The organism is Vibrio sp. RE88 (assembly GCF_013113835.1).
Classification (GTDB): Bacteria; Pseudomonadota; Gammaproteobacteria; order Enterobacterales; family Vibrionaceae; genus Vibrio.
Window position 1 is genome coordinate 746,671 of record NZ_VTYQ01000003.1, and the last position, 57,671, is coordinate 804,341.

The window sequence follows — 57,671 nt, forward strand, 5'->3', positions numbered from 1 at the left end:
ATCAGTACCCCGACCAAACTCAGCGTTGTCACTATGAAGATGTAACTGCCGTTATGGCGCACTTCGTTTGGCGTAACGGCATTGAGAGTCAACGGCAGTAACATCCCAATCAACACAACGCCAAACCAGAACCAGTTTGACCAGAAGCCTCCCCCGATGGCATTCCAAGCCGCCACTTCATTCTGACCGCCACTGAATATCAGGCCAGTAAAGAAGGTCACCAAAACAAACAGTTCGAACAACACAACCGGGCGTTCAAACCCATGCACCCAACGAACACTCGGGCTGTGCGCCGATTCTTTGAATACGAGAATACCAAACAGCAAACATGCCGCTGCACCCGAAGAAAGGCTGGAAAACAGGAACAGGATCGGCAACACAGGGTTGTTCAACATCGGGTAAGTTTTCAGTGCAGAAAGCAGAAACCCTGTGTAGGCCGCAAGCAATATCGCCAACACACCCAGAAACAACTCGACAGGGTTATTCATCTTACCGACTTTTATCAACACACCATCAACCCAGTCCAATAGCCCACCCGGAAGTTTGCCTTCGCAGAACTGTATGATCTGGTGGCGGAAAATCACACCAATCCAAACGAATAAGACCGCCATATAAACTTGGAAGAGAATTACCCCCATCGACATGACTGAAGACGGATTGTAGTAGATCATAATCTTCCAGAACGCCAAAGGTTTGGTGAGGTGGAAAATCAATATCGTCAAACCGGCAATAATGCCAAAGGGAGCCAACCAAGCGACGGCTTTAAGGATGCCGTTATTGGCAGGGTCACCTTCAATTACGCGGCGTTTGAGATACAAGCCAATCATCACAGCCCCAGCGGACATTCCCGCAAGAAACAAGTAAATAGCGATGATCCAGTCCCAGACCAATGAATCAAAATGGAAAGCCGTTTCAATACCGTTCATCATGAAACCTCCCCTTTGTTGTGTGGTATTTTGTACAACTTAGGTTTGGTACCTAAGTGTGCTTTATCGCGATAGACCACATGGTTACTTAACACTTGATTGATTTGACTTTGCGGGTCGTTGAGGTCGCCAAACACCAAGGCTTTGGTCGGACAAGATTCAACACAGGCAGGTAACTTGCCCTCGGCAAGATTGGTATCACGACAAAAATTGCACTTGTCTGCGGAATGGTCTTCGGGATTGAAGAAGCGCACTTGATAAGGGCACGCGGCAAGGCAGTAGCCACAGCCGACACACTTGTCCTTATCCACATCGACAATGCCTGTCTTCTCATCTTTATATGCTGCGCCCGTCGGGCAAACATACACACAAGGTGGGTTTTCACAGTGCTGGCAAGATTTGCGAGTAAAGCGATATTCCACATCAGGAAATTCTCCTTGTGGCTCGCTACGAATGATTTCCAGCCTCGACACCCCTTCCGGTACCTTGTTGACCTCGCGACAAGCTTCAGTACAAGCGGTACAACCGATACAGGCGGTCTCATCGTGAATCATGCCATAGAGCTTATCATCGACCTGTTCGACATTTGCTAACGTCTTACGACTGCTGATCATCGCAGTCCCGGCTACGCCTGTGGTCATAATCAAGGCGCCAGCACCAGTTAAAAAGTTTCGTCTAGAACAACTCATATCATTGCTCCTCTTTCAACTGATTGAAGTCTGAATGACAGTCGACACACAGCTTGATTTTCTGCTTGTGCTCCAAACCAAGGACTTTTGCTTTACTGGCATGAACATCATGACAGTTAGAGCAGGTGAGGTTTTTGGCATGCACATCATGTGTCCAGCTATCTTCACGCAGATACTTCGGCTTATGGCAATCAGTACACTGGCTATTGGCCTTCAAAATGGCGTCAGGGTCGAGGTAGGTTTTCTCTGTTCCCTGCTGAGATTGTGCAGATGAGTACTTGATGACTTGCGGAGCACCTTCACGGTGGTCAGGTCCGATGTTGCTATGACAGTTAGTACAATTCACTTCACGACCTAGAATCTCATGAGCATTTTCACCATGAGATTGCTGAAGTGATTCTTTGGAATCCTTATGACATTGAATACATTTGTAATCTTTGTCCCGGATAAGCGTAACTTCATGACGAGTTGCGGTTTCTTCGGCAATGGGGGCAGAAGAATCAGCAGCAACGGCATGAAGAGAATAGCCATAGAGGCAGAATGCAAGAATGGTTTTCAGCATTATGACTATGGCCAACTTTATATTGCCCATTTTATCCTTTCCTTATTCCAGAACGGATTTCGAGCTAAGCTCAAAATAAACAGTCTGGTCAAAACTAATGCCCTTCAGCGGTATTTTAATTACCACTAAATGAGATCAATTCTTATTTTGGAAAAGCCACAACGCTATCGATTACATTTTACTCAGCCTACTCTTTAGTAGTAGTTATTTTGCACTAAACCTCGATCTTTATCACCTTATTTTATATATGGTTAATAACCATAAGTCATTGATGATAATGAATTTCATTATCCATACCTCACAACACACCTACCCCTTTAGGGTTATTAAAAATCAACTTTGAGCCAGATCACTGACCTAAATTGATCTAAAGCAATGAAGCGTTATTCGTGAGTTTTTACAAATATTTCCTTTTATTACAATTTATTTCAGTTCTCCAATTCTTAATTTGGAATTAGCCAGTTCACAACGCTGCTAATAAAACAGAATTATGGAGATAGCACTGTGAATAAATTGCACTGGATACCAAAGTCCGTTGCAGCAATAGTAATATTGGCGGGTACTGTTATCAGTACCACCAGCGTTGCTGCATCTGATGAAAAAGGCCTTATCGATCCGCGAAATCAGGCCTATGAACAACATCACCCTGATCAGTACCAATCTTGGAAACAAACATCAGAAAGCGAACATATTGAAGATGCTCTCGCCGATGACCCTAATATGGTCATCATGTGGGCAGGCTATGGTTTTGCCAAAGACTACAATAAAGCCCGCGGCCACTTTTATGCGATTGACGACGTGCGTCAAACACTGAGAACTGGTGCTCCGAGTGACGAAAAATCTGGCCCAATGCCAATGGCTTGCTGGAGTTGTAAGAGCCCAGATGTGGGCCGAGTGATAGAAGAGCGTGGCGAAGACGGCTATTTCGATGGCAAATGGGCACGACTTGGCGATCAGATCGTTAACCCGATTGGCTGTGCTGACTGCCATGATACTCGCAGTGAAGCATTCAAAAATGGCGAGCCCGCTTTAGCGATAACTAAGCCCTATGTAGAACGTGCTTTCCAAGCCATCGACAAACCATTTGAAAAGCAGTCACGCCTCGACCAACAGGCAACGGTCTGTGCCCAATGCCACGTCGAGTACTACTTCGCTGGTCCCAAGAAATCGGTCAAATTCCCTTGGGATAAAGGTACCAACGTCACGGCAATGGAAGAGTACTATGACTCGATTGGCTTCAAAGACTGGACGCATAAAGTCTCGAAAGCACCGATGTTGAAAGCACAGCACCCTGGCTATGAGACCTGGCGTGACGGCATTCATGGTAAGAACAAAGTCGCCTGTGTTGACTGCCATATGCCAAAAGTCACCAAGGAAGATGGTACCGTCTATACCGATCATAAAGTGGGTAACCCCTTTGACCGCTTTGAAGACACCTGTGCCAACTGTCATACGCAAAGCAAAGATCAATTGAAGAACATCGTTTCATCGCGCAAAGCTCAGGTACTCAACATGAAGCTGACAGCAGAGAAGCAAATCGTCGCCGCACACTTTGAAGCTGGAGCAGCATGGAAAGCTGGCGCGACTGAAGATGAAATGAAAGACATTCTTCAGGATATTCGTCATGCTCAGTGGCGCTGGGACTACGCGATAGCCTCTCATGGTATTCATATGCACGCGCCAGAGGTAGCACTTGAAGTGTTAGGCACAGCGGTCGACCGTGCGGCAGATGCCCGTACAAAATTGGTTCGCTTACTCGCAACCAAAGGCGTGACAGAGCCTGTTGAACTGCCGGACATTTCGACTAAGGCCAAAGCCCAGCAGGCTCTTGGCATGGATATGGAAAAAATGAACAGCGACAAACAACACTTCCTTAAAACGGTTGTGCCTGAGTGGGAAAAATCCGCCCAGAAACGCGAAGAGGCGACGTACTAAACATTTATTACTAATAAAAAACCTCCCTAGCACGGGAGGTTTTTTTGTTTTCAAGACGCGCCGTCAATCTATTCTCGCCCTAGCATGGCTTTTGCTTGATTAAGCGAGTGAATCACAGCAACTCGGTCGATATCCTGACGCTGAGAGTCCAACAGTTGAGTCCAAGTATCGATAGCCTCTTGATAGTGAAAGCTGATGAAATGGTCATTGGCAATTAAGGTCAGAGCCGTCACATTACTGGCATCCAACTCTAGAGCCTTTGCCAGTAGATGATTTACCTCTTCAGTCATACGCTGAGATCGTTCGAAATAAAGTGCAGTCGCCTTGGCAGCAAACTGATTGGCGCTAGCTTTAGGACTTAAGCGAATCGCATAATCAAAGCAAGTGAGCGCCGAGGAAAAGTCCTGTTCATTCAGATAACCGTGTCCCAGTTGAAACCATAACTCAGCCTGATTGGGATCCTGCTTAAGTTGATGCTGGATATCTTGCATCCACCCATCATGCGTTTGAACCGAAAGTACAGGCTGTTGAGGCTGTGGCGCTTCGCCCCGTAGCCACAAAAACACGGGGAGTGAAATGACTAAACTGGTCACCAAGATACGCTTCATTTATCCGTTCCATCGACAAAGGAATAACTTCAATGATAGGCAGAATTATATCGTGTTAAGATAACGCTATCTTTGATCTCGCGGTAACAACCCTCATGAAAAATAAAGTCGTTCCTTCTCAGGAAACACAACAAGAAGCGATGAAAGTCGCCAAAGCGACACAGAAACCGGGCCAAACTAAAGAACAGACTAAGTTGATTGCTCAGGGAATAGAAAAAGGCATCGCTCAGTACAAAAAGCAACACAAAGATAAGGCTCGTCAAGCGGATAAAGCCAAGAAAAAAGCGCAAAAAGCCAAACAAGCTCAACACTCTGCAGTCGTCCAGCCAGAAGCCGAAACAGTGACAACGGTAGAAGCGCAAGCAAAAACCAATATGCTACCATGGGCATTATTAGCCCTCAGTTGGATTGGTTTTATTATTTATGTCACTCAAATTTAGTCAGCTATGCTTCATCGCTTTGCCGATTACTTTACTCGCAGGCTGCACAACCCCAATCTCTCAACTCAAGCATGATGCTAGCAACGTCCAGATTAGAATGGACAGCAGTTTCGACCCCGCGAACTGTCAGTGGCAGGGCGATCTGACTGGCAGTGAAGGACATTGGTACACCTACCTGTTCTACCCTAACGATGTCATGGTTCAGGGAGCGGTTAATCAGATAAAAAATCGCGCCAGTCAACTTGGCGCGAATACTGTTTATATGACGTCGCCGCAAGACTTCACCACATCTTTTACCATACTGGGCAGTGCCTATGACTGCCCAACGGGTCGTTAGGCACAAAACCCTAGAGACGCGGCAATGTCCGCTTCTCTTTCCAATACCCACTGGCTGTCAAAAGGCCCCCAGTCAGACAACTGATAATACCCATCGTTGTGTCTGCGGCCATCCTGAATGAACATCAGTTCGATGCCAATACCAGGCAGAGCTTTGATTACGTCTTGAATCGTCCGGCGTGGCCAGCCCGTTTTCTCAATCAGTTTTGGCACATTCGGCCTATCGAGATTCTGAACCAGTAATGCTAAATATAAGCGCCTTGCAAAAACAGGACTCAATTCCATTGATACCTCCTATAAATTTCTAGAGTCATTATTTCTGTTTTGCTATGCGGTGTGTTGCGTTTGATCAATAACTCATCGATCCTCAACTTTTGAGACACATTTTTTTTGTCAGATGAAATATATCTGAGACACTTTTGTCTCTGATTACAGTTCCTGCTAGGATGCCAAAAAGCTTCTAATAACTTTATATAAGTCACTCTCAAAGGTTTAACTATGACAATCACCATGTACGGAATTCCGAACTGCGACACCATCAAAAAAGCCAAAAAATGGTTGGAAGCAGAAGGCGTGGAGTTCCAATTCCATGACTACCGTAAACAGGGCGTTGATAAACAGATGGTTGAAACATTTTGCCAGCAGCTAGGTTGGGAAAATGTGCTTAACAAACGCGGCACGACTTTTCGTCAACTGACTCAGGAACAGAAAGATAGCCTGAATGAAGCCAACGCCATCGAGCTACTGGTAGAGCAGCCAGCAATGATCAAACGCCCAATTTTAGTCTCTGGTGATGACTACCATCTTGGCTTTAAAGCCGATCAATATTCAGCCATTTTCTCTTAAGCAAAAGGAATTCAAGGATGACAGACAGCCCTACTTTGGCGCTTGCAAAAGACTTAATTAGCCGCCAATCGGTAACACCTGTGGATGCAGGTTGTCAGGATGTGATGATTGAACGCCTGAAAGCTTTAGGATTTGAAATTGAAGTGATGGTGTTTGAAGACACCACAAACTTCTGGGCACGCCGCGGCACAGAAGCGCCGCTGTTTGCGTTTGCTGGCCACACTGATGTGGTACCAGCCGGTAATGTCGAGCTATGGGATACGCCTCCATTCGAACCAACAATGATTGACGGCTACTTGCACGGCCGCGGAGCAGCCGATATGAAAGGCTCTCTAGCAAGTATGATTGTTGCTGTTGAGCAGTTCATTGCCGAACACCCTGATCATAAAGGGTCAATTGGCTTTCTGATTACTTCAGATGAAGAAGGCCCGTTTATCAATGGTACGGTTCGTGTTGTCGAAGCCCTAATGGCGCGAGGCGAAAACATCGACATGTGTATTGTTGGCGAGCCATCAAGTACTGAGCTCGTCGGCGATGTGGTAAAAAATGGTCGTCGAGGTTCTATCACTGGTGACTTAACCGTTAAAGGTATTCAAGGCCATGTCGCTTACCCGCATTTAGCCAAGAACCCCGTTCACCAATCACTGATGGCAATTCATGAATTGGCGTCAACCGAGTGGGATAAAGGCAACGACTACTTCCCGCCCACCAGCTTCCAGATCCCGAATGTGCATGCGGGCACTGGTGCATCTAACGTGATTCCGGGTGAGTTCAATGTTCAGTTTAACCTGCGTTTCAGCACCGAGCTTAACAACGACATGATCGTACAACGTGTCACTGACACTCTCGATAAGCACGACTTAGACTACGAGCTAAAGTGGACTTTCAATGGTGACCCGTTCCTGACCGATACTGGCGCACTTCTCGACGCTGTGGTTGACGCCGTTGATACCGTCAATCAAACCAAACCAGCTCTACTCACTACTGGAGGCACATCCGATGGTCGCTTCATTGCACGTATGGGTGGTCAGGTAGTGGAGTTAGGCCCAGTTAACGCGACCATCCACAAGGTGAACGAGTGCGTGAAAGTGGACGACCTTGAGAAGCTGACCAAGATGTATCAGAAAACTCTGGAGAATCTTCTGGCGTGAACATGACCCCTGAGCAGCTGACTGGCAAAGTTTCGACTCACCTGACTGACACAATGTTTGGTCAGAAGGTTTTCGCCGTTCACCCTAATGTCGAAAACGATTTACAGGCTTTGCGACAGGCAGCGGTTCAGGCAGGCTTCGACCTCAATATTGCCAGCGGTTTCCGCGATTTTGAGCGCCAAAAAGCCATCTGGAACAGAAAGATGGCTGGCCAAACAGCCATTCTTGATCAAAACAGCCAACCTCTAGATAACCATAATCTTTCTGACTCAGAAAAGGTTATGGCTATCTTACGTTGGTCTGCACTGCCGGGCGCCAGCCGACATCATTGGGGATGTGACTTCGATGTATTTGATCGTAGCAGTCTACCTCAAGATACTCAGTTGCAGCTTGAGCCTTGGGAATACCTAACAGGTCATCAGGCAGAATTTTACCGTTGGCTCAAAGAGTCTCTGACTGAATTTGGTTTCTTCTTTCCATATGCAAAAGATCAAGGCGGTGTCGCAGCAGAGCCATGGCACATTAGTCATGGCGTAACAGCATCGTCTTGTTTATCCCAGCTTAGTCTGGAGACACTTCAAAAAGAGCTGATAAACAGTGGAATACTGGGTGAGGAAGTGGTGTTGTCGAATCTCGAAACGATCTACAATCAATTTATCACCAATATCTCCAGTGAGGTGGATTAATGGAATTACTCACCAACCCTTGGGTGATCATCTTTATCGTCTTGAGTGTCATCATAGGTAATATTGCCGCATTGAAGTACACAGCCAAAATGAAGTTTGGACAAACGGACAAAAAAGATCGCTCGCAGGACGAAGAGTCCACTGAGCAGAAGGAAAAAAAAGACCCGCAATAATACGGGTCTATTTTATTTAAGATGTGCTATTTGATGTGATCCCAAGAAATATTGGAGACAATTCGGCATTCATCGCACTTAAAGTGGAAAATGTCATGCAGTGGTTGATCCAATAACCACTCCCCGCCGCACTTAGGGCATTTACGCTGTTTTTCATCTGCCAGACTTTTGCCGCCAACTCGGTACTGATAGTAATAGGTCGGAATTTCTGTCACATATTCGATCCGACCACGTAAATCCCAGCCACGCTTGAAAAGGACACTGTCGGCATCGCAAATTTCATGCAGTGCCGCATGCTCTGCCCGGCAAGCACCAGCCATCTGAATTTCATCGCATGCCTGCCACTCAGTCTGCCATTTGATGACCGCTTTATGGTCGCCATTGAGTGTCGGGCCATTACGATAAAGAGGGATTGGCAACAAGCTTTCACCACTGCGCAAAGGCGAACAAGTATGCACATATGTGGTGTAGAGCACCTGCCACTCAGGTGTGGTTTCTTCAGCAGCTTGCTCTGAATTCAAATCTCGCCCAAGCAAACGAGCCTTAGGTGCCAATAAGCACGCTTCTGCCAAGCGTTCGATGCAGACGTTAACAAAATCCGAATGGTGTTTAGGGTGTAAGCTTTCCTGTTCAGGGCACACTACCCGAACAAAAAATTCCCCCTCCCCCATCACGATAGGGAACTCACGCCCAAGTACCTGACCGTTGTAACGCAATGCATCCATCAGGCCGTTAATCGCTTTATCGACGGCAGAAATGGTGGTGTTATCAAAACACTCAAACTGTAATTCAACAACGTACATGGTTATACCGCAGGCTCTAGGTTAGCCAAAAACTCCGCTACATTCTCAGCGAGAACATCACGCTTATCGGTACCCAAACGCTCGAGAATAACGTTGCCTGTCAGATTACAAATGGAAATCACGTCCAATTCCGCATCAGTTGCTGCGATGAAAACCGTTGGCTTCAGTTTCAGACGACGCTGAGTGACAAGGTGGCCAAGAATGTTTTCCTGCAAACGAACAAAATCTTCATCACTCCATACCTGAAGTAGCGTCAGCTCATTCCCGTTCCAAGTCGCCTCCATATCCGCACTGTACTGCGAACCGTAGAAGGTTTTAATGTCTTGATGGAGTGTCAGTTCGATACCGTTTTCAACATTAGTGAAATCCGCTGGATGCTCACGCTCATCTGCCTGCCATTCAACATAGTCAGCCTGCTTTGCTTCAACGCAAGGTGACACGAGATCCACCAGCTCTTCGCTTCTTGGCAAATGTCCATGGGTGTCAAGACAGCTCTGACGGTACTTTTCACTGAACGAGCGCAGCGCTTGCAAGGCAGTTTCAGCCATTAGATTCTCCAATTGAGTCTTCGAATGTTCGCTTTTAACGACAGGATTGCGTAAAATTCTCGCCATTCTAATCCAAATCTATGCAAAGTATGAGCAAATATTCTGACGCAAAGGAACTGGCGGGATTAACGCTCGGTCAAAACACCGAATACGCCAACCAATACGACGCTTCTTTACTTCAACCTGTGCCACGCAGCTTAAACCGCGATGACCTGAATCTGGGTGATGAATTGCCATTTCAGGGCTGTGATATCTGGACTCTGTACGAGCTGTCTTGGTTGAACGAGAAAGGCCTGCCACAGGTAGCCATTGGCGACGTTTCCATTCCTGCGACCAGTGCTAACCTGATTGAATCCAAGTCCTTTAAGTTGTATCTCAACAGCTTTAACCAAACCCGCTTTAGCTCATGGGATCAGGTTGAACAAACATTAGCGAAGGATCTCTCCCACTGTGCAGGTGAAGAGGTGTCAGTCACCATTCGTTCTGTCGTCGACTATACCGACAGTGTGATCGTAACAATGGACGGTGACTGCATTGATAATCAGGATATTGAGATTGAGAGCTACGAGTTTGATACCAGCTTGCTAGAAGGTGCGGCTGAACAAGAGTACGTCTCGGAAAGTCTGCATAGCCATCTTCTCAAATCCAACTGTCTAATCACTAACCAGCCAGATTGGGGCAGTGTCGAGATTCAGTATCAGGGTCAAAAAATCAATCGTGAAGCTCTGTTACGCTACCTAGTGTCATTCCGTGAACACAATGAGTTCCATGAGCAGTGCGTTGAACGTATTTTCACTGACATTATGAAATACTGTCAGCCAGAAAAGCTAACCGTGTACGCTCGATACACGCGCCGCGGTGGTCTGGATATCAACCCTTACCGTTCAACCGAGCAGGCTCAGCCTACTCATAACCAACGTATGGCACGTCAATAAGGATTGGACTACAGAATGCAGATTTTGCGCTGGGAACGTTTGTTTGGACTATTGGTTTTGTTGCTGTCATCTCAGGTGATGGCGTCCACCGTGTATTCATCGGCCATGCTCAATGAAGCCAGTACTTTGGTGGATATTGTACCAAAACAGTCCAAACAGCTTGCGACCAGTTATCTCGCTCAGCGCAAACTGACCGACCAAACCGAAAAAAGCCCGTCGGCGATTTCCCGTGATGACTCCGATAGCCGAGTGCGAACGCCCGGCGGTACTATCGACGCACTGAAAATTCTCGCCCGTGCTGAATTCAACTTAGGTAATCCCGACGCAGCGCTGAAATATCTGCATGAAGCCAAAACGCTGACAACCACTTATCGCCTCCCTTACTTGCGCCTTGATTTACGGTTACTCGAAATTCGCTTACGCTGGAAAATCGATGGTGATGCCGAAACCGCGAGAAAGGATATTGCGGAAGTTGAACAGGCGTTTAATGCCATCCAGAACCCAGAACAACTGGCTAAGGGGCTCAATTATCAGCTGACAATGCTCAAAGCAGATATCGCATCTGCTGAAGGCCAGATCGAGCTCGCCAATCAGTTATACGAAGACGTGATCCCTTATATCGAGCAATCGAATAATAAGCATACTGTCATTGCCTACCATATCGCCTTGGGTAAACACTTTCTTGCTCATAAGATCTACAACAAAGCCCTATCAGAGTTGCTGACCAGCTACTGGAGTGCGATAGAAGATACCTCAGGGCTGCAACTGGCTGAAGTGAACCGCCTGTTGGGGCAGCTTTTCTACGAACGACGCGTGCTCGACAAAGCAACGGATCACTTTTCGCAGGCTGCCGATTTTTACGACAACTATGAAAATTCGCCGATTCTGCCACCAATCCTCAAACGCATGGGCGATATTTATTATCATCAGGGCAGATACAATCTGGCTTTAGTGCACTACTTCAATGCCATCGATCACGAGCGTATCCAGAATAATATTGAAAACGTCATCGCTATTCGTCTCGCACTGGCTGCCACCTACTTGCAACTGGTCAACTTCCCTCTTGCCGAGCAATACCTGGAACGTGCCGAAGAGCTTCTGAGCTATGTTGATATTCCCAAACTCAAAGCGCAGGCGCTGCTGTTGGAGGCAGGTTTAGCCTCACATCAGAGACATCCCCAAGAGGTCGTTGCCAAAGCCACCAAAGCATTAGACATCGCAGTCGAACTCGAAGATCTGTCGATACAGAAAAATGCCTATCAGATGCTTAACGTAGGTAACGAGCTACTGGGCAACTACAAAGCTGCATTGCAATATCTCCAGCAATACAACGCGCTGGCGAATATTGAACAGCAAGAGTTGGATCTGATCAACGAAGATGACTTCCGACAACAGAAAGATGTCGTGGAGCAAACACTGCACCTTGTAGGGCAAAAACAGCAACTGGAGCAAACTGAAAACGAGTATCGCAAATTCCAGAAGATCTCGTTTACATTGTTTGTCACCTGCGCACTGCTGTTTATTTTCTTACTCCGCCGTGGCCATATCATGAGTGTGCAAAAAGATGAAATCGATGAACTGAATGATGATCTCTATACTCACTCCCGTTCTGGCCTGAAAAACCTGCGTATGCTCAATGCCAAGCTGCCTGCCTCATTGGAAGCGAGCAGTCACAAATTTGAAAAGTGGCATGTGGGTGAGCTTATCCATGAGCCTCTCAATGATCGACTGCGCTTTGTGATGATCGATGTGCCCTTCCTACGCAACATGTACTTGCAACATGGCTACTCAGATGGGCTCAAGATTGAGAAAGCCTTCGGTCAGTACCTCAGAGAGAAGGTACAACGCCCAGCAAGGGTGTATCATTTCTCCGATGCGAATCTACTCTACATCGAACCGAACAGTGATAGCATGGCCGACCCAGAGCAAGTGTTTGAAAAAATACAGAGCTGGGTGGATGAATTTGCTCAGAGGTACACGCTGAATAACATCATTCGTATGGGCATGGCTGATTACCCGTTTTTACCTCGTGCCTATACTGCGATCAATGATAAAGAGCTGCTGGATATTTTGCTCATGTCGACCAGCGCTGCTCGTACTTTGAGTATGAAAGAACATTCAAGTCAGTGGGTGTATCTGAAAGCGATCGAGAATGCTCCTGCGGCCAGTCTGGCAACCGGTAATATTCGCAAAGCGTGCAAACATTCCATCAGTCAGGGGCTGATAAAAGTTCACTCTTCTTACAAGAATGAGGAGAGCATCAAAAAATTATTAAAAGATGAGTAAAAGCTGCTCAAACAGACCGTGTTGAACGTGACGCGGTAATTTTATTTGTTATTATCGTTTGATTAATTAATAAGATCGTCTTCGATCTTATCTTCATAAGCATAGATTTTCATGGGCGTCCTCGAGCAAGATATTCAGTCACAGCTGCACAATCTGAAATCTCAATTAGAGCAAGTTCGATTGACACAAAGAGATACCTCGTTCAAATTTAAAAGAGAACAAAAGGTATTGAAGCGCATCATTGCATCACTGAGTGGTGCATGCGGCGGTGAAGATCCAAGACTTAAGTCAGGGCTAACCGAACTTAGACAAGCCATAGAGCAACAAAAAGATGTCAGTTCTCTTATCCCGAAGTTGGCAGTACTTGAGCGCTTGCTTAAGCAACAGAGTGTGGCTATGGAAAAACAGACGGAGCATCTGGACTCCCAGATAAAACACAGCGGTGAAACCCTGTTACGTGTGACGGGTCTGCCTGCAAAAGTAAAGCGCGACCTGCGTGATCTGCTCAGCTATTCCAACGGCGTCGAACGCCCGAAAGCCGACTCGGCAATGAAGCTGCTTGCCATTTACGAACGCTCCCTAAAAATCATCACCTCCAACCCTGATACTGCCATCAATCAAATTACCAATAGCGCTGATAAAGAGCTGCTATTGCGACTTTCTGATGAACTTCAACATGTCATCACTGAGCTGGACTTTGAAGGCGAATCCGGTGACTTATTGACAGATATCCGCGCTAAGTTGCTCCTCGGTGTCAATACGCACGTGTTGATTGAACTGACGCTGCAAGTACTTAAGCTGGTTATCGAAGGTACAAAATACGAGCGCAAAACCTCAGAGCAATTTCTTGAGCAAGTCAATGCATCCCTCTCTTCAACACTGAAAAGCTCTTCTCAGAATGTCGACCAGAGTCAAACCTACTTTGAGCATCGTCAGGAAATGAACGGTGAACTGGATGAGCTGGTTGCAGAAACCAAAGCCAAGGTCGATGGAGCAAGCTCTCTCGACTCGCTGCAAACTCAACTCAACCCGCTATTGGCGAAGTTGAGTTCTCTTTCTGAGCGCCTTCACCATGCAGAGCAACGTGAACAAGCTCTGATCGAACGCATGGGTTATGGCAAGAGCCAGTTAGAAGCTTTATTCGAGGTGACACAAGATTACCGCCGACGTCTGGAAGATCAGGCTCAACGCGTCCTCTTGGATCCATTAACCAAGGTTTACAACCGCACGGCGTTTAATGACCGTTTGGAGCTGGAATACCGACGCTGGATACGTTCACAGAACAACTTGCGAATCATTTTGCTCGATATTGATGGCTTTAAAGCAATTAACGACAGCTTCGGCTATACCGCTGGGGATAAGGCGTTAAAAATCATCGCACGCACCATCAAGAAAGAACTGTCTGACACCGATACTGTCGCCCGTTTTTCAGGTGAAGAGTTTATTGTTCTGATGCCAGATAGCTCAGACAGTGACTGCTTTAATACGATCCAGAGTATTCAGAGTAAAGTAGCCAAACTGCCGTTCAAATTCCGCGAACAAAATCTGGTCATCACCATGTCAGCGTCGAGCACAGGTTTTAAAGAATCCGATACACCAGAAGAAGTACTGGAGCGTTTAAATCGCGTTCTCAACGAAGCCAAAACCATTGGCCCTAACCAGCTTGTCTGGAAATAAGCCTCAATCCTCCCCCTTCAAAAAGCCATTCATGCCGTGATTGATGTAGATATATCAATCAGTTAGCCTTTTATATCCGTCAAAGCGTGCTAAGCTTGATAGTACCTCTCGCGATTCCATCGCTTGATTAGCAGCCATTATCGCGCTGAGGCACAACAACAATAAGAAGGGTTTTGTAGAGAAGTTTTCTCTCATCAAGGAGGTCACTATGATCACTCACATCAGTCCGGCTGGTAGTATGGATCTGCTTTCTCAACTCGAAGTTGAGCGTCTTAAGAAAACTGCCGCCAGTGATCTGTATCAGCTCTACCGAAATTGTACGCTTGCGGTACTAAATTCAGGTAGCCACACAGATAACTCCAAAGAACTGCTCGATAAATACAAGTCGTTTGACGTCAACGTGGTTCGCCGTGAACGCGGCATCAAACTCGAACTCAGCCATGCCCCTGAACATGCTTTTGTTGATGGGCACATCATCAAAGGAATTCAGGAACATTTATTCTCTGTATTGCGTGACATTGTCTACGTCAATATGCACCTTGCAGACAACCAACGTCTTAACTTAACCAATGCCAGCCACATAACCAACTTAGTGTTTGGCATCTTGCGTAACGCGGGCGCGCTAACCCCGGGTATCGAGCCCAACCTCGTAGTTTGTTGGGGCGGTCACTCCATCAACGGTACGGAATATCAGTACACGCGAGAAGTTGGCCACGAACTAGGCCTACGCGAACTTAACATCTGTACAGGCTGTGGCCCTGGAGCGATGGAAGGCCCAATGAAAGGCGCCGCTATTGGCCACGCAAAACAGCGTTACTACGATCAACGTTACTTGGGCCTGACCGAGCCATCCATCATTGCGGCTGAGCCACCAAACCCAATCGTCAACGAACTGGTGATCATGCCAGATATTGAGAAGCGTCTTGAAGCGTTTGTACGTATGGCGCATGGCATTGTTATCTTCCCCGGTGGCGCAGGGACAGCAGAAGAGCTGCTTTACATTCTTGGCATCATGATGCACCCAGATAATGCCCACCAGCCTCTGCCTATCGTTCTCACGGGTCCAAAGGAAAGTGAAGAGTACTTCCGCTCCATTGACCGCTTCATCGGTGAAACGTTAGGCGAAGAAGCTCAGCGCCACTACGAGATCGTGGTCGATGACCCTGAAAAAGTCGCGCAAATCATGAAACGTGGCATGGCCGATGTTCGACAACATCGCAAAGACACGGGCGATGCTTACAGCTTCAACTGGTCATTGAAGATTGAGCCAGAGTTTCAACTGCCATTCGAACCGACACATGACAATATGGCCAGCCTGGATCTACACCTCAATCAGCGTCCGGAAAATCTGGCAGCGGCTCTAAGACAGGCCTTCTCCGGTATTGTTGCGGGTAACGTCAAAGCCGAAGGGATTCGTGAAATTGAGCGTCATGGTCCGTTTGCCCTTGATGGTGATGCCACACTAATGAAGAAAATGGACAAGCTGTTGCGTGACTTTGTCGAGCAAGATCGTATGAAATTACCCGGTGGAACCGCTTACGAGCCTTGTTACCAAATTAAGACCTAGTTTAGCGACTAGCAATCTCTCCCCCATGCTTTACAATAAGGGCTTCTCAGCCCTTATTTTTGATTTTTATGTCTATTCATCTTGTTATCATCGATGCTCTGAATCTCATTCGACGTGTCCATTCGGCGCAACCCGATCCCAACGATATAGCAAGAACCATCACCACAACGACACGAACACTGAATCGAATCATCAACGAGTCGCAGCCAACACACATCATCGCGGTATTCGATCATCACCTCCAAGAAAGGGGCTGGCGTGCTGACGTCCTCCCTGAGTACAAGCAAAACCGAAAACCCATGCCAGAACCGCTGCTTAACGGTTTGGATGCAATTCAGCAAGCATGGTGGGAATTGGGGATTGATTCTTTGCTGTCTGAAGGCGATGAAGCGGATGATTTGGTGGCGACGTTGGCAATGAAAGTGGCGAGTCACAAAGAGAAGGTGACGATCATTTCAACGGACAAGGGCTACTGCCAGTTGCTGTCACCAACTTTGCAGATCCGCGATTACTTTCAACATCGCTGGCTTGATGCACCTTTTATTGATAAAGAATTCGGCGTCAAACCTTCTCAGCTGGCTGACTACTGGGGGCTGGCTGGCGTGAGTTCCAGTCAGGTACCGGGAGTCCCCGGTGTTGGCCCGAAGGCGGCCAAAGAAATCCTTACACAGTTTGAAGATATTGAACAGGCCTATGCATCCGATGAGCTGGTCGCTAAATATCGCAAGAAGCTGGATGAACACATCGATTCAGCCCGCCGATGTAAGAAAGTTTCTGCGCTGAAAACAGACATTGAGTTGGGTTTCAATCTACAAGATATTCGCTTTACCGGTGCCAATACTCCAACAACCTAACGCCAGATCAACATCAAGCCTTTGATTATAAAACAATGTTTATAAAATCTGTTGTGAAATCCTTTGCTTTCACACAGTTAACATTCATTTATTCAATACCAGATTCAGTATTGATTAAATTTCAATCAACATCACAGCACTACTGACTAATTTCTCTATTTTTCATAGCTCCAATAACAAGGAGCATAATAATGAAAAATACTATTTTACTAAGTCTTGCTGTTGTCTTTTCACTGCCAGCCGTAGCGCAAACCTGCGGTCAGCACCTCGACGTTGGCTTACCTTCCTCTCAATCTGACCAAGTCCTTTGCCGCGACGGCTACGCGGTAGGCTACAACTACCAGCTGAAAAACGCAGATTGGGTTGCTTACCACATTACGGCAGAGAGTGTGAACGCCAGCTATAAACGCAGCAACAACTTCAAAGAAGATACTGAACTGCCTGATTACGCACGCTCAACCCTCGCCGATTACAGTGGCTCTGGTTACGATCGTGGACACCTTGCCCCTTCCGCAACAATGGACTTTAGTCAGGAGTCAATGACACAAAGCTTTTTGATGAGCAATATGTCACCTCAGCTTCCGGGCTTTAATCGAGTCGGCTGGCGTATTCTGGAGGAGCATGTTCGCGATCTCGCCAATGAATACAACGAACTGTACGTCGTGACTGGGCCAATTTATCAAGGCGGTGAGAGCAGCATTGGCGACAATGTCGTGATTCCAAGTGCATTCTATAAAGTCATTCTTGACCCCTACTTCAACGATGCGATTGCGTTTGTAGTCCCACATCGTGATGTTTCCAGTAGCGAGCTAGCAAGCTTTGTCACCACTATTGACGATGTCGAACAACAAACCGGGCTAGACTTCTTCTCACTACTTAGTGATAGCGTTGAGAACTCAATGGAGTCTCAGCTTTGGGAGATGTGGCCGACATCAGAGTAAATGTAAAAAACGCTCCCGAGGGAGCGTTTTTTTATCTTGGTGAGATGTTCGATAAGCACTGAACATGTACCGTGATCTCTTCACGATCGTGGTAAAGGTGTTTCGCCTGAAGCTTAAATTTCACTTTGTTCTCAATCAGGAAGATCTTGAGGTTTTCAATATCTTCCAGAACTTCATCGTAACGGCCTTTCATTGGCAGTTTCAGGTTAAACAGCGCTTCTTTGGCCCAACCGCTGATGATCCACTCGCCCATCAATTGAGCAACGCGAGATGGCTTCTCAACCATGTCACAAATCAGCCAAGTCACGTTTTTACGTGCAGGCTCAAATTTGAAGCCATCTTCCTGATGATGCTTAACCTGACCAGTTTCCATCAGGCTGTCAGCCATCATGCCATTGTCCACCGCGTGAACAAACATCGAGCGCTTAACCAACTGATAAGTCCAGCCTCCCGGGCACGCACCCAAATCGACACCCCACATACCCGCAACAAGACGTTCATCCCATTCTTCTCGTGGAATAAAGACATGAAACGCTTCTTCTAACTTAAGCGTTGAGCGGCTTGGTGCATCTGCTGGGAATTTAAGACGTGGAATCCCCATAAAGAACTGTGAGTTATTGCTCGGCAGAGAGTAACCAACAAAGCAGTGGCCAGGAGCAACAAAACAAATATGCAGTACAGGCTTTTTAGGGCTGTCTTTCGGGAACAAAATGCCTTTGCCACGCATGGCTTGGCGCATAGGAACCGTGAACTTACGACAAAACTTAAGCAACTCTTTCGCTTCATTGGTATCCGGTGTTTCAATGCGGATATCGCCACAACGCGGGAAAGATTCAACCTCGCTGAGCTCCTCTAAAATAGGAGAAATACGATCTTCACGTGGAAGGTCTTTAATCTCCACCGCAACCGCAAACATCTGACGTGCGAAAATCAGCGACTTAAAGTCGAGTTCTTTCGCCAGACGTTCTGCATCACCCGGCTGATAACATTCAAACAGTACGTAACCAGTGTTGTTTTTTACACGAGGGAAGCCAAACACTTCAAGTTGGGTAGCGCGATCCTGAATCTCTCCAGCACACTCTTTTTCAAAACCAGCTCGGCAGTAGAGCATTAAGTGTTTCACTGATTCACCTCTTTAATCTGTAACGCTGCGAAAACAAACAGTCCCCAGCCAAGCATAAAGGTTAAACCGCCAAATGGAGTGATAGGTCCAAACCATTTGATTCCGGTTAATGCAAGGGCGTAGAGGCTGCCACTAAAACAAAAGATGCCGATGATAAAGCAATTTGCAGCAAGGGCGAAATATTTTTGCGCTTTCTCAGCCATCCCCATCGAGAGTAAGACTCCACAGAGCAAAATCGCTAGGGCATGAATAAATTGATACTGGACGCCTGTATTAAAGACCTCCAGTAAATAAGGTGACAATGATTGCTTTAACCCGTGTGCGGCGAAAGCGCCAAGTGCGACGCCAACTCCGGCAAATATTCCACCAACGGTAAGTAACTGCTTACTTTTCACCATAGCTCTCCAATATAAAATCAGCTAAATGCTCAACCGCCAAAGTGGTATTGCCCGCTTCGGTGTGACCAGAGCTCTTTCTGGGTTTGAAACTATGATCGCCATCAGGGATAAATTTCACCTTGATGCCATCTGAGAGAGCGAAATCTTTAAACTCTTCTTGCTTACCAAAAGTATCCCTCTCCCCTTGAAGGATTAAACACGGCTTGTCGAGCGTCGCCAGATGCTCACCTTTGTACTTTTCGGGTTTACCCGGCGGATGAAAAGGAAAACCTAAACAGGCAATCGCTGCTACATTACCATCTTCAGCAAGCAAGCTGGCCATGCGCCCACCCATGGATTTCCCGCCAATCACAACCGGTACATCAGAAAATTTAGCAATCACAGCCTGATACGCTTCCAGAAGCTTAGGCGCTCGATCTGGCGGACGACGTTTACCATCTTCGGCACGTTTCACCATATATGGAAAGTTAAAACGGACAACTTGAATCCCTTTCTTCGCTAACCCTTTCGCCACCGCCGTCATGAAATCATGATCCATGCCGGCTCCCGCACCGTGGGCAAAAATAAAAACAGGGTTGCCTTGCTCACCATCAATCAGAAAATCAGTCATCAAGTAGCTCCTCTTGCTCACTTTGTGCCTTGGCAAGCATCCAGTCACGGAATGTGGCAATACGCCCCATATCGGCCTGCTTATCATGGCACACCACGTAGAACGCATTCTTAGACACTAACACCTCATCAAATGGCGCAATCAATCGCCCCGCTTCCATTTCTGGCTGAGCTAACACGTTGTTGCCTAACGCTACCCCTTGCCCGTGAGCAGCGGCTTGTAACACCATCGTAGAATGACTAAAGATAGGCCCGTGGTTGACATTGATCCCCTCAATACCATGTTCTTTCGCAAACTGTTTCCAGTCTTTACGTGAAGTATCATGCAGTAAAGTGTGTTTCTTCAAGTCAGTTAGAGTTTCTAATGGTTTATTGCTCAATAACAGGGATGGAGAGCAAAGTGGAATGAGGAACTCTTGATAGAGTTTATCCGCGCGCAAACCCGGCCAGTTTCCTCGACCATAGTAAATTGCCACGTCAACATCATCGGTAAGCGAGCCTTCATCCATATCCACCGCTTTAATACGAACATCAATATCCGGCTCCTGCTGATTAAAGTCGGCTAAACGCGGAACCAACCATTGAATCGCGAAGCTAGGCGGCAAGCTGATAGTCAATGCGCCCTTCTCACTGCGCTCTAGCACTTTATCTGTCGCTTCTGAAAGAGAAGTAAAAATATCTTTGATATCCAGAAAGTAACTTTGACCTTCTTCAGTCAGCAGCAATGAACGATTGCGTCTCCTAAAGAGTTTCAGGCCAAGAAACTCTTCTAACGCTTTGATTTGGTGGCTAACTGCAGCCTGAGTCACAAATAACTCCTCCGCAGCTCTAGTAAAGCTCAAATGACGTGCAGCAGCTTCGAACACTTTCAGAGAGTTCAAAGGTGGCAATCTTCTAGACATGGTGCCCTTCCATAAATTGGATTAGTTTTTTTAATCTGAAACATTATAAAATGTCCATTGCCTGACGACCAGAGAAATTCTATATTTCCCCCCGCAGCAAGAGCCAGAACGGCTTGATTCCTTAGTTGAATCAATTGGCATATTGTTGCGATGTTGTGTTTGCAAACTCGTATTTCGAGTTAGGTAGGTTTCTACCAAGTTTCGCCTCTCTAACTAGAGACGAAACACATACTTCCTGTATTTATTTTGACCTGTCTGTCAAATTATTTAGCACCGCCTTCTGGCGGTGTTTTTTTATCTGCTTAACTTACCTTAGATACCATTTTGTTATCATGACAAAGTCATCAAAAAGCCAAGCAAATAAAAAAGCGCAAACCGAATGAACGATTTGCGCTTTCTAGACTCATAAAGCCTCTATTAAGGGCGGTAAACCTTAACGTTAGCAAAGCCTTGTTCTTGAAGGTATAACGCTTGTAGGCGGCTCATAACACCACGATCACAGTACAGCAGGTAAGTCTTCGACTGATCTAAATCGCCAAACTGCGTACCCAACTTATAGAAAGGCAGGTGTTTCACTTCAACGCCGTCGATCTCAAGTGGATTATCGTCTTCTTCTTCCGGGCTGCGGATATCAAGAACAATCGCGTGTTGCTCAACCGCTTGCACCTGCTCTACTTCTGGCGCTGCTGCTTCGGTTTCTTTAGCAATATCACGAATGTCCATCTGACGAGCATCACGGACTACTTGCTCAAGAATGCTGAAATCGAACTTGTCTTCTTCTGCGTCAAGTTTAGCTTTAACGGCTTTTACTGTCGGTTTCTTCGAAATCACACCACAGTATTCAGGCATCGTCTTCGCAAAGTCTTCCGTACCGATGTCGCGCGCTAGATTGATGATGTCTTCTTTATCCCAGTTGATAAGCGGGCGCAGAATTAACGTATCTGTGACGTTATCAATATGGCGCAAGTTAGTGAGCGTCTGGCTTGATACCTGGCCTAATGCTTCCCCCGTCACCAACGCTTCAATCTTGAATTTCTCAGCCACCATACCAGCGGCACGCATAAACATACGCTTGAGGATAACGCCCATTTGGCCATCATCGACCTTCTCAAGAATCTCAGCCACAACTGGCTCAAAATCAATCGAGATAAAGCGTACCTTGGCAGAAGAACCGTACTTGTTCCAAAGATAGTGAGACACCTGCTTAACACCGATTTCGTGCGCTGGGCCACCTAGGTTAAAGAAACAGTAATGAACTTTAGAGCCGCGTTTGATGTGCAGGTAACTTGAAACACCAGAATCAAAACCACCAGAAATCAGACTCAATACGTCTTCCTGAGTGCCTAGAGGGAAGCCGCCCAGACCTTTGTGACGCTTGATCACCTGGTTAAGCTTCTCGTTTGCGACTTCCACTTTAACCGTCACATCAGGGTTGCGCAGTTTAACGCTCGCACTTTCAATCGCTTGGTTCAGACCTCCACCAACGTAGCGTTCCAGCTCAATGGAGGTGAAATCATGCTTGCCGCGACGCTTAGCTCGAACAACGAACGTTTTGCCTTCAAGGCTAGGACGGTTGAGTTCAAGAACCTGCTCGAAGATGTCGTGCAAATCTTTAAATTCTGATTGCTGAACTTCCAGTACATGGTGAATACCTGGAGTTTGAGTCAACACTTCCACTGTTTCTTTGTAGAACTCATCCGTTTCCGCAGTGACTTCAATGTGGTCGCGACGGTTGAAAACAGCAACAGACTCTGTACGACTCTTAATAATGTTACGGATATTACACTCAAGAATCTTTGTGAAGCGCTTACGCACAGACTCACTTTTTACAAAAATTTCTGGATGGGGCTTTACGATAAATTTCATAATTCACTTCACAAGTTAACTGTTTCGCTATTCTCACGCTCTATGGAGCCTAGCAGCTCGGCTTAGTTATAAGCTGCCTCTAAGGGCGCAAGATTATACATGAAGCAAAGACCATAAAAAAGACGAGCATTTCGCTCGCCTTTTTCTTAGTTAGAACTTGGTAAGGATGGGACTTCATCACTATAAAGAGGTTCGCCCTGCATAATACTGATTTCAACGCGTCGGTTACGCGAGCGCTGCGCTTCAGTATCATTCGGTCCTAGTGGCTGCGTATCTGCCATACCGCGAACCTGAAGACGCTGATGAGAGAAGCCTCGAACTTTTTCCATCTCCTGTGCGACAGACACTGCGCGCTGAGCGGACAAATCCCAGTTGGAACGATATAGCTCAGAATCAATGCGCTGGTTATCGGTATGACCAGAAACTCGCACTATCCCCGGAATATCTTTGACTAACTCGGCAATCTGTCTGACTAAAGGTCGGAACTTAGGCTGAAGGAATGCAGACCCTTCGGGGAATGCCCCTTTCTCACGAATACGGATATCAATCTGCTGGCCTAAATTCTCAACTTCAATCGCGCCTTGCTCAATTTCACGCTCCAAAGCTTTCTTGATGCTCTCCATCAATGTTTCCAGCTCTTGAGAAAGCTCCGCTGACTGCTGCTGTTCGCTGTCTGATTCTGAGTTTTGACTATCCTGAGTTGACGTATCAGGTGACTTACCACCGGTTTGCTTACCTTTATCACGCTGCGTACCACCAGCACGATCAGATTCACCTTCATGAAACTCCAGTGTCTGCTGAGTAATATCGATGGTTTGCTGCATGATGACATCAATCGGAGTCGGCTCAGGTCGCCCAGGGCGAAACTCCTGCGCAATGATACTGGTACCCTTAGGAATATCTTTAACTTCCAGTCGGTTCTGTACACCGAACGCAAACTTCATTGAACCTGCGATCTGCTTGAACTTCAGTACGTCCATCTCAGAAAACGACAACAGAAGTACGAAGAAGCACATCAACAGTGACATCAAGTCAGCAAATGTTCCCATCCACAGTGGTAAACCGGGGGGCGGGCATTTTGGTTCTTCATCTTCCATACCAGCGACCTTACTCGTTATCTACGTCAAGAGCACGCTTACCTTCATTGAGGTAGTTCTTCAGATAGCTGTCGATAACGCGTGGGTTTTGTCCATCCTGAATAGCAAGCACACCATCCATGATTAGGCGACGGTTGAGTTTTTCCTGATCGCGGCGCAGTGACAGTTTGTCTGCAATAGGGAAAAACACCATGTTAGATAAGATTGCTCCGTAGAGCGTCGTCAGAAGTGCGACCGCCATTGCCGGGCCGATCGCTTTCGGGTCATCCATGTTAGACAACATGGCAACCAGACCAACTAGCGTACCGATCATCCCCATTGCCGGAGCAACGTCTCCGAACGCGCGGAATACGCTCGCACCAAAGTCATGGCGCTCATCGGTCAGGACAATGTCTTTTTGCAGTGCCGCACGAACAACGTCCGCATCATGACCATCGACCAGTAAATCGATGCCTTTCTGCATAAAGTTGTTCGTGATCTCCATTTCTTCGAGAGCCAGAAAGCCACCTTTACGTGCTGCGTCCGCCATTTCGACCACTTTAGCAATCAGATCTTCAGGTTCGTCGACTTTGAACATGAAAGCTTTGCCCGCAATCTTAGCCGCACCGAAAAACTGCCCCATGGTAAATTTCATCAGGACAACGAAGGTCGAGCCACCAACTACGATTAGAATAGAGGTCACATCGACGAACATCATTATGCTTCCGCCCAGAATCATCGCCATGATTACGAAAGCAAAGCCGCCAATGAGCCCTATCAGCGTTGCTAAATCCACAAAGCACTCCTCATGCTATCTTTTAAGCTTCTGGTAAATTATATCGGCAACATCTTCAGATCTTTAGTGTTTTATTGGTATCGCACTCACACAAATATAGATGTTATGGCGACAGAGTAAACTAGACTAAAGCAGTGACGTGACCTTTATAAGATAATATTGACCGCGCAAACTCGATTTTTCTGTCAATTTTCCTCGGTTAAATTTGACCATCATTACCTGCTAAGGTAACTTTCGTGCATCTTTTCAAATGTAGAAATATTATGGCGAGCAAGAAACCTGAAAACATGTCCTTTGAGGCAGCAATTGAAGAACTCGACTCTATTGTTGAACACCTTGAAAACGGTGATCTGGCTCTTGATGACGCACTGAAAAAGTTTGAACGTGGCATCGCACTGGCCCGTGAAGGTCAGAGTAAGCTAAGCGATGCAGAACAACGCGTCAGTATCTTACTTCAGAACGACGATGATACCCCGCTTTCAGAGTTCTCGACTCAGCCAGAATAATTACCACAGAAGAATTGCTCCTATGCACGAGGCGTTAACCTCTCTACAACAAAGAAACAATCAACAATTAGAGCGCTGGCTAAACCAGCTTCCTCATCAGGAACAGCCTCTGATTGAAGCTATGCGCTACGGCCTGCTATTAGGTGGGAAACGTGCACGCCCATTTCTGGTCTATATTACCGGCCAGATGCTGGGCTGTAAGCTGGAAGATTTAGATACCCCAGCATCAGCGATTGAGTGCATCCATGCCTACTCGCTTATCCACGATGATTTGCCTGCGATGGACGATGACGAGCTTCGTCGCGGACAACCCACCTGCCATATCAAATTCGATGAAGCCACAGCGATCCTGACTGGCGATGCCCTGCAAACCATGGCGTTTACTATTCTTGCTGATGGAGAATTGAGCTCTGAGGCGGAAACTCATCGTATAAAGATGGTGAAAGCGCTGGCAGAAGCATCCGGGGCAAACGGTATGTGCCTAGGCCAAGCTTTGGACCTAGCGGCAGAAGGTCGAAAGGTATCGCTTGCAGAGTTGGAAAACATTCACCGCAATAAAACCGGCGCACTAATGAAGTGTGCAATCCGACTTGGAGCACTGGCTGCAGGGCAGAAAGGCTCAGAAATCTTGCCTCAGTTAGACCAGTTTGCTGACGCTATTGGCTTAGCGTTTCAGGTTCAAGACGACATTTTAGATATCATCAGTGACACAGAAACCTTAGGTAAACCTCAAGGCTCTGATCAGGAATTAGACAAAAGTACTTATCCTGCACTGCTAGGATTAGAAGGCGCTATTAACAAAGCTCACACTCTGTTAACGGAAGCTCTTCAAGCTTTAGAAGCAATCCCATACAATACAGAATTACTCGAAGAGTTCGCCCGATACGTCATCGAGCGCAAGAACTAAACTAAAAGCGCGCATTTATATGACTCTTGATATTTCAAAATATCCAACACTGGCTCTGGCAAATACACCAGATGAACTGCGTAGCCTTCCTAAGGAAGCTTTGCCTACGCTGTGTGACGAATTACGCACCTACTTACTGAACTCTGTCAGTCAATCCAGCGGTCACCTAGCCTCAGGCTTAGGTACCGTGGAGCTTACAGTAGCGCTTCACTATGTGTACAACACCCCATTTGATCAGCTGGTTTGGGATGTTGGCCATCAAGCATACCCACACAAAATACTGACTGGTCGCCGCGACCAAATGCCAACTATCCGCCAGAAAGACGGATTACACCCTTTTCCTTGGCGCGAAGAAAGTGAGTATGACACGCTATCTGTCGGTCACTCATCTACCTCTATCAGCGCTGCGCTAGGTATGGCCATCAGCGCGGAGAAAGAAGGTGAAAATCGTAAAGTGGTCAGCGTGATTGGTGATGGTGCCATTACCGCTGGTATGGCATTCGAAGCAATGAACCACGCGGGCGATGTCCACTCAGACATGCTGGTCGTACTAAATGACAACGAGATGTCGATCTCTGAAAACGTCGGTGCACTGAATAACCATCTCGCTCAGGTACTTTCTGGCAGCCTATACACCTCGATTCGTGAAGGTGGCAAGAAAGTACTCTCCGGTGTACCGCCAATTAAAGAGCTGGTTCGCCGCACCGAGGAACACCTTAAAGGCATGGTCGTACCTGGTACGCTATTTGAAGAGCTAGGTTTTAACTACATTGGCCCAGTCGATGGTCACGATGTTAACGAACTGGTCAAAACGCTGAAGAACATGCGAGAACTAAAAGGTCCGCAATTCCTTCATATCATGACGAAAAAAGGCAAGGGTTACGAGCCTGCGGAGAAAGATCCTATCGGTTATCACGGCGTCCCTAAGTTCGACCCTGCCCATACTTCATTGCCAAAGAGTAGCGGCAGCAAGCCAACCTTCTCAAAGATTTTCGGTGATTTCTTGTGTGACATGGCCGCTCAGGACCCGAAATTGATGGCTATCACGCCAGCAATGCGTGAAGGTTCCGGCATGGTTCGCTTCTCTAAAGAATACCCACAGCAGTACTTTGATGTAGCGATCGCAGAGCAACATGCCGTCACCTTGGCAACAGGTATGGCAATTGCGGGCAACAACCCAATTGTCGCAATTTACTCAACTTTCCTTCAGCGCGGTTACGACCAGTTGATTCACGACATCGCCATCATGAATCTTCCAGTGATGTTTGCGATTGACCGTGCTGGACTAGTGGGAGCTGATGGTCAGACTCACCAAGGTGCGTTTGATCTGAGCTTTATGCGTTGTATTCCAAACATGGTCATCATGGCACCAAGTGATGAGAACGAATGTCGTCAAATGCTCTACACAGGGCATAAGCACACGGGGCCAAGTGCTGTACGTTACCCTCGTGGTAGCGGCATCGGAACTGAGATTGAGCAAGATTTCACTGCGTTAGAAATTGGCAAAGGTCGAGTCGTACGAAAAGGTGAAAAAGTGGCGATTCTCAGCTTCGGTACTTTCTTAGGCAATGCACTGGAAGCGGCTGAAAAACTCAATGTGACAGTCGCTGATATGCGTTTTGTTAAACCACTTGATGAAGCTTTGATCAAACAACTTGTTGATGAGCATGATGTGATTGTCACATTAGAAGAAAATGCCATCGCAGGCGGGGCTGGCGCTGGTGTGATCGAGTTTATGATGCAAGAAAAACTCATTAAGCCAGTACTGAACTTAGGTCTTCCTGACCAATTCATTGCTCAAGGAACTCAAGATGAGCTGCATCAAGCGCTCGGATTAGATGCTAAAGGCATTGAGCAGTCAATTCGAAATTACCTCGAAAAATAGCGCTCAGTTCAGCTTAAATTACTGCTAAAAAGCTCTCTTTCGAGAGCTTTTTTCATTCTATTCAGGCATCTGCCAAGCAAACTCATCGCAAATCTTCTGCCATGTATCATCGACTTTCGCTTTAATCAGCACCGTCTGGTTAGTAAACGGGTGCACAAACTCTAAGCTTGAAGCATGCAGAAGCAAGCGGTGGGAGTCATAGACTTCTCTAAACAATTTGTTGTGCTTGCCATCGCCATGAGTGGTATCACCAACTATCGGATGACGAAGGTGAGCCATATGGCGCCTAAGCTGATGTTTGCGCCCAGTCAGTGGCTTTAACTCCATCAAACAGTAGCGAGTCGTAGGAAATTTTCCCGTTGAGTAAGGGATCTCTGTTTTTGCCAATGGGCGGTAATCAGTAATCGCTTCCTGAGCTTCCTTCTCTTGACTGGCATGCTTATCGGCGATCTTATCCAGCTCAACCTTTAAGGCATAATCTAATCGTCCCGCCTCTTCAATCCAACCGCGCACAATAGCGTGATAGGTCTTGGTCATTTCGTGGTTGGCAAACATGGGCATCACTTGAGAGGCCACATCACTCGACAAGGCAAAAATCAACACTCCCGATGTCGGTCGATCAAGACGATGAAGTGGAAATACATGTTGACCAATTTGATCACGCAGTGTCTGCATCACAAACTGAGTTTCGTGTTTATCTAACCAACTACGGTGAACCAACATCCCAGCTGGCTTGTTCACGGCAACAAAGTACTCGTCCTGAAAAACAATATCTAATATCACGCACAGGCCTCATCTATCGCTCTAAGCAGATCAAGTAATGGAGCATATGCCCCATGCTCTTTCCAACACTCTTCAAAGTAAGGCGTAATCGCAAAGCCTGCGGGTAAAGGCATCTTCTGCTCAAGAAGAGATGCCATTTTTGGTAAAAATACCCACTGTAACCATTGTTCTGGTTGTAACGTATCGACCGCAAAAGGTTCAGCACTTTGTAGCGCTTGGTCAGTTGGCTTGTGTCGTTGCCACAGTTTTAGCTCGCGCATGACAGAGGGTAACTGGTCTAGAAGTGGTACTAATTGCTGTTCTTTTGTCATAAACCTGAGGGGAAACCTTGAAATTAGGCATAAGAGTACCATTTATAGAGGAAAGAAAGTTAGGACTATTCAGCAATGGACACCATTCATACCCTCAGCCAGTTATTAACCAATAGTGAATGCCAATATCAGGTTTATGATCTAGGGCGCCGAATCAAACACATAGACAGCAAAGTGTTTGCCGATGTAGAAAAAGGCCTTCAACCCTATCCGTTCCCTCTACAGCGCAAAGCGCATCTCGCGATTGCTTACTGGAATGAACACAAGCAACCGTGGATTTGGTTCTTAAAGTTTGAGCTGGATGAGCGTGGTCTATTGAAGCAGGCTGATGTAGGCAACTTCATTAAATATGTCGTTGAGGCGATGGGAACGCGCTTGAGTCAGGAAATGACAGAAGAGCAGCAACAAAAGCTATCGAATAACCCTTATACCTATAAGCCTGCTGAAGATAAAATGGCTGTTTTTCACAGTCAAATAAGAGCTCAACTCGACTTGCCATGCAGTCAGTACTATGAGCACGCACAGCACTACTTCTCTGGTGGTCTCGGCTGGGATAAATGGCAGACCGTCGGCCTTCAAGGTGTAACCGATATCTGTGCCCGCCTTGGGCATAACCAAAACGGTGTCAACTTACGCAAAGCGCTAAAACACCTACCTAATGAGCCGCTTTATGCCTTGCTAGGAGCGCTGGAGCATACACCTTTGCCAGATAAACTGGCAGAGCGTTTACAAGAAATGGCCCTTGAGCAGATAGACAGCAATGACCCAGATATCTTCCTCCTTGGCGCTCTCGCTCGTGCATTGTCTGGAGCTAACACGTCGTATTCAGGAGTGATACTCGACAAAATACTCGCGTCTCCTCGCTTAAGCCATCAAGAAGTGTTGATTGGTGTCGCAGGCCGCAGTTGGTACCTTCTCCGCGACCAACAACTTGCACAGCAATTTCTTCTGCGTTTAGCTCAGACTGGTAATCAGGCGCTATTTAATCAATTGTTTGCCGATCTGGTGATGCTACCTGAATTGAGAATGGTGTTATTACCCCTGCTTCATTCTGCACCATCTCAGGAGCTGGCAGAGGCGCTGGTAAAACTTCAACAAGCGACTAAGGGCTAAAAGATGATCGGTGACCTTCTAGCCATTCTGGGATTGGTATTCGGCTGTTTTTTGTTCTGGCAACAGAGAAGACAAGCTGAGTTAGCCAAATCAATCGCGGCCAACAAATGTAAGCAGCTCGATCTGCAGTTGATCAGCGTCGCGCTAAAAGGTCATAAACTGAAAACGCCAGACGGAATCTGGCGTTGGCACTCTGTTTATCAATTTGAGTTTTCATCACTTGGCGATGACTGCTACCAAGGCAAGTTGATCATGCAAGGCTTTCGACTGATGAAGGTCGATCTACCACCTCATCGGATGTAAATACATACTCATTGTACGGGCCAAATGCATCTCGATTTTGACCGCATAATTCAAAACCCAGCTTGCCTAGAATACGAATCGATGGCGTGTGCTCAATGTTGGCTGTGGCTGATACGCGAGTTAAGTTGAGGTCCCGCACCGCCTTAGGGAAAAAGGCCTTCAGGACTTCACTGGCGTACCCCTTCCCCCAATAGGCTTTATCAAAGATATACCCTAATTCCGGCCCACTATCCAAATGATAGATAAATACATGCCCGATATATTCTCGTGAATGACTGTCTAAAACAGCCAACGCATAAATGGTGTGATCATGTAAAACTTGCTGGAAAAGCTGTTTTGCTGAAGAAACAGTGTGCGGTCCATTCATCTCAGCTCGATTCTTGGCACAACAGTTAAGCATCAAGAATTCCGATTGCAATGATTCATTGTACGGCACCAGTAATGTTCGGCGAGTTACGATAGTCACAACACATCCTTATTGACAGCATGCCCCTGAAGAACAGGGGATATTTTTGTTTCCAAACGTAGAAACAAAGCCGAAAAGTTATACCAACTGATAAGTTTAGTTATTGATCTAGATTGTTATTTTGACGTTGTTAGTGTGAGTTATGCCTAAGGTTAAAGAAAAGCCCCGATACGCAAATATCGGGGCTATAGTCTTACTCGTAGCAGTCCGGCCACAAAAGGTGCTCCATGCATCTTCCTTAATAGTCACTGAATCCTTCAGTGTTATCCTGGCTTCGCCGTCCTAGCGGTGTCCTAATCGTCCTGATAGCTAACTGACCTGTTAGCGCACGTCACTTGTTCCCTGAGCGGTGTCCTTTGCATCATCCTGACACTGTCACGCCTCTTCCCTGAGGGGGCCTATCCGTCCTTAGTACTGAATTCCCATCAGTAGCTGCATCCCTACAGTATCCTTCGCTCCTTGCTGACTAGCACTCCTTACCAGCCAAATCTTCGTCCCGAAGATGTTCAGTCCTTAACGTTCCTGTTCCGTGTCAGCATCCCGTCCAACACTTGGTAATTTACCCTACCTCTTTCTATAAGCAATGCGATAAACGAATGCTCAGGTTACGTAAATACGCTATTTAGATTTAATATCAAACAAATTCAACAACATAAAATAACAATGCGTTTATCACACCAGTGTAAGACTGTTTTATCGCACACTAAGCGTAAGAGATCTCGCACATTGCAAGAGTGCATTTTCTATTCGCATTCACAGGATACGTTGAGTATCATGACGCTGAACGCATTCAAGGAGGTCATATGCTCACTCAAGATGTTAGTCAGGAGCTTAAGGAAGTTTTAGAACAGCTCCAAAAAGAGGGTAAGGAGCCAACCGTCGCCTTGGTGAAAGCACGCCTTAGTACAGCCATCCCTATGCCTGCTCTTATCACGACAATTAAAAGCTGGAAAAGTGCTAACCGTGTTCCTAAAGTAGAAGTCGCTGCTAAAACAGCTAATGACGCATGCAGAATTACTGAGCTGGAAAAACAAGTCGCTGAGTTGACCACTAGGTTGGCACTATTAGAAGAGAAGATGGCGAACTCGTAAGTGAGTTTATCTCGCTGATAAGACCCAGAATAGAAAAGGCTTGGCGCAATGCCAAGCCTTTTTTTGTTTAGGCAGATTGGTGAATTACCAACCTGTTACTTCACGTAGACCTTTACCGATGTCTGCTAGAGACTTAACCGTCTTAACGCCTGCTGCTTCTAGAGCTGCAAACTTGTCTTCCGCTGTACCTTTACCACCAGAGATGATTGCACCAGCATGGCCCATACGTTTGCCTGGAGGCGCTGTAACACCAGCAATGTAAGAAACAACAGGTTTAGTTACGTTCTCTTTGATAAACGCCGCTGCTTCTTCTTCTGCTGTACCACCGATCTCACCGATCATTACGATAGCTTCAGTTTCTGGATCTTCTTGGAACAGTTTTAGGATATCAATGAAGTTTGAACCTGGGATTGGGTCACCACCGATACCAACACAAGTAGACTGACCGAAGCCTTCATCTGTAGTCTGCTTAACCGCTTCATACGTTAGAGTACCAGAGCGAGAAACAATACCTACTTTACCTTTCTTGTGGATATGACCAGGCATGATACCAATCTTACACTCGTCAGGAGTGATTAGACCTGGACAGTTAGGACCGATCATGCGAACGCCAGTTTCTTCTAGCTTCACTTTCACGTCGATCATATCTGTTGTAGGGATACCTTCAGTGATCGTTACGATAAGCTCGATACCTGCATCAATCGCTTCTAGGATTGCATCTTTACAGAAAGGTGCTGGAACGTAGATAACTGTTGCTGTTGCGCCAGTTGCTTCTACTGCTTCACGTACAGTGTTGAACACAGGAAGACCAAGGTGAGTTTGACCACCTTTACCTGGAGATACACCACCAACCATCTGTGTTCCGTATGCGATAGCTTGCTCAGAGTGGAAAGTACCTTGACCACCAGTGAAACCCTGACAGATTACTTTGGTGTCTTTATTAATTAGTACAGACATTATTTGCCCTCCGCAGCAGCAACAACTTTCTGAGCTGCGTCAGTTAGTGACTCAGCAGCGATGATATCAACATCAGAATTAGCAAGAACTTCGCGACCTAGGTCTGCGTTAGTACCTTCGAGACGAACAACAACTGGTACGCTTACGCCTACCTCTTTAACTGCACCAATAATACCTTCTGCAATCATGTCACAACGCACGATACCACCGAAGATGTTTACCAGTACTGCTTTTACATTGTCATCAGATAGGATGATCTTGAATGCTTCTGCTACACGCTCTTTAGTCGCGCCGCCACCTACGTCTAGGAAGTTAGCTGGCTTGCCACCGTGTAGGTTTACGATATCCATTGTGCCCATTGCTAGACCAGCACCGTTAACCATACAGCCAACGTTGCCATCTAGAGCGACATAGTTCAGTTCCCACTGAGCAGCATGTGCTTCACGCTCATCTTCTTGTGAAGGATCGTGCATTTCACGCAGCTTAGGCTGACGGTACATTGCGTTTGAGTCGATGTTAATCTTGCCATCTAGACAAAGCAGGTTACCTTCACCAGTGACAACCAGTGGGTTGATTTCTAGTAGTGCTAGATCGTACTGAGCAAACATAGTACCAAGACCCATGAAGATCTTAACGAACTGCTTGATCTGGTCACCCACTAGACCAAGTTTGAACGCAAGTTCACGACCTTGATAAGCTTGAGGACCAACCAATGGGTCGATCGCAGCTTTATGGATTAGCTCCGGCGTTTCTTCCGCAACTTTCTCAATCTCAACACCGCCTTCCGTTGAAGCCATGAAAACGATCTTACGGCTTGCACGGTCAACAACCGCACCAAGGTAAAGTTCGTTAGCGATATTAGACGCTTCTTCAACAAGGATTTTTGTAACAGGCTGACCATTTGCATCTGTTTGGTAAGTTACCAGGTTCTTACCTAGCCATTTTTGCGCAAATTCTTTTACGCCATCTTTTGTGTCATGTAGTTCAACACCACCCGCTTTACCGCGGCCACCAGCGTGAACCTGACATTTAACAACTTTTTTCTCTGTGCTAATGCGTCCCGCAGCTTCGAAAGCTTCTTGAGGGGTATCACACGCATAGCCTTCCGGTACAGGCAAACCGAATTCTGCAAACAGCTGTTTGGCTTGGTATTCATGCAAATTCATTTTGATATTCCGTTTGTTTTCCCTTGAGGGATTATTATGTCCATGACGCCTTGATCGAAACGACCTAACGTCTGTAGGGTCTTCTCAAATAAACCACTAGCTATCCAATTCAATAACTAGTGCTTCAAATGAAGGCTGAGCGTTGAGCGTGCTCAGCCTTAGAAACTTTAGGCACCAGATTACCAAAATCAATCCGGTGCCTGAGTTAATTACACGTCAAGAAGTAGACGTGCTGGATCTTCCAGTAGCTCTTTGATAGTAACCAAGAAACCAACTGACTCACGACCATCAATCAAACGGTGATCGTAAGAAAGTGCAAGGTACATCATAGGTAGAATTTCTACTTTGCCATCAACAGCCATTGGTCGCTCTTGGATCTTGTGCATGCCAAGAATCGCTGATTGCGGCGGGTTGATGATTGGCGTAGACATTAGTGAACCAAAGACACCACCGTTAGTGATAGTAAAGTTACCACCCATCAGCTCGTCTACTGTCAACTTGCCGTCACGACCTTTGATCGCCAACTCTTTGATGCCTTTTTCTACATCAGCAAAACCTAGCGTATCGCAGTCTTTTAGGACTGGAGTAACTAGACCACGAGGCGTAGAAACCGCCATGCTGATGTCGAAGTAGTTGTGATAAACAATGTCATCGCCATCAATAGAAGCGTTTACTTCTGGGTAACGTTTCAGTGCTTCGGTAACCGCTTTCACGTAGAAAGACATGAAACCAAGACGGATGCCGTGGCGCTCTTCGAATTGATCTTTGTACTGCTTACGAAGATCCATGATTGGCTTCATGTTTACTTCGTTAAACGTAGTCAGCATTGCCGTGTTGTTTTTCGCTTCAAGCAGACGATTTGCAACAGTTTTGCGTAGACGTGTCATAGGAACGCGTTTCTGGCTGCGAGCAGCTGCCGGCGCTTCAGCTACAGGAGCGTCTGCTTTCGGTGCAGCTTTAGCGTTCGCAAGGTGCGCTTCAATATCTTCACGCGTAATACGACCACCAACACCTGTACCTTTCACTTGGCTTGCTTCCAAGTTGTGTTCAGCAAGAAGACGACGTACAGCTGGGCTCAGTGCATCGTTGCTTTCTTCACTCAGAGACGCTTTGTGACGCTTATCTGGAGACGCTTCCGCTTCCTCAGTGGTATCTTTTGTTGGCTCACCAGCAACAGCACCAGGTTTAAGTTTGGCAATCAGTTGCTTAGAAAGAACGGTAGCACCTTCTTCTTCGATGATAGCTTCTAGAACACCCGCTTCAGGAGCCGGTACTTCTAGAACTACTTTATCAGTTTCAATATCAACCAGAACTTCGTCACGCTCTACCGCGTCACCTGGTTGTTTGTGCCATGTTGCTACTGTCGCATCAGCAACAGATTCAGGTAAATCTGGAACCAGAATTTCAATTGTCATATCTGTTTCTTCCTTTAACTTCAGTTCTTAGCCTGAAGTTTTTGTATTCACGGTAAGTGCGTCTTCAACTAACGCTTTCTGTTGTTTCAAGTGTACTGACATGTAACCTACTGCAGGTGATGCTGACGCTGGACGTCCAGCGTATTTAAGATCTGCACCTGCCGGAATAGCAGCACGGAAGTTATGTTGGCTTGAGTACCAAGCGCCTTGGTTTTGCGGCTCTTCCTGACACCAAACAAAGTCTTCTACATTTGTGTATTGCTCGATGGCAGCTTTAACTTCTTCCAGAGGGAAAGGGTAAAGTTGCTCAATCCGCACAATCGCAACGTCTTCTTGCTCATTGTTACGACGTTGTTCCAATAGGTCGAAATACACCTTACCTGAACAGAAAACAACGCGTTTCACTTTCTTCGCATCCAGCTTATCTATCTCAGCAATCGCTGGCTGGAAGGTGCCTTCAGCAAGCTCTTCAAGCGATGAGGTACATAGTGGGTGACGAAGCAATGACTTAGGAGACATCACGATAAGAGGACGACGCATCGGGCGCACCACTTGACGGCGAATCATGTGGTATACCTGAGCTGGCGTAGATGGCACGACAACCTGCATGTTTTGCTCAGCACAAAGCTGTAGGTAACGCTCCAAACGTGCAGAAGAGTGCTCTGGTCCCTGACCTTCATAGCCATGTGGCAGCAACATTGTCAGGCCACACAGACGTGCCCATTTTTGCTCACCAGACGAGATGAATTGGTCGATAACTACCTGTGCACCATTAGCAAAGTCACCAAATTGCGCTTCCCAAATAGTCAGGCCGCTTGGCTCTGCTGTGGCATAACCATACTCAAATGCCAATACCGCTTCTTCTGACAGAACAGAGTCATATACTTCAAAAGGTCCCTGTTTGTCGTGAATGTTGGCCAATGGTACAAATGTACTTGCATCCGTTTGGTTGTGAAGAACTGAGTGACGGTGGAAGAAAGTACCACGACCCGAGTCCTGCCCAGAAATACGAATACGCTTACCATCATCAACCAGAGTCGCGTAAGCCAGTGTTTCTGCCATGCCCCAGTCAATCGCTTTCTCACCGCTTAACATCGACTTACGATCATTGTATAGCTTGTTAACACGGCTCTGTAGCTTGTGACTGTCTGGGTACTGACAAATGCGCTGCCCCAACTCTAGCAAACGTTCTTTTTGGAACTCATTGTCCCATTCAACATCCCAATCATGTCCAATGTACGGAGCCCAGTCGACAGAATGGAGTGCCATTGGACGCCACTCTTTAACGACGACTTCACCACGATCCAAAGCATCACGGTATTCGTTTACCAATTGAGTCGCTGTATCAATACCGAATTCCCCACGCTCAATTAACACGTCAGCATACAGCTTACGTGGCGTTGGGTGCTTCTTAATTTTTTGATACATCAATGGCTGAGTTGCGTTTGGCTCATCCGCTTCGTTGTGACCATGGCGACGGTAACAAACCAAATCAATCACAACATCACGTTTAAATTCATTACGATAATCAAGAGCAATGCGAGTTACGAATGCAACGGCCTCTGGATCATCAGCATTAACGTGGAAAATTGGTGCCTGTACCATCTTCGCAATATCAGTACAGTACATGGTCGAACGCGTGTCGTTCGGGTTTGACGTAGTGAAACCAACTTGGTTGTTCACAACGATGCGAACAGTACCACCAACTCGGAAACCACGAGACTGAGACATGTTAAATGTTTCAGCAACAACCCCCTGACCCGCAACTGCAGAATCACCGTGAATAGTGATCGGAAGAACAGTGCTGCCCTCGGTATCACCAAGACGGTCTTGACGTGCACGAACCGAACCAATAACTACTGGGTTAACAATCTCAAGGTGAGACGGGTTGAAAGCTAGCGCTAAATGCACATCGCCGCCTGGGGTAGCGAAATCTGCTGAGAAGCCCTGGTGGTACTTAACATCACCCGTACCCCATGTTTCATCATGCTTACCCGCAAACTCGTCGAACAGATCCTGAGGCTTTTTACCCAGAACGTTAACCAGCATATTCAAGCGACCACGGTGTGCCATACCAATAACAACTTCGCGCATGCCGTTTTTACCAGCGTGGCGAATCAGTTCTTTCATCATTGGAATGAGCGCATCACCACCCTCAAGCGAGAAGCGTTTAGCACCTGGGAATTTAGCACCCAAGTATCGCTCTAGGCCTTCTGCAGCGGTCAGCTCTTCAAGAAACTCTTGTTTCTCTTCTTTGGAAAAAGAAGGCTTACCTACAACTGATTCTAAACGCTGCTGGATCCAACGCTTTTGCTCAGTGTCCGTCATGTGCATGTATTCTGCACCAACGGAACCACAGTAGATTTTATTGAGAGAGGAGTAGATGTCTTTCAGCAACATGGTGTCTTGACCAATTGCAAAAGAACCGACGTTAAACGATTCTTCGAAGTCATCTTCGGTGAGATTGTGGAATGCTGGGTCTAGCTCCGCCACTATTGGACGTTGCCATAAACCGAGTGGATCAAGTTCTGCAGCTTCATGACCGCGGAAACGGTATGCGTTAATAAGTTGAAGAACTTTTACTTGCTTAGCGTCGACATCTGGATCACTAACTTGGACATTGTAATGCTTTGTTTCTTGAGCGAGTCGTCGGAAGTAGTCGCGGACACGCGAATGAGGCTGCTCAACAACCTCTTCAGAAGGCTTGGGCAAGCCATCAAATACACGTTTCCACTCCTCACTTACCAGATCGGGATCACTTAGATACAGTTCGTAGAGATCTTCTACATAAGTTGCATTGGCGCCAGCCAAGTGTGAAGACTCGAGCCATGCCTTCATCACGCCGTTGTGCATATTTTCCCTTAACCAGTAGTTTTCACGTTTGCTTCGGTCTATGCCGAGCTATAAAGAGCCGGTCACCTGAGTGACCGGCAATTTTTATTGTTTATTAAACCGAACGGTTGACCAGCATGGTCTTAATGTGACCGATGGCCTTCGTTGGGTTTAGTCCCTTAGGACAAACACTTACACAATTCATGATGCCATGGCAACGGAAAACGCTAAATGCATCATCAAGATTTGACAAACGTTCATCTGTTGCCGTATCACGGCTATCGATTAGCCAACGATACGCAGCAAGCAAGCCTGCAGGACCGATAAATTTATCTGGGTTCCACCAGAACGATGGGCACGAAGTCGTACAACATGCACACATGATACATTCGTACAATCCATCCAAGTGAGCGCGTTCATCAGGAGATTGAAGGTTCTCGCGTGATGGTGGCAGTGCATCGTCATCAATCAGGAATGGTTTGACCTTCGCGTAGTTATCGTAGAACTGAGTCATATCGACAATCAAATCACGAACCACTGGCAAGCCAGGTAATGGACGAATTACCAGCTTGTCACCTGCTAGTGCAGATAACGGCGTGATACAGGCCAAACCGTTTTTACCATTCATGTTCAGGCCGTCTGAACCACAAACCCCTTCACGACATGAACGGCGGAATGCGATTGTTGGGTCTTGTTCTTTAAGCAGAATCAAAGCGTCCAAAACCATCATGTCAGAGCCTTCGTCTACTTCAAGGATATAATCCTTCATGTATGGCTTATCATCGACATCTGGGTTGTAGCGATACAAAGAGAAGTTCAGTTTCATCATTCATTCCTCCCTTAGTATGTACGTACTTTCGGCGGGAAAGCTTCACGGTGAACTGGCGTCATGTTGACATCACGCTTAGTCATCGCTTCCGTTTCCGGGTTATAAATAGAGTGGCATAGCCAATTCTGGTCATCACGCTCAGGGTAATCAAATCGAGCATGTGCACCACGACTTTCAGTACGGTAGTTTGCCGCAACTGCTGTCGAGAAGGCCGTTTCCATCAAGTTGTCTAGCTCCAGACACTCAATGCGCTGAGTATTGAACTCAGACGATTTGTCAGCAAGGTGTGCGTCTTTCAAACGCTCTCGAATAACTTTCAGTTCCTCTAGACCCGTTGCCATTGCGTCACCTTCACGGAAAACCGAGAAGCTGTTTTGCATACACGTTTGTAGGTCTTTACGAATCTGTACTGGGTCTTCACCACCGGTGCTATTTTCCCAACGCATAGTACGCGCTAGAGATGCTTCAATGTCAGATTCTGTCGCTGGGCGAGCTTCTGTTTGAGCCGCCAACGTTTCGCCTAGGTGTAGACCAGTAGCACGGCCGAATACAACCAAATCAAGCAGTGAGTTACCACCTAAACGGTTAGCACCGTGAACAGATACCGAAGCAATTTCACCACAAGCAAACAGGCCTTGAACTTCAGATTCGCTGCCGTCAGCCGCTTGTTTAATCGCCTGACCTGAAACCTGAGTTGGTACACCACCCATCATGTAGTGACAAGTAGGGATAACTGGGATCGGTTCTTTCACCGGGTCTACGTGAGCAAACGTACGTGAAAGCTCACAGATACCTGGTAGACGAGACTCAAGAACATCTTTACCTAGGTGGTCCAGTTTCAGTTTGATGTGAGGACCCCATGGGCCATCACAGCCACGGCCTTCACGGATTTCGATCATCATTGAACGTGCTACAACGTCTCGACCCGCAAGGTCTTTCGCGTTAGGCGCATAACGCTCCATGAAGCGCTCACCATCTTTATTAAGAAGATAACCACCTTCACCACGACAACCTTCGGTAACCAGTACACCTGCACCTGCAATACCTGTTGGGTGGAACTGCCACATTTCCATGTCTTGCATTGGCACGCCTGCGCGTAGCGCCATACCAACACCATCACCAGTATTGATGTGTGCGTTAGTCGTTGAAGCGTAGATACGACCAGCACCACCAGTGGCTAGAACGGTCGCTTTAGATTTGAAGTAACAAATCTCACCCGTTTCCATACAGATTGCTGTACAACCCATGATGGCACCGTCTTGGTTCTTAACCAGATCAAGCGCATACCACTCAGAGAAGATAGTGGTTTTGTGTTTTACATTTTGTTGGTACAGAGTATGAAGCAGTGCGTGACCAGTACGGTCAGCAGCAGCAGCAGTACGAGCAGCTTGCTCGCCACCAAACTCTTTCGACTGGCCACCAAACGGACGTTGGTAAATCGTTCCGTTATCAAAACGAGAAAATGGAAGACCCATTTTTTCTAATTCAATAACCGACTCAGGACCATTCTTACACATATACTCGATAGCATTTTGGTCACCGATGTAATCCGACCCTTTTACTGTGTCGTACATGTGCCATTGCCAATCGTCTTTGTGTGAGTTACCCAGTGCTACGGTAATACCGCCTTGAGCAGAAACAGTGTGTGAACGAGTAGGAAATACTTTAGATAGCAAAGCACAAGTCAGGCCTTGCTCAGAAATTTGTAGCGCAGCACGCATGCCTGCACCACCAGCGCCGATTACTACGGCATCAAATTCGCGAACTGGAATAGACACTTACGCACCCCACAGAATAAATAGACCAGAGAAGAAGTAACCAAATAGCACTGCAATGATACCTAGCTGCAGAAATCCGCGAAGCTTAGCGCTTTTGATGTAGTCTGTAAGAACTTGCCATAGACCAATCCAAGCGTGGATAAGAACGGATACCAACGCAAGCATGGTAAAGACTTTAGTAAAAGTCCCACCGAAGAACTGTGTCCAAGATACGTAAGAAATATCTGAGAAAGCACAGAAGCTCACCAGATAGATAGTATAAAGCGTCATAATGATTGCAGTTGCACGAATTAATAGGAAATCGTGCACACCATTACGACCAAAAGATGAAATGTGTTTTACCATACCAGAATCCCCGCAAGTACAGACAGAACGGCCGTCGCTGCGAATGCAACCTTAGCGCTCATTGCGCCAGATTCCAGCTCTTCAAAATGACCTAGGTCCATCAACAAGTGACGAATACCACCTGCTATATGGTAGGCCAAAGCCGTCAAAATACCCCACAAAATAAATTTCACAAAGAAACCGTCAACGATGTCGACAGCTTGTGCGTAACCTACAGGGGAAGACAGGGAAATGGATAATAACCAAAGAAGTATCCCGATCGCGACAAACGTAATTACACCTGAAACTCGGTGCAGGATAGATGCGATTGCTGTGATCGGAAAGTTGATAGTCTGCAAATCTAAATTAACAGGTCTTGACTTTCTTTCTTTCACGGGCTTGCTCACTCAGCTCCATTGAAGCATTTATTGTTATGAACGAAATTTGATTGCAAACCTACAAAAGTTAACATTTATTTAACAACAAGCAGGCAAAAAACCGGGATAAATTTGTAAAATATTTGTTAACAACAAGATTTGAAACATCACCTCACATTTGTTTCAAACCTTGAATTTATAAGGTTTCCACCAAAATTTACGGCGCCACTATACGGCTGGAAACATTTTAGCACAATTGATGTAACAATTTTTGCTACACAGAACAGATTTTTAACCTTATACGTATAAAAAATCAAAACAAGTGCACAAGTCGGAGGAGAAAAATTGACTTTGATAACGAACACACGTACAAAAATGTCACACAAACATCCTGGACGGATTAAATAATAAACAAAGGAGATTGTTATGGCAGATAAGAAAGCGACCCTTCATGTTGAAGGTCAAGCGCCTATCGAACTGCCAATTATGGAAGGTGCCCTTGGCACACCTGTAATTGACGTTCGTAAACTTGGAGCAAATGGTTATTTCACTTTTGACCCAGGTTTTCTTGCCACTGCATCCTGTGAATCTCAAATCACCTACATCGACGGCGGCAAAGGCATTCTTTTGCACCGTGGTTACCCGATTGATCAGTTAGCTAATAACGCTGATTACCTAGAAGTATGTTACATCCTTCTTTATGGTGAAGCCCCTACACGAGAACAATACGAGCAATTCAAAGTCACTGTCACTCGCCATACTATGGTGCATGAGCAGATCGCGAGCTTTTTCCACGGATTCCGCCGCGACGCACACCCAATGGCAGTAATGTGTGGTGTAGTTGGCGCTTTGGCAGCCTTCTACCACGATTCACTAGACATCAACAACGACACTCACCGCGAGATCACGGCTTATCGTCTACTGTCGAAAATGCCGACGCTTGCTGCAATGTGTTACAAGTACTCTATCGGTCAGCCATTTATCTACCCACGTAACGACCTAAGCTACGCGGAAAACTTCCTACACATGATGTTTGCTAACCCATGTGAAGAATACGAAGTAAACCCAGTGGTTGCACGTGCGATGGATAAGATCTTCACCCTTCACGCAGACCACGAGCAAAACGCTTCAACCTCAACGGTTCGTCTTGCTGGTTCTTCAGGTGCAAACCCATTCGCATGTATTGCCGCGGGTATCGCATCACTTTGGGGACCTGCACACGGCGGTGCTAACGAAGCGTGTCTGAAGATGCTGGAAGAAATCGGCAGTGTCGACAACATTCCTGAGTACATTGATCGTGCTAAAGACAAGGATGATCCATTCCGCCTAATGGGCTTTGGTCACCGTGTCTACAAGAACTACGATCCACGTGCGACAGTAATGCGCGAAACGTGTCATGACGTTCTAAAAGAACTGAACATTGATGATCCTCTACTGGATGTAGCAATGGAACTTGAGCGTATCGCTCTGTCTGATGAGTACTTCGTATCTAAGAAGCTGTACCCGAACGTAGATTTCTACTCAGGTATTATTCTGAAGGCGATTGGTATTCCGGTTTCTATGTTCACGGTAATCTTCGCACTTTCACGTACGATTGGTTGGATCGCTCACTGGAACGAAATGCACAGTGATCCACTGAACCGCATTGGTCGTCCGCGTCAGCTTTACACTGGTGAAACTCAGCGTAACTTCAAGCCAATTCACGAACGCGAATAAGAAGCTAGAAGCTAGAAGCTAGAAGCTAGAAAAATTAAGGGTTGATGCTTTCGCATCAACCCTTTTAATATTTTTTGGAGTTATAAAAGCGAGGTTTGAATCGCTTCGCCCATATTGGAGACTCTCTTCATAAGTACAGCCTCCGATTGGTTCTGCTCCTTTAGCGATTGTGAACCTTAAACTGGGTTATCAATATCAATAAACTCAACATCCAAGTCGTGTTCTTTAACCAACCACTCACCAAGAGCTTTGATGCCATAACGCTCTGTTGCGTGATGCCCTGCTGCAAAATAGTGTATATCCATTTCTCTGGCTGTGTAGGTAGTGCGCTCGGAGATTTCACCCGAAATAAATGCATCCAGACCATGCTTTACTGCTAACTCGATAAAGTCTTGCCCACCACCAGTACACCAACCTACAGTTTCAATTATTTTGTCTGCATTATCAGGTGAAATATGTAAAGGATTACGACTCAGTACTTTTTCTATCTTTGCTGAGAAATCTGCACCAGTCATCGGCTGTTTCAGACGACCAAACATTGCCACTGATTGCGGATGTCCTTCCAGACCACCTTCCACGTTAATATCTAATAATCGTGCTAGCTCTGCGTTGTTACCGAGCTCAGGATGAATATCCAACGGCAAGTGGTAGCCGAACAAGTTAATATCATTTTTGATTAGCGTTCGGATGCGATTCCCTTTCATTCCACGAATAGGCTCAGGTTCTCCTTTCCAGAAATATCCATGATGAACGAGCAATGCATCCGCCTTCAACTCAACCGCTTTGTTAATCAGAGCTTGAGAGGCCGTCACACCCGTTACCACGCGTTTAATGTCTGTTTTACCTTCGACCTGTAAACCGTTCGGTGCATAATCTTTGATGAGTTGAGGAGAAAGCTTTTCGTTAAGAATCTGTTCCAGCTGTATATTGTTCATTGTGACTTCCAGTAACTGCACGATTTGCAAAGTGTATTGCAACTATATAAAGGATGCTAGTTTCAATCGGTTGCGGTTACAATAGCGTCAATTTCGTTTTAAAGGATCAGAGATGAATCAGCTACAGCGTTTTTACCATTGGATTGCCTCTTCACCATCTCTGTTTACGCTAACTCCACCATTCGAGTCTCTGCAGACTTTGCCGGTACATCCCTTAAGTGACCCAAATTATCGCGGTAACCCTAGACTCGGTTTTCTATATCAACATTTATGTACCCAACTTCTCGTCAATAGTGGTCGATATTCTATAGAGCTAGAAGAAGTCCAAATCCATCGGGAAAATGGTCAGACACTTGGGGCCATCGATCTGATTTTGAAAAATGAAAGTTCGAATCAGTTAGAGCACTGGGAAGTGGCAATTAAATTCTATTTATTGCATCAAGGCATTTGGTACGGCCCTAACGCCCACGACCAGCTGGATAAGAAACTTGATCGCATGCTCTCTCATCAATTAAAAATGAGCAGTTCAAAGCAATTTTCATCTAAGTACCCAGAATTAGACAATTTAACTGAGCATCTCCTGCTTCAGGGGAGGCTCTATATTAATCCATTTTCCACCGAGCCCATTCCCACACACTGCCTAGGCTATGAGATCGACACAACCCAAATATCAGGGTTTTGGTGCTATGAAAGCCAGTGGGAACTCATTGATGAGCCTTTATACCAGCTAGACAAACCTTTCTGGGCAACAGGTAGGCAAGATTTTGAGCAGCCAATTACCAAACCTGATGGCCGATTTGTTCACGCACAAACTGAACAAGGGCAATTTTGGTTTGTGGTTCCAGACCACTGGCCTAACGGATAGCCAAATGAAGCACAGTTCTCTCCATATAATGAGAGTTCTAACCCGCAAAAAAGAAAAGGCTGACACTCGGTCAGCCTTTTTCTTAAGCTTAAGTATTTAATTTACAAGCCAGCGTCAGCAAACACTTGATTCACGATCTCTTGCGCTTCGGATTCAATGCGCTTTAAGTGCTCTTCACCTTTAAAGCTTTCACAGTAAATCTTATAGATATCTTCCGTACCTGATGGGCGCGCCGCAAACCAACCGTTATCAGTCGTGACTTTGAGGCCACCAATCGCAGCACCGTTACCCGGAGCATGCGTCAAGCGAGCAGTGATCTTATCTCCCGCCAGCGTCTCTGCTTTGACCATCTCTGCAGACAGCTTTTTCAGTACCTCTTTTTGAGGCCCACTTGCTACGGCTTGAATACGGTTATATTGAGACTCGCCATGCTTAGCGGCCAACTCTTCATAATACTCTTGTGGGTTCTTACCAGTGACTGCCGTGATTTCAGCAGCTAGCAGACAAAGGATGATGCCGTCTTTGTCTGTTGACCATGGTGTACCATCTTTACGCAAGAACGAAGCGCCTGCACTTTCTTCACCACCAAAGCCGAACTTACCTTGATATAAGCCATCAACAAACCACTTGAAGCCAACTGGCACTTCACACAATTCGCAGCCTAAGTCTGCCACTACACGGTCAATCAAGGCACTGGAAACTAGTGTTTTACCCACTGCAACTTCACTTCCCCAACCTTGGCGATGGCGATACAGGTAATCAATGCACACAGCTAAGAAATGGTTCGGGTTCATTAAGCCTTTAGGCGTCACAATACCATGGCGGTCATAATCGGGATCATTACCAAAAGCGAGATCATACTCGTCTTTCAACGCCAACAGACCAGCCATAGCGTAAGGTGACGAACAATCCATACGCACAACGCCGTCTTTATCCAGAGACATGAACTGGAAAGAAGGGTCAATCGCTTCGCTGACTAGAGTGAGATCCAAGTTATACGCCGCTGCAATTTGTCGCCAATAGTCGATCCCGCTGCCGCCAAGTGGATCAACCCCGATCTTGAGGTTTGCTTTTTGGATTGCATCCATGTCAATCACATTCACAAGATCGTCAACGTATGGCTTAACTAAGTCTTTCTCTGTGAAAAGCGCTGATGCTTTTGCTTCCGCTAATGGCATACGCTTAACACCTTGCAAGCCCTCAGCAATCAGGACATTTGCTCGGTCTTGTATCGCCTGAGTCAATTCACCTTCTGCTGGACCACCATGCGTTGGGTTGTACTTGATACCACCATCTTGCGGCGGGTTGTGCGATGGCGTGATAACAATGCCATCCGCCTTATCTTGATGTTTAAGGTTATGAGTCAAAATCGCGTGTGACACCCCTGGCGTTGGCGTGTAACCATTGTCCTGCTGTACAACAACTTCAACACCGTTTGCAATCAACACTTCCACAACACTGGAGAAGGCAGGCTCCGACAGAGCATGCGTATCTTTGCCTACAAATAGAGGCCCGGTCGTTTCTTTCTCAGCACGCACCTCCGCTATCGCTTGAGCGATCGCTAGGATATGATTTTCGTTGAAGGTAGATTTGTCCGCTGTACCGCGGTGTCCAGAAGTGCCGAATTCAACTTTGTGTTCTGGATTAGCCGGGTCAGGTTGAAGTAGGAAATAGTTTGCGACAAGTGCAGGGATATTATGCAGGTCCTGCTGTTGGGCTTTTTGTCCCGCACGTGGGTGCATAGCCATTTTGACATCCTTTCTTAAAAATTATCAGAAACAAAAAAACCTCATAATACTCAGAGCTATTTGAACATTATGAGGTTTAAATCAGAATTCTTAAATTGAGTTCGTGACCTTCTCAATTAAATCAGCGGGGAAGTTCATTCTCGCCATCAACTGATCAACCATTTGGCGCTTGCGACTGGTGTTGTTGTTAGTAATCACCCAGAAAGGCGAGCCAGGAATCGCTTTTGGTTTTGTCGTGTTACCGCTCTCTAGCAGAGTTTGCTCATTGTTAGCAAAATATACACGCTTACGACCTTTGACTTGAGTTGCTTCTGAAAATCCCTGCGGGTCAATGCGGTTCAGAGTCGACAATACCAACATGAATCGATCGATGGCCTTTTTCAGACCAGCAAACTCATCAGAAATGAGCAGCGAGCGCATTGCTTTTACGCTGTCTACTTTCTCTTCTTTTGCAGCATCACGGCTTACCACAATTCCTTTAGGTTGTGCGGCTTGGACTACAGGTGTTGATGGTTGATTCTGCTCATCAACCGCGAGAAGGCGACGTAAAATGTCTGATGCACTTTCACCGATGTGTTGGGTTTGACCTGCGATGTAACGGTATAGATCCTCATCAACCTCAATTGTTTTCATTCGCTTTTCACAATCTCTATGTTTAAACTCTGTGGGATTATATACCCAAGTCCCCTCAATATGCGAGTTCCAGATTTGCTATCTGAAGTAGATCAATGGCCGAATGAGGCGCTACGTTAAACCAGTCACGAATATAGTAAAATGTCACAACTGCTCAACTACAAAATCGAAGGTGAGGGTCACACCATAGTTTTGATCCACGGCTTATTTGGCAACCTAGATAACCTTGGTCTGCTAGCCCGAGATTTACGCCAAGATTTTCAGGTGGTCAGCATTGATCTGCGCAATCATGGTTTGTCTTTTCAATCCTCTCAACACAATTATGAATTGATGGCTCAAGACGTGTTAGACACGCTGCAACACCTTGGTCTTGAACGCTACATTCTGATTGGTCATTCGATGGGCGGCAAAGTGGCAATGAAATTAGCAGGGCTTGCCCAAGATCAAGTTGAAAAACTATTGGTTTTAGATATGGCGCCAGTCGCGTACGGCCAACGTCGACACGATAATGTCTTTGCGGGCCTAAAAGCAGTACTTGAACAGAAACCGACTTCACGTAAGCAAGCACTGGACATTCTCGCGCAGCATATCGAAATGGAAGGCGTCAGGCAGTTTCTTGGCAAGTCGCTATACAACAATGGTGAGCATTTAGAATGGCGGTTTAACGTTGCAAGTCTTTGGGACAATTACTCTCAGATTCTGGGTTGGAATCCAATAGATAAAATCACCACTCCGACTCTGATGGTGAAAGGTGGAGACTCAGACTACCTCACAGCAGAGCATCAAGGTGAAGTGCAAAAACAGTTTGCCAATGTAAAGGCGCATGTCATCGCCAATACTGGTCACTGGTTACACGCAGAAAAGCCTCAGGAAGTTCTGCGCGCTATACGCAAATTTATCGCTTAAAAACAGAATGAGAGGTCTGTTGCGCCCTGCCCGTTAACTTTATCTTTTAACAGTGGTATAGTGCGGCGCAAGTAATCTGGCATAAAGGGATTCCATGCTTTACGACTATATGAACATGCTCGAGTCAATTGGTCTCGATTTACTTTTTGCGTCTATCTTCTTCTTTATTGGTATGGCGATAAAAGATGTCCTCAAAGCGGGGAATGTTCCACCTTTCGGTCGTCGTATAGTTTGGCTCGTTCTGTTCCTGGGCTGCGCTGGTTTTGTCGCTAAAGGCCTCATTCAGCTGAGCTGGGAAGGAACTGGGTTGGGTTGATCCCTCTTTGATTGGCCACAACAGAAAATAGTAAAGGTAACGAATCTATGGCAAGTGTAGGTATCTTCTTTGGTAGCGACACAGGTAACACTGAAGCTGTTGCAAAGATGATTCAAAAGCAACTAGGTAAACAACTAGTTCACGTACAAGATATCGCGAAAAGCAGTAAAGAAGATATCGATAACTTCGATCTTCTGTTGCTTGGTATCCCAACTTGGTATTACGGTGAAGCACAATGTGACTGGGATGATTTCTTCCCTGAGCTTGAGCAAATCGACTTCTCAACTAAGCTTGTTGCTATCTTTGGTTGCGGAGACCAAGAAGATTACGCAGAGTACTTCTGTGATGCAATGGGCACCGTACGTGATATCGTCGAAGCGAAAGGCGGTACTATTCTCGGTCACACTTCGACTGAAGGCTATGAGTTTGAAGCTTCAAAAGGCCTAGTTGAAGGTGATGACAGTCAGTTTGTCGGCTTATGTGTTGATGAAGATCGTCAGCCAGAGTTGACTGACGATCGCGTGAGCAACTGGTGTAAACAGATTCACGAAGAAATGTGCCTAGCCGAATTAGAAGGCTAAGCCCGAAATTTTGAAAAAACCTCCCTTGCGGAGGTTTTTTTATGCCACTTGTTCTTCACCTTCATCGTCTTCACGGTATTGGGGCTTCTTACGAACATACAGTTTACGTTGGACTTCAGAGACGACATTGCCATTTTTGTCTTTGACATAAATGATGAACTCAGGGAAACACTTATCGCCGTTGGCCGTTTGACTTAAGATGTCATCAAGTAAGTCCTGAGGAACAATAAAGTCCGCATACAGATCGCTTTGTCCCGGTTTAATAAAATTGATACTCGCTTCTTTATCCCACACAAAATAGCGCTCACCTAAAATTCCCATCAGCATCAACGAGTAGACAGGGTCAGTGAGAGAAAAGATGCTTCCGCCATATTGAGTCCGATTGGCGTTCTTGTTCCACCAGCGCAGTTTAAGTTTCATCTTTACCTGACGGAAATCTTCGCTGATGGAAATGATCCGAATCCCAGCCCCCCAGAAGGGCGGCCATATGTTAAGGGCAAATTTTACGATTCCGGGCTTGTATATTTTTGCCAGCGATTTATTCATTCTTCCATCCCTGAAAATAGAGTGTTAACAACAAGATGTTAATTAATTGTAACTGGTCTGATGTGTTTTATCAGTGACGTTGCGCGAGTTTACAAAAAAATACTAGTAACCCTTTGAAGTTCGTGGTTTATTGTTATCTTGTACTACCCTATAATGATAGGAATATTGAACTCTGTTATTTACTGCAGATCATCAACAGGAAAGTATATGTCAGACAATAACCAAGCTCTTAAGGACGCTGGTCTAAAAGTTACCCTTCCGAGACTGAAAATTTTAGAAGTATTACAACAGCCGGAATGCCAACATATCAGCGCCGAAGAACTGTACAAAAAGCTTATTGATCTTGGTGAAGAGATCGGCCTGGCAACAGTATATCGAGTTCTGAACCAATTTGATGATGCAGGTATTGTCACTCGCCACCATTTCGAAGGCGGCAAGTCAGTGTTTGAACTGTCCACTCAACATCACCATGATCACCTTGTATGTCTGGACTGTGGTGAAGTTATTGAGTTTGCCGACGACATTATCGAAGAACGCCAAAAAGAGATCGCTTCACAATACAATGTGATTCTGACAAACCACAGTTTGTATCTTTACGGCAAGTGTGCTGACGGTAGCTGTCGAGATAATCCAGACGCTCACAAGAAGAAATAATAAAACGCTCCCAATTGGGAGCGTTTTTTCTATGCGACGTTTTTTACTTGTTGAGAATCTTCACTGGCTTTGAGTCTAGGCAGCGGATTTCTCGATCCTACCGCTTCTTCAATAGAGTTGAAGCCATCGGCCTTCAATAACTTTACTAACCCGCGATTAATTTCATTGATGTTCTGTGGCCCATCGAAAATCATGGTTGTAATCATGTGCAATAAACTGGCACCAGATGTGATTTTTTCGTAAGCATCTTTTGCAGTAAATACACCACCAACACCGATGATAGTCAGCTCCCCTCGAGTACGGCGATAAACGTGACGAATCACGTTGGTTGAAATGCGCTGCAATGGTAAACCACTCATCGCTCCTTTGTGATAAGGCAACTCCTCTTTGACGTATTCCTGATTAAATGCAGGCTTCGCCAAATTAGTCAGAACTACGCCATCAATATTGTGTTCCACACACTTGTCTACGATGGTGTTAATTTCTTCTAGCTCTAGATCCGCGGCAAGTTTCACATAAATAGGTCTCCCTTCGACTCTATACTCATTCACTGCTATCAACAAAGCGTCTAAGTTACTTGGATCAACGAAGGGTTCACCATCTTGTGTGTTTGGACAACTAATATTGATGGTGTAATAGTCACCGATGTCTTTAAATAACGACATGGTTTTAGTGTAGTCTTCGATGGACTCCTGAAGATCAAACTCTGGGGTAATATTGGATTTAGCGGCATTGATGCCCACTTTTAATCTGCCAAAGTTTGTCCCTTGGAGTCGAGATGAGATCTTTTCCGCGCCTTGATTGTTTAGGCCATACCAAACCAATATCGATTTAGACTTAACCATTCTGAATAAACGCTTCCCTGGATTGCCTGGACAAACCTCCCCAGTAAACGAGCCTAACTCTGCTAGACCAAACCCGATTGATGGGTAGATCTTGGTAAGCTCACCATCTTTGTCAAACCCAGCTGATAAACCCACAGGATTGCGGTATTCAATGCCATCGACCTTCGTTTTTAAGCTGGCATGGTTGTAGTCAAACAGCAAACCAGTCAGCCCTCTCGTCAGCAGGTTGGAGCCCATGAATACTCCCACTTTCTTAAACATGTAATGCGCATCTTCTGGGTCCATCAGGAAAATAAGTGGACGGGCGATACGGTACAGAACTCTCAGCAATAGATTCCTTAATCCTATTAGGAAGCTCATTACTATCTCCTTACTTTTCATTTATTAGATTTGTGTTGTTTTAGGTACATAACGACCTCACAACAAACCTTAATGGTAATCATTCTCATTTTCATCTAATATTTGGCTAATGTGTGATTTGAGGTAAAGATATGAAGCGAGTAATTCACAAATTGATCAAACGCAGGAATATGGCTACGACCCCAAGAATGGCTCGATTAGGTGAAGAAACCGACAAGGTACGTTGGTTGCCTAGCAATCATGTGTTTTATCTGTTCGAAACGCTGAAACTGCAATATGAGAGCTGCAATGGGCTTATTACGATTGAGAAAGTCAATGAACACAATCTGCATGAATTGTGCAAGACACTTGAGTCAAAAACGTGCTTTAAACCGAATAGAGTCGCTGGGATTCAATCTTTGTTTTCAATCTCATTATGCGGTGTCGGATGGGAGGAGTATCAGGGGAAAAAGCGGGTTCGAGCGATTCCTCAAGCCGCTGTATTTCGATTTGAGAGTCTGCATCAACAACCCTCAGAAACTAGCTTAACATCGCTTTCAGCGCCAGCAGTACATCACTCTGAATTAAATCTTTCTGTAACTCCGAGTATCAAAAAGGTTCACAACCTGTCACTGAATCAGTTTTTTTCCACATTAAGATTGCTTAACCAAAGCGTTCCTCGTTTTTATCGTCAGTCTATGTCGATCAACGCCGCTAACTTTGACTCTGAATTAACGCTTTCCGATGAACGAGAATGCTATGTTGCCACAAGACAAATTTTGGATAAAAAAATGCCCGTACTATGACGGGCAATATCGTTATTCAGTTTCTAGGAAACGCGGCTTACTTTGACTCAATCTTAGCCCAAGTATCGCGTAGGCCAACCGTGCGGTTGAACACTAGCGCTTCAGGCTTAGAGTCTTTCGCATCAGTACAGAAGTAGCCCATACGTTCGAACTGGTAACCTTTCTCCGCTTCAGCAGACACTAGGCTTGGCTCAACAAAACCCTTCATCGTAACTAGCGACTCTGGGTTGATTGTTTCTGCGAAGTTATCCGCCGCTGCTGGGTTAGGCACTGTGAATAGACGGTCGTATAGACGAATCTCAGCAGGCAAGCCTTTATCAGCCGATACCCAGTGAATTACGCCCTTCACTTTGCGGCCATCTTCTGGGTTCTTGCCTAACGTATCTGCATCGTAAGTACAGAAGATTGTAGTGATGTTGCCTTCAGCATCTTTCTCAATGCGCTCAGCTTTGATCACGTACGCACCGCGTAGACGAACTTCTTTACCTAAAACAAGACGCTTGTACTTCTTGTTAGCTTCTTCACGGAAGTCTTCACGTTCGATCCAAACCTCACGAGTGAACGGTACTTCGCGCTCGCCCATTTCTGGTTTGTTAGGGTGGTTAGCTACGGTTAGTGTTTCCACCTTACCTTCATCGTAGTTTTCGATAACAATCTTAACGGGATCAAGAACCGCCATCGCGCGTGGCGCGTTCTCGTTGAGATCATCACGAATACAAGATTCTAGCGAACCCATCTCGATCATGTTGTCTTGCTTAGTAACACCAATACGCTTACAGAACTCACGGATTGAACCAGGCGTGAAACCACGACGACGCAAACCAGAAATCGTTGGCATACGTGGGTCATCCCAACCGTCAACTAGGTTTTCAGTCACAAGTTGGTTTAGCTTACGCTTAGACATCACTGTGTATTCAAGATTTAGGCGGCTGAACTCGTACTGATGCGGCTGACAATCAATGGTGATGTTTTCCAGCACCCAGTCATACAGACGACGGTTATCTTGGAATTCCAGCGTACACAAAGAGTGCGTAATGCCTTCCAGCGCATCAGAAATACAGTGTGTGAAGTCGTACATTGGATAAATGCACCACTTATCACCTGTCTGGTGATGTTCAGCAAAACGTACACGGTAAAGAACCGGGTCGCGCAGCACAATGAAAGATGACGCTAGGTCAATCTTAGCGCGCAGACACGCCTTACCTTCTTCGAAACCACCAGCGCGCATTTTCTCAAACAACGCTAAGTTTTCTTCAGGAGTACGATCACGATATGGGCTTGGCTTACCTGGCTGGGTAAGCGTACCGCGGTACTCACGGATCTGCTCAGGACTTAGCTCTTCAACATACGCTAAGCCTTTCTCAATTAATTCAACCGCGTAGCCATAAAGCTTATCGAAGTAGTTTGATGAGTAACATACTTCACCATCCCACTCGAAGCCTAACCAGCTCACATCATTCTTAATAGACTCAACGTATTCGACGTCTTCTTTTTCTGGGTTAGTGTCATCAAAACGCAGATTACACTGACCCTGATAGTCCTGAGCAATACCAAAGTTTAAGCAAATTGACTTAGCGTGACCGATATGCAGGTAACCGTTCGGTTCCGGCGGGAAACGAGTATGCACGCTAGTGTGTTTACCATCCGCTAAATCTTTATCGATGATTTGGCGAATGAAGTTCGATGGACGAGCCTCAGCTTCACTCATCTATAGCACCTCAATTGTTTAGTATTGTCAGATAAAAGTTCTCTGGGACGGCCCTTAGCAGTACCAGATATATAACGGCTAATGATCCACAATTCTTTGCAGTTACACAACTATAACCGCAGTTTAAATGGCAATAATTAGCAAATTGATGGGATTGTTTACAGGCTTTGCTCAGGAATTCATCAGTTTGGCACTTAAGGCTAAATGCAAAAAGCCTCCCATGAAGGGAGGCTTTTGTCTTATCCAGTGTAATTCGATGCGATTATGGCAGTTTTACGTCAGATAAATCTTCGTTTACACCGATGGCTTTCATCTCACCAGCCACAATTTCTGCCAAAGGACCAAGAATAACTTGAAGGTTGTTCTCACCCAGTTTCACTACACCTTTAGCACCAAGTTTCTTCAACACATCTTCATTCGCAACTGAGCGATCTTTCAGCGTCAGACGCAGACGTGTGATACAAGCATCAATCGTTGTTAGGTTCTCGTGACCACCTAACGCTTTTAGGTATTGGCGAGCTAGGTCACCTTTACCTGCGTCACCGCTTGCAGCAGCCGCTACTTCTGTATCGTCATCTTCACGACCTGGAGATTTCAGGTCAAACGCGCGAATCGCGAACGTGAAAGTGAAGAAGTAAAGCGCACCAAAACCAAGACCAATCAGTAGTAGTGTGAATGGTTTAGTTGCTAGACCCCAGTTCAAGATGAAGTCGATTAGGCCCGCAGAGAAACCGAAACCATGCAGAGTACCGAACATGTTCGCTACAACCAGTGACAGACCAGTAAACACGGCGTGGATTGCATACAGTGCAGGCGCTAGGAAAACAAACATGAACTCTAGAGGTTCAGTGATACCTGTAAGGAAAGAACAGAAACCAACAGAGAACAACGCACCGCCCACTTGGCTGCGCTTTTCAGCAGGAGCCGCTAGGTACATTGCAAGTGCTGCACCTGGTAGACCAAACATCATTACAGGGAAGAAGCCGTTCATGAATACACCAGCGCTCTTATCGCCGCCGAAGAAACGGTTTAGATCACCAGACTTGATAGTTTCAGTTACTTCTTTCACTGTTGCTGTAATTTCTGGTGTTACAGAGTTAGCAAATTCGAAGGTGTGAGTCTGACCGGCAATTAGAGTCTTAGCAATGCTTGGGTCCACACACAGCTGCTGTAGAGAAGGAAGAGCTTGACCTGCCGCCTGAGCACCTGTCACCAACACTTCTTGACATGTACCCATACCGAACCAGAAGTAAGAGTTAAGTACATGGTGAAGACCAACAGGGATTAGCGCACGGTTTAGCGTACCGTAGACAAACTGACCAATCGCACCAGAAGTAGAAACTGCGTGCGCCAATGTATCTAGACCGCCCTGAATCGTTGGCCAAACAACGCCAGAAATAGCACCCGCGACAACTGCGAATAGGCCAGCCATGATAGGTACTAGACGTTTACCCGCAAAGAAGGCTAGCCACTCTGGAAGACGTGTTGCATGGAAAGCGTTGTATGAGTGACCTGCAATGATACCCGCGAAAATACCACCGAAGAATGACATGTTAACTGAAGCATCGATTGTCGTTGCTGTTGCAGTTAGAACAAAGTAAGCAACCGCACCGGCTAGACCCGCAGCACCAGAGCCATCTTTAGACAGACCAATCGCGATACCTAGGCCGAATAGCAACGGCAGGTTACTAAAGATTGCGTTACCAGCTTGCGCCATGAACGCAATATCAAGAAGGTCTGGTTGACCTAAGCGTAAGAGCAAAGCCGCAACTGGAAGCGTTGCGATAGGTAGCATAAGAGCTTTACCTAACTTTTGCGCATATCCAAGAATATTCACCTTAAGTTCCCCCTATAGGATTTTGTATTTTGGCTGAGCTACTTTTTTTAGTCGCTCAATTTAGTCCTGCTCAGTTTATGCCATTAATTTTGCCCCGCAAATTAAAACCTTATCAATTGTGATCATAATCACCAGAAAACGGCATAGTTCAAGGATTTTGCTAGCGAGATCATAAAACTTATTTTACAATACAAAAAAATAGCAACGTACACGCAATATTCACGGTATTCTTAAGGTGTACTCATCAACATCACGCTGATAGAGCAAGGGGTTTACCAGATTTCATATCGGTTATCATCTCTATACTCAGCAGGCTCTTAGATGAGGATAAAACTAATTTCATATAGAATATTTTCTGCTTGCTAAAGATATTTTGCGACCTAATTGAAGCTCACAAATAAAGTATAAAGATACGTGGTAAATGTTTCAGTTGGACGAATAGAAGTATTAAAAATCAAACTTATAAGGATTAGCTAACCATGTATGCGCTAACTAACTGTAAAATCTACACCGGCAACGACGTACTTGTTGACCACGCAGTAGTCATCAAAGACCAACTGATAGATTCAGTATGCCCGGTAGCTGACCTTCCTAAAGGCCTTGAAACTCTTGATTTAAATGGCGCAAATGTCAGCCCAGGCTTCATTGACCTACAACTTAATGGTTGTGGCGGAGTCATGTTCAATGATGAAATCACCGCTGAAACAATGCAGGTTATGCATAAGGCGAACTTAAAGTCGGGTTGCACCAGTTACTTACCTACTCTTATTACATCCTCTGATGAAGACATGCGCCAAGCGATTGCAGCCGCGCGCGATTATCATGCGCAGTACCAAAACCAATCTCTGGGTTTACACCTTGAAGGCCCATATTTAAACGTAATGAAAAAAGGTATCCACAGTGTGGATTACATCCGCCCTTCTGACGACAACATGATTAACTTCATCTGTGAAAACGCAGATGTTATCACTAAGGTTACACTGGCTCCTGAGCATAACGCCCCAGAACATATTCAACAGCTTAAGGAAGCAGGCATCATCGTTGCTATTGGTCACACCAATGCGACATATGCTGAAGCAAGGAAAGGCTTTGAGTCAGGCATTACGTTTGCCACACATTTATTTAACGCTATGACCCCTATGGTGGGCCGCGAACCAGGCGTAGTTGGCGCTATTTACGACACACCTGATGTCTATGCTGGAGTCATCGCAGACGGGTTCCATGTCGATTATGCAAACATTCGTATCGCTCACAAAATTAAGGGCGAAAAATTAGTATTAGTGACAGATGCCACAGCTCCTGCAGGCGCTGACATGGATTACTTTATTTTTGTTGGTAAGAAAGTATATTACCGAGATGGTAAGTGTGTTGATGAAAACGGCACACTAGGCGGCTCAGCACTGACAATGATAGAAGCAGTACAAAACACCGTTGAGCACGTCGGTATCGCTCTGGATGAA

Annotated in this window: 59 protein-coding genes (2 of these 59 only partly in view); 27 read left to right on the forward strand and 32 right to left on the reverse strand. The window is 46.0% G+C overall.

What is annotated here, in order from left to right; translation table 11 throughout:
* The 3 genes in view from nrfD to nrfB are tightly spaced (at most 1 nt apart) and all read right to left on the reverse strand, a layout consistent with a single transcriptional unit that may run on beyond the window.
* Nucleotides 1–926 carry the 5' portion of a cytochrome c nitrite reductase subunit NrfD gene (nrfD, locus tag F0265_RS09395; protein ID WP_064489008.1) on the reverse strand. The gene continues 46 nt to the left of window position 1, outside the view, so 926 of the gene's 972 nt are visible here — the first part of the coding sequence; its start codon is at nt 924–926; the stop codon falls past the left edge of the window.
* Entirely contained in the window at nt 926–1,615 is a 690-nt protein-coding gene (gene nrfC / locus F0265_RS09400) for a cytochrome c nitrite reductase Fe-S protein (RefSeq protein WP_006959535.1), read from the reverse strand. The genes nrfD and nrfC overlap by 1 nt, the downstream gene beginning before the upstream one ends.
* Before the next feature lies 1 nt (nt 1,616).
* On the reverse strand, nt 1,617–2,207 hold the full coding sequence (gene nrfB, locus F0265_RS09405) for a cytochrome c nitrite reductase pentaheme subunit (RefSeq protein WP_171748655.1): 591 nt from the start codon (nt 2,205–2,207) through the stop codon (nt 1,617–1,619).
* A 474-nt stretch (nt 2,208–2,681) separates the two neighbouring features.
* On the opposite strand from nrfB, the gene nrfA reads away from it, so the two are divergent.
* Nucleotides 2,682–4,112 (forward strand): ammonia-forming nitrite reductase cytochrome c552 subunit, encoded by a 1,431-nt coding sequence (nrfA, locus tag F0265_RS09410; RefSeq protein WP_171748656.1) that lies wholly within the window; start codon nt 2,682–2,684, stop codon nt 4,110–4,112.
* Nucleotides 4,113–4,180: 68 nt separating this feature from the next.
* Here the strand turns inward: nrfA and F0265_RS09415 are convergent, their stop codons facing one another.
* Nucleotides 4,181–4,720 (reverse strand): tetratricopeptide repeat protein, encoded by a 540-nt coding sequence (locus F0265_RS09415; RefSeq protein WP_171748657.1) that lies wholly within the window; start codon nt 4,718–4,720, stop codon nt 4,181–4,183.
* Nucleotides 4,721–4,815: 95 nt separating this feature from the next.
* Between F0265_RS09415 and F0265_RS09420 the strand changes: the two genes are divergently transcribed.
* Complete coding sequence (locus F0265_RS09420) at nt 4,816–5,160, forward strand: DUF2956 domain-containing protein (protein ID WP_171748658.1); 345 nt, start codon at nt 4,816–4,818, stop codon at nt 5,158–5,160.
* Entirely contained in the window at nt 5,144–5,497 is a 354-nt protein-coding gene (locus tag F0265_RS09425; RefSeq protein ID WP_171748659.1) for a DUF4156 domain-containing protein, read from the forward strand. Before F0265_RS09420 ends, F0265_RS09425 begins: the two co-directional genes overlap by 17 nt.
* On the opposite strand, the gene F0265_RS09430 is transcribed toward F0265_RS09425, so the two are convergent.
* Nucleotides 5,494–5,781 (reverse strand): helix-turn-helix domain-containing protein, encoded by a 288-nt coding sequence (locus tag F0265_RS09430; RefSeq protein WP_043007189.1) that lies wholly within the window; start codon nt 5,779–5,781, stop codon nt 5,494–5,496. The genes F0265_RS09425 and F0265_RS09430 overlap by 4 nt on opposite strands.
* 213 nt (nt 5,782–5,994) lie before the next feature.
* On the opposite strand from F0265_RS09430, the gene F0265_RS09435 reads away from it, so the two are divergent.
* The 4 genes from F0265_RS09435 to F0265_RS09450 are packed head-to-tail and all read left to right on the forward strand — an operon-like array spanning nt 5,995 to nt 8,352.
* Nucleotides 5,995–6,342, forward strand: coding sequence for an ArsC family reductase (locus F0265_RS09435; RefSeq protein ID WP_064488530.1), 348 nt, complete (start codon nt 5,995–5,997; stop codon nt 6,340–6,342).
* 17 nt (nt 6,343–6,359) lie between these two features.
* Complete coding sequence (dapE, locus tag F0265_RS09440; RefSeq protein ID WP_171748660.1) at nt 6,360–7,493, forward strand: succinyl-diaminopimelate desuccinylase; 1,134 nt, start codon at nt 6,360–6,362, stop codon at nt 7,491–7,493.
* Nucleotides 7,494–7,495: 2 nt separating this feature from the next.
* Nucleotides 7,496–8,179, forward strand: a complete 684-nt coding sequence (locus F0265_RS09445) for a M15 family metallopeptidase (RefSeq protein ID WP_171748661.1) — start codon at nt 7,496–7,498, stop codon at nt 8,177–8,179.
* The gene (locus F0265_RS09450) at nt 8,179–8,352 is read left to right on the forward strand and encodes a DUF2897 family protein (protein WP_171748662.1); all 174 of its coding nucleotides are present in this window, start codon (nt 8,179–8,181) and stop codon (nt 8,350–8,352) included. The genes F0265_RS09445 and F0265_RS09450 overlap by 1 nt, the downstream gene beginning before the upstream one ends.
* 26 nt (nt 8,353–8,378) lie before the next feature.
* On the opposite strand, the gene F0265_RS09455 is transcribed toward F0265_RS09450, so the two are convergent.
* Together F0265_RS09455 and syd are read right to left on the reverse strand one after the other, a co-directional pair.
* Complete coding sequence (locus F0265_RS09455; RefSeq protein WP_171748663.1) at nt 8,379–9,155, reverse strand: Zn-ribbon-containing protein; 777 nt, start codon at nt 9,153–9,155, stop codon at nt 8,379–8,381.
* A gap of 2 nt (nt 9,156–9,157) precedes the next feature.
* Entirely contained in the window at nt 9,158–9,703 is a 546-nt protein-coding gene (gene syd, locus F0265_RS09460) for a SecY-interacting protein (RefSeq protein ID WP_171748664.1), read from the reverse strand.
* A gap of 89 nt (nt 9,704–9,792) precedes the next feature.
* On the opposite strand from syd, the gene queF reads away from it, so the two are divergent.
* The 6 genes from queF (at nt 9,793) to F0265_RS09490 (ending at nt 17,963) form a co-directional block, all read left to right on the forward strand.
* The gene (queF, locus tag F0265_RS09465) at nt 9,793–10,638 is read left to right on the forward strand and encodes an NADPH-dependent 7-cyano-7-deazaguanine reductase QueF (RefSeq protein ID WP_171748665.1); all 846 of its coding nucleotides are present in this window, start codon (nt 9,793–9,795) and stop codon (nt 10,636–10,638) included.
* Nucleotides 10,639–10,653: 15 nt separating this feature from the next.
* Entirely contained in the window at nt 10,654–12,924 is a 2,271-nt protein-coding gene (locus tag F0265_RS09470; RefSeq protein ID WP_171748666.1) for a tetratricopeptide repeat protein, read from the forward strand.
* A 111-nt stretch (nt 12,925–13,035) separates the two neighbouring features.
* Nucleotides 13,036–14,601: a GGDEF domain-containing protein gene (locus F0265_RS09475; protein ID WP_171748667.1), complete on the forward strand. Its 1,566-nt coding sequence runs from the start codon at nt 13,036–13,038 to the stop codon at nt 14,599–14,601.
* Nucleotides 14,602–14,809: 208 nt separating this feature from the next.
* The gene (ppnN, locus tag F0265_RS09480) at nt 14,810–16,168 is read left to right on the forward strand and encodes a nucleotide 5'-monophosphate nucleosidase PpnN (protein ID WP_038513088.1); all 1,359 of its coding nucleotides are present in this window, start codon (nt 14,810–14,812) and stop codon (nt 16,166–16,168) included.
* Nucleotides 16,169–16,236: 68 nt separating this feature from the next.
* The gene (xni, locus tag F0265_RS09485) at nt 16,237–17,022 is read left to right on the forward strand and encodes a flap endonuclease Xni (RefSeq protein ID WP_095664679.1); all 786 of its coding nucleotides are present in this window, start codon (nt 16,237–16,239) and stop codon (nt 17,020–17,022) included.
* A 191-nt stretch (nt 17,023–17,213) separates the two neighbouring features.
* Nucleotides 17,214–17,963 carry a DNA/RNA non-specific endonuclease gene (locus F0265_RS09490; RefSeq protein WP_171748668.1) on the forward strand — a complete coding sequence of 250 codons (750 nt, stop codon included), beginning with the start codon at nt 17,214–17,216 and terminating at the stop codon, nt 17,961–17,963.
* A gap of 31 nt (nt 17,964–17,994) precedes the next feature.
* Here the strand turns inward: F0265_RS09490 and rlmM are convergent, their stop codons facing one another.
* From rlmM to pomA, 7 genes are all read right to left on the reverse strand, one after another.
* Nucleotides 17,995–19,086, reverse strand: coding sequence for a 23S rRNA (cytidine(2498)-2'-O)-methyltransferase RlmM (gene rlmM / locus F0265_RS09495; RefSeq protein ID WP_171748669.1), 1,092 nt, complete (start codon nt 19,084–19,086; stop codon nt 17,995–17,997).
* On the reverse strand, nt 19,083–19,481 hold the full coding sequence (locus tag F0265_RS09500; RefSeq protein ID WP_029236195.1) for a DUF423 domain-containing protein: 399 nt from the start codon (nt 19,479–19,481) through the stop codon (nt 19,083–19,085). Before F0265_RS09500 ends, rlmM begins: the two co-directional genes overlap by 4 nt.
* Complete coding sequence (locus F0265_RS09505) at nt 19,471–20,094, reverse strand: alpha/beta fold hydrolase (protein WP_171748670.1); 624 nt, start codon at nt 20,092–20,094, stop codon at nt 19,471–19,473. Before F0265_RS09505 ends, F0265_RS09500 begins: the two co-directional genes overlap by 11 nt.
* Complete coding sequence (locus tag F0265_RS09510) at nt 20,087–20,995, reverse strand: transcriptional regulator GcvA (protein WP_019276541.1); 909 nt, start codon at nt 20,993–20,995, stop codon at nt 20,087–20,089. The genes F0265_RS09505 and F0265_RS09510 overlap by 8 nt, the downstream gene beginning before the upstream one ends.
* A 417-nt stretch (nt 20,996–21,412) precedes the next feature.
* Complete coding sequence (gene thiI / locus F0265_RS09515) at nt 21,413–22,861, reverse strand: tRNA uracil 4-sulfurtransferase ThiI (protein ID WP_171748671.1); 1,449 nt, start codon at nt 22,859–22,861, stop codon at nt 21,413–21,415.
* A 146-nt stretch (nt 22,862–23,007) separates the two neighbouring features.
* Nucleotides 23,008–23,958: a flagellar motor protein MotB gene (locus F0265_RS09520; RefSeq protein ID WP_171748672.1), complete on the reverse strand. Its 951-nt coding sequence runs from the start codon at nt 23,956–23,958 to the stop codon at nt 23,008–23,010.
* 10 nt (nt 23,959–23,968) lie between these two features.
* Complete coding sequence (pomA, locus tag F0265_RS09525; RefSeq protein WP_019276544.1) at nt 23,969–24,733, reverse strand: flagellar motor protein PomA; 765 nt, start codon at nt 24,731–24,733, stop codon at nt 23,969–23,971.
* Between the two features lie 263 nt (nt 24,734–24,996).
* On the opposite strand from pomA, the gene xseB reads away from it, so the two are divergent.
* The 3 genes from xseB to dxs are packed head-to-tail and all read left to right on the forward strand — an operon-like array spanning nt 24,997 to nt 28,031.
* Nucleotides 24,997–25,239 (forward strand): exodeoxyribonuclease VII small subunit, encoded by a 243-nt coding sequence (xseB, locus tag F0265_RS09530; protein WP_171748673.1) that lies wholly within the window; start codon nt 24,997–24,999, stop codon nt 25,237–25,239.
* Between the two features lie 22 nt (nt 25,240–25,261).
* Nucleotides 25,262–26,146: a (2E,6E)-farnesyl diphosphate synthase gene (ispA, locus tag F0265_RS09535; RefSeq protein WP_171748674.1), complete on the forward strand. Its 885-nt coding sequence runs from the start codon at nt 25,262–25,264 to the stop codon at nt 26,144–26,146.
* A gap of 19 nt (nt 26,147–26,165) precedes the next feature.
* Complete coding sequence (gene dxs / locus F0265_RS09540; protein WP_171748675.1) at nt 26,166–28,031, forward strand: 1-deoxy-D-xylulose-5-phosphate synthase; 1,866 nt, start codon at nt 26,166–26,168, stop codon at nt 28,029–28,031.
* A gap of 57 nt (nt 28,032–28,088) precedes the next feature.
* On the opposite strand, the gene truC is transcribed toward dxs, so the two are convergent.
* Together truC and F0265_RS09550 are read right to left on the reverse strand one after the other, a co-directional pair.
* On the reverse strand, nt 28,089–28,811 hold the full coding sequence (gene truC / locus F0265_RS09545; protein ID WP_171748776.1) for a tRNA pseudouridine(65) synthase TruC: 723 nt from the start codon (nt 28,809–28,811) through the stop codon (nt 28,089–28,091).
* Nucleotides 28,811–29,125 carry a YqcC family protein gene (locus F0265_RS09550; protein WP_171748676.1) on the reverse strand — a complete coding sequence of 105 codons (315 nt, stop codon included), beginning with the start codon at nt 29,123–29,125 and terminating at the stop codon, nt 28,811–28,813. Before F0265_RS09550 ends, truC begins: the two co-directional genes overlap by 1 nt.
* Nucleotides 29,126–29,200: 75 nt before the next feature.
* Here F0265_RS09550 and F0265_RS09555 point away from each other — a divergent pair, with 75 nt between their 5' ends.
* Nucleotides 29,201–30,238, forward strand: a complete 1,038-nt coding sequence (locus F0265_RS09555) for a DUF3549 family protein (protein ID WP_171748677.1) — start codon at nt 29,201–29,203, stop codon at nt 30,236–30,238.
* A gap of 3 nt (nt 30,239–30,241) precedes the next feature.
* The gene (locus F0265_RS09560; RefSeq protein ID WP_064488543.1) at nt 30,242–30,541 is read left to right on the forward strand and encodes a DUF3301 domain-containing protein; all 300 of its coding nucleotides are present in this window, start codon (nt 30,242–30,244) and stop codon (nt 30,539–30,541) included.
* Here the strand turns inward: F0265_RS09560 and F0265_RS09565 are convergent.
* The gene (locus F0265_RS09565) at nt 30,489–31,007 is read right to left on the reverse strand and encodes a GNAT family N-acetyltransferase (protein WP_080749095.1); all 519 of its coding nucleotides are present in this window, start codon (nt 31,005–31,007) and stop codon (nt 30,489–30,491) included. The genes F0265_RS09560 and F0265_RS09565 overlap by 53 nt on opposite strands.
* 803 nt (nt 31,008–31,810) lie before the next feature.
* Between F0265_RS09565 and F0265_RS09570 the strand changes: the two genes are divergently transcribed.
* Entirely contained in the window at nt 31,811–32,098 is a 288-nt protein-coding gene (locus tag F0265_RS09570) for a hypothetical protein (protein WP_006959568.1), read from the forward strand.
* 84 nt (nt 32,099–32,182) lie between these two features.
* Here the strand turns inward: F0265_RS09570 and sucD are convergent, their stop codons facing one another.
* From sucD to sdhC, 8 genes are all read right to left on the reverse strand, one after another.
* Nucleotides 32,183–33,055, reverse strand: coding sequence for a succinate--CoA ligase subunit alpha (gene sucD / locus F0265_RS09575; RefSeq protein WP_006881309.1), 873 nt, complete (start codon nt 33,053–33,055; stop codon nt 32,183–32,185).
* Nucleotides 33,055–34,221 carry an ADP-forming succinate--CoA ligase subunit beta gene (gene sucC, locus F0265_RS09580; protein ID WP_082313582.1) on the reverse strand — a complete coding sequence of 389 codons (1,167 nt, stop codon included), beginning with the start codon at nt 34,219–34,221 and terminating at the stop codon, nt 33,055–33,057. The genes sucD and sucC overlap by 1 nt, the downstream gene beginning before the upstream one ends.
* A gap of 209 nt (nt 34,222–34,430) precedes the next feature.
* Nucleotides 34,431–35,636 (reverse strand): 2-oxoglutarate dehydrogenase complex dihydrolipoyllysine-residue succinyltransferase, encoded by a 1,206-nt coding sequence (gene odhB / locus F0265_RS09585; protein WP_006959571.1) that lies wholly within the window; start codon nt 35,634–35,636, stop codon nt 34,431–34,433.
* 27 nt (nt 35,637–35,663) lie between these two features.
* Nucleotides 35,664–38,489, reverse strand: a complete 2,826-nt coding sequence (gene sucA, locus F0265_RS09590) for a 2-oxoglutarate dehydrogenase E1 component (RefSeq protein WP_171748678.1) — start codon at nt 38,487–38,489, stop codon at nt 35,664–35,666.
* 94 nt (nt 38,490–38,583) lie between these two features.
* A complete protein-coding gene (locus tag F0265_RS09595) occupies nt 38,584–39,294 on the reverse strand; it encodes a succinate dehydrogenase iron-sulfur subunit (RefSeq protein WP_006959575.1) in 711 nt (236 codons plus the stop codon).
* A 14-nt stretch (nt 39,295–39,308) separates the two neighbouring features.
* A complete protein-coding gene (gene sdhA, locus F0265_RS09600) occupies nt 39,309–41,075 on the reverse strand; it encodes a succinate dehydrogenase flavoprotein subunit (RefSeq protein ID WP_019275577.1) in 1,767 nt (588 codons plus the stop codon).
* Complete coding sequence (sdhD, locus tag F0265_RS09605) at nt 41,076–41,420, reverse strand: succinate dehydrogenase, hydrophobic membrane anchor protein (protein ID WP_171748679.1); 345 nt, start codon at nt 41,418–41,420, stop codon at nt 41,076–41,078.
* The gene (gene sdhC, locus F0265_RS09610; protein WP_006959581.1) at nt 41,414–41,806 is read right to left on the reverse strand and encodes a succinate dehydrogenase cytochrome b556 subunit; all 393 of its coding nucleotides are present in this window, start codon (nt 41,804–41,806) and stop codon (nt 41,414–41,416) included. Before sdhC ends, sdhD begins: the two co-directional genes overlap by 7 nt.
* A gap of 396 nt (nt 41,807–42,202) precedes the next feature.
* On the opposite strand from sdhC, the gene F0265_RS09615 reads away from it, so the two are divergent.
* The gene (locus F0265_RS09615; RefSeq protein ID WP_006959582.1) at nt 42,203–43,492 is read left to right on the forward strand and encodes a citrate synthase; all 1,290 of its coding nucleotides are present in this window, start codon (nt 42,203–42,205) and stop codon (nt 43,490–43,492) included.
* 176 nt (nt 43,493–43,668) lie between these two features.
* Here the strand turns inward: F0265_RS09615 and F0265_RS09620 are convergent, their stop codons facing one another.
* Nucleotides 43,669–44,427, reverse strand: coding sequence for a Nif3-like dinuclear metal center hexameric protein (locus F0265_RS09620; protein WP_171748680.1), 759 nt, complete (start codon nt 44,425–44,427; stop codon nt 43,669–43,671).
* A 112-nt stretch (nt 44,428–44,539) separates the two neighbouring features.
* Between F0265_RS09620 and F0265_RS09625 the strand changes: the two genes are divergently transcribed.
* Nucleotides 44,540–45,292 (forward strand): DUF1853 family protein, encoded by a 753-nt coding sequence (locus F0265_RS09625; protein ID WP_171748681.1) that lies wholly within the window; start codon nt 44,540–44,542, stop codon nt 45,290–45,292.
* A 101-nt stretch (nt 45,293–45,393) separates the two neighbouring features.
* On the opposite strand, the gene pgm is transcribed toward F0265_RS09625, so the two are convergent.
* Complete coding sequence (gene pgm / locus F0265_RS09630; protein ID WP_171748682.1) at nt 45,394–47,040, reverse strand: phosphoglucomutase (alpha-D-glucose-1,6-bisphosphate-dependent); 1,647 nt, start codon at nt 47,038–47,040, stop codon at nt 45,394–45,396.
* 90 nt (nt 47,041–47,130) lie between these two features.
* Nucleotides 47,131–47,673, reverse strand: a complete 543-nt coding sequence (gene seqA, locus F0265_RS09635) for a replication initiation negative regulator SeqA (protein ID WP_006959587.1) — start codon at nt 47,671–47,673, stop codon at nt 47,131–47,133.
* A gap of 141 nt (nt 47,674–47,814) precedes the next feature.
* Here seqA and F0265_RS09640 point away from each other — a divergent pair, with 141 nt between their 5' ends.
* From F0265_RS09640 to fldA, 3 genes are all read left to right on the forward strand, one after another.
* On the forward strand, nt 47,815–48,579 hold the full coding sequence (locus F0265_RS09640) for an alpha/beta fold hydrolase (protein WP_095561110.1): 765 nt from the start codon (nt 47,815–47,817) through the stop codon (nt 48,577–48,579).
* Between the two features lie 94 nt (nt 48,580–48,673).
* Nucleotides 48,674–48,895 carry a DUF2788 domain-containing protein gene (locus F0265_RS09645; RefSeq protein ID WP_006959589.1) on the forward strand — a complete coding sequence of 74 codons (222 nt, stop codon included), beginning with the start codon at nt 48,674–48,676 and terminating at the stop codon, nt 48,893–48,895.
* Between the two features lie 47 nt (nt 48,896–48,942).
* Entirely contained in the window at nt 48,943–49,476 is a 534-nt protein-coding gene (gene fldA, locus F0265_RS09650) for a flavodoxin FldA (RefSeq protein WP_171748683.1), read from the forward strand.
* A 39-nt stretch (nt 49,477–49,515) separates the two neighbouring features.
* On the opposite strand, the gene F0265_RS09655 is transcribed toward fldA, so the two are convergent.
* On the reverse strand, nt 49,516–50,022 hold the full coding sequence (locus F0265_RS09655) for a DUF4442 domain-containing protein (protein ID WP_038156581.1): 507 nt from the start codon (nt 50,020–50,022) through the stop codon (nt 49,516–49,518).
* Between the two features lie 207 nt (nt 50,023–50,229).
* On the opposite strand from F0265_RS09655, the gene fcrX reads away from it, so the two are divergent.
* Nucleotides 50,230–50,676, forward strand: a complete 447-nt coding sequence (gene fcrX / locus F0265_RS09660; RefSeq protein ID WP_006959592.1) for a ferric iron uptake transcriptional regulator FcrX — start codon at nt 50,230–50,232, stop codon at nt 50,674–50,676.
* A gap of 29 nt (nt 50,677–50,705) precedes the next feature.
* On the opposite strand, the gene F0265_RS09665 is transcribed toward fcrX, so the two are convergent.
* Nucleotides 50,706–51,881, reverse strand: coding sequence for a quinone-dependent dihydroorotate dehydrogenase (locus F0265_RS09665; RefSeq protein WP_171748684.1), 1,176 nt, complete (start codon nt 51,879–51,881; stop codon nt 50,706–50,708).
* Between the two features lie 131 nt (nt 51,882–52,012).
* Between F0265_RS09665 and F0265_RS09670 the strand changes: the two genes are divergently transcribed.
* Nucleotides 52,013–52,666 (forward strand): hypothetical protein, encoded by a 654-nt coding sequence (locus tag F0265_RS09670; protein WP_171748685.1) that lies wholly within the window; start codon nt 52,013–52,015, stop codon nt 52,664–52,666.
* Between the two features lie 37 nt (nt 52,667–52,703).
* On the opposite strand, the gene glnS is transcribed toward F0265_RS09670, so the two are convergent.
* Complete coding sequence (gene glnS / locus F0265_RS09675) at nt 52,704–54,374, reverse strand: glutamine--tRNA ligase (protein WP_038513132.1); 1,671 nt, start codon at nt 54,372–54,374, stop codon at nt 52,704–52,706.
* A gap of 262 nt (nt 54,375–54,636) precedes the next feature.
* Nucleotides 54,637–56,211: an N-acetylglucosamine-specific PTS transporter subunit IIBC gene (gene nagE, locus F0265_RS09680; protein WP_171748686.1), complete on the reverse strand. Its 1,575-nt coding sequence runs from the start codon at nt 56,209–56,211 to the stop codon at nt 54,637–54,639.
* 479 nt (nt 56,212–56,690) lie between these two features.
* Between nagE and nagA the strand changes: the two genes are divergently transcribed.
* Nucleotides 56,691–57,671, forward strand: the 5' portion of a protein-coding gene (gene nagA / locus F0265_RS09685; RefSeq protein WP_171748687.1) for an N-acetylglucosamine-6-phosphate deacetylase. The gene runs 156 nt beyond the window's last position; the window shows 981 of its 1,137 coding nt (coding positions 1–981); the start codon lies at nt 56,691–56,693; its stop codon lies beyond the right edge, outside the window.

Coding starts and splice junctions, on each gene's coding strand:
- syd (WP_171748664.1), bottom strand. CDS start 9,703: ATGGCTGAAACTGCCTTGCAAGCGCTGCGCTCGTTCAGTGAAAAGTAC.
- fldA (WP_171748683.1), top strand. CDS start 48,943: ATGGCAAGTGTAGGTATCTTCTTTGGTAGCGACACAGGTAACACTGAA.
- F0265_RS09430 (WP_043007189.1), bottom strand. CDS start 5,781: ATGGAATTGAGTCCTGTTTTTGCAAGGCGCTTATATTTAGCATTACTG.
- F0265_RS09510 (WP_019276541.1), bottom strand. CDS start 20,995: ATGTCTAGAAGATTGCCACCTTTGAACTCTCTGAAAGTGTTCGAAGCT.
- F0265_RS09470 (WP_171748666.1), top strand. CDS start 10,654: ATGCAGATTTTGCGCTGGGAACGTTTGTTTGGACTATTGGTTTTGTTG.
- nrfB (WP_171748655.1), bottom strand. CDS start 2,207: ATGGGCAATATAAAGTTGGCCATAGTCATAATGCTGAAAACCATTCTT.
- F0265_RS09520 (WP_171748672.1), bottom strand. CDS start 23,958: ATGGAAGATGAAGAACCAAAATGCCCGCCCCCCGGTTTACCACTGTGG.
- xseB (WP_171748673.1), top strand. CDS start 24,997: ATGGCGAGCAAGAAACCTGAAAACATGTCCTTTGAGGCAGCAATTGAA.
- F0265_RS09625 (WP_171748681.1), top strand. CDS start 44,540: ATGAATCAGCTACAGCGTTTTTACCATTGGATTGCCTCTTCACCATCT.
- sucA (WP_171748678.1), bottom strand. CDS start 38,489: ATGCACAACGGCGTGATGAAGGCATGGCTCGAGTCTTCACACTTGGCT.
- F0265_RS09490 (WP_171748668.1), top strand. CDS start 17,214: ATGAAAAATACTATTTTACTAAGTCTTGCTGTTGTCTTTTCACTGCCA.
- ppnN (WP_038513088.1), top strand. CDS start 14,810: ATGATCACTCACATCAGTCCGGCTGGTAGTATGGATCTGCTTTCTCAA.
- F0265_RS09505 (WP_171748670.1), bottom strand. CDS start 20,094: ATGACTGATTTTCTGATTGATGGTGAGCAAGGCAACCCTGTTTTTATT.
- F0265_RS09415 (WP_171748657.1), bottom strand. CDS start 4,720: ATGAAGCGTATCTTGGTGACCAGTTTAGTCATTTCACTCCCCGTGTTT.
- queF (WP_171748665.1), top strand. CDS start 9,793: ATGAGCAAATATTCTGACGCAAAGGAACTGGCGGGATTAACGCTCGGT.
- F0265_RS09615 (WP_006959582.1), top strand. CDS start 42,203: ATGGCAGATAAGAAAGCGACCCTTCATGTTGAAGGTCAAGCGCCTATC.
- sucC (WP_082313582.1), bottom strand. CDS start 34,221: ATGAATTTGCATGAATACCAAGCCAAACAGCTGTTTGCAGAATTCGGT.
- dxs (WP_171748675.1), top strand. CDS start 26,166: ATGACTCTTGATATTTCAAAATATCCAACACTGGCTCTGGCAAATACA.
- F0265_RS09555 (WP_171748677.1), top strand. CDS start 29,201: ATGGACACCATTCATACCCTCAGCCAGTTATTAACCAATAGTGAATGC.
- F0265_RS09640 (WP_095561110.1), top strand. CDS start 47,815: ATGTCACAACTGCTCAACTACAAAATCGAAGGTGAGGGTCACACCATA.
- fcrX (WP_006959592.1), top strand. CDS start 50,230: ATGTCAGACAATAACCAAGCTCTTAAGGACGCTGGTCTAAAAGTTACC.
- F0265_RS09435 (WP_064488530.1), top strand. CDS start 5,995: ATGACAATCACCATGTACGGAATTCCGAACTGCGACACCATCAAAAAA.
- ispA (WP_171748674.1), top strand. CDS start 25,262: ATGCACGAGGCGTTAACCTCTCTACAACAAAGAAACAATCAACAATTA.
- thiI (WP_171748671.1), bottom strand. CDS start 22,861: ATGAAATTTATCGTAAAGCCCCATCCAGAAATTTTTGTAAAAAGTGAG.
- F0265_RS09670 (WP_171748685.1), top strand. CDS start 52,013: ATGAAGCGAGTAATTCACAAATTGATCAAACGCAGGAATATGGCTACG.
- F0265_RS09475 (WP_171748667.1), top strand. CDS start 13,036: ATGGGCGTCCTCGAGCAAGATATTCAGTCACAGCTGCACAATCTGAAA.
- sdhD (WP_171748679.1), bottom strand. CDS start 41,420: ATGGTAAAACACATTTCATCTTTTGGTCGTAATGGTGTGCACGATTTC.
- F0265_RS09550 (WP_171748676.1), bottom strand. CDS start 29,125: ATGACAAAAGAACAGCAATTAGTACCACTTCTAGACCAGTTACCCTCT.
- F0265_RS09645 (WP_006959589.1), top strand. CDS start 48,674: ATGCTTTACGACTATATGAACATGCTCGAGTCAATTGGTCTCGATTTA.
- odhB (WP_006959571.1), bottom strand. CDS start 35,636: ATGACAATTGAAATTCTGGTTCCAGATTTACCTGAATCTGTTGCTGAT.
- F0265_RS09655 (WP_038156581.1), bottom strand. CDS start 50,022: ATGAATAAATCGCTGGCAAAAATATACAAGCCCGGAATCGTAAAATTT.
- F0265_RS09665 (WP_171748684.1), bottom strand. CDS start 51,881: ATGAGCTTCCTAATAGGATTAAGGAATCTATTGCTGAGAGTTCTGTAC.
- F0265_RS09425 (WP_171748659.1), top strand. CDS start 5,144: ATGTCACTCAAATTTAGTCAGCTATGCTTCATCGCTTTGCCGATTACT.
- dapE (WP_171748660.1), top strand. CDS start 6,360: ATGACAGACAGCCCTACTTTGGCGCTTGCAAAAGACTTAATTAGCCGC.
- sucD (WP_006881309.1), bottom strand. CDS start 33,055: ATGTCTGTACTAATTAATAAAGACACCAAAGTAATCTGTCAGGGTTTC.
- F0265_RS09570 (WP_006959568.1), top strand. CDS start 31,811: ATGCTCACTCAAGATGTTAGTCAGGAGCTTAAGGAAGTTTTAGAACAG.
- F0265_RS09455 (WP_171748663.1), bottom strand. CDS start 9,155: ATGTACGTTGTTGAATTACAGTTTGAGTGTTTTGATAACACCACCATT.
- glnS (WP_038513132.1), bottom strand. CDS start 54,374: ATGAGTGAAGCTGAGGCTCGTCCATCGAACTTCATTCGCCAAATCATC.
- F0265_RS09450 (WP_171748662.1), top strand. CDS start 8,179: ATGGAATTACTCACCAACCCTTGGGTGATCATCTTTATCGTCTTGAGT.
- xni (WP_095664679.1), top strand. CDS start 16,237: ATGTCTATTCATCTTGTTATCATCGATGCTCTGAATCTCATTCGACGT.
- F0265_RS09620 (WP_171748680.1), bottom strand. CDS start 44,427: ATGAACAATATACAGCTGGAACAGATTCTTAACGAAAAGCTTTCTCCT.
- nrfC (WP_006959535.1), bottom strand. CDS start 1,615: ATGAGTTGTTCTAGACGAAACTTTTTAACTGGTGCTGGCGCCTTGATT.
- seqA (WP_006959587.1), bottom strand. CDS start 47,673: ATGAAAACAATTGAGGTTGATGAGGATCTATACCGTTACATCGCAGGT.
- F0265_RS09560 (WP_064488543.1), top strand. CDS start 30,242: ATGATCGGTGACCTTCTAGCCATTCTGGGATTGGTATTCGGCTGTTTT.
- F0265_RS09595 (WP_006959575.1), bottom strand. CDS start 39,294: ATGAAACTGAACTTCTCTTTGTATCGCTACAACCCAGATGTCGATGAT.
- pgm (WP_171748682.1), bottom strand. CDS start 47,040: ATGGCTATGCACCCACGTGCGGGACAAAAAGCCCAACAGCAGGACCTG.
- F0265_RS09420 (WP_171748658.1), top strand. CDS start 4,816: ATGAAAAATAAAGTCGTTCCTTCTCAGGAAACACAACAAGAAGCGATG.
- F0265_RS09445 (WP_171748661.1), top strand. CDS start 7,496: ATGACCCCTGAGCAGCTGACTGGCAAAGTTTCGACTCACCTGACTGAC.